Annotated in this window: 56 protein-coding genes, 3 tRNA genes and 2 pseudogenes (2 of these 61 running past the window's edge); 25 read left to right on the top strand and 36 right to left on the bottom strand. The window is 71.4% G+C overall.

Annotated features, from left to right (window positions below):
• Both Q9R20_RS09875 and Q9R20_RS09870 read right to left on the bottom strand, forming a co-directional pair.
• Nucleotides 1-289: the 5' portion of an Asp23/Gls24 family envelope stress response protein gene (locus Q9R20_RS09875; RefSeq protein ID WP_311249179.1), read on the bottom strand. The gene continues 281 nt to the left of window position 1, outside the view; only the first 289 of its 570 coding nucleotides appear in the window; it begins with the start codon at nucleotides 287-289; its stop codon lies off the left edge, out of view.
• Nucleotides 290-294: 5 nt separating this feature from the next.
• A complete protein-coding gene (locus Q9R20_RS09870) occupies nucleotides 295-837 on the bottom strand; it encodes a sigma-70 family RNA polymerase sigma factor (protein ID WP_311249178.1) in 543 nt (180 codons plus the stop codon).
• Between the two features lie 120 nt (nucleotides 838-957).
• Here Q9R20_RS09870 and Q9R20_RS09865 point away from each other — a divergent pair, with 120 nt between their 5' ends.
• From Q9R20_RS09865 to Q9R20_RS09845, 5 genes are all read left to right on the top strand, one after another.
• Nucleotides 958-1,374: an Asp23/Gls24 family envelope stress response protein gene (locus tag Q9R20_RS09865; RefSeq protein ID WP_295839789.1), complete on the top strand. Its 417-nt coding sequence runs from the start codon at nucleotides 958-960 to the stop codon at nucleotides 1,372-1,374.
• Nucleotides 1,375-1,491: 117 nt separating this feature from the next.
• Nucleotides 1,492-2,334: an NAD(P)-dependent oxidoreductase gene (locus Q9R20_RS09860; RefSeq protein ID WP_311249177.1), complete on the top strand. Its 843-nt coding sequence runs from the start codon at nucleotides 1,492-1,494 to the stop codon at nucleotides 2,332-2,334.
• Between the two features lie 34 nt (nucleotides 2,335-2,368).
• Complete coding sequence (locus Q9R20_RS09855; protein ID WP_311249176.1) at nucleotides 2,369-2,623, top strand: hypothetical protein; 255 nt, start codon at nucleotides 2,369-2,371, stop codon at nucleotides 2,621-2,623.
• A gap of 209 nt (nucleotides 2,624-2,832) precedes the next feature.
• Nucleotides 2,833-4,242 (top strand): NAD(P)/FAD-dependent oxidoreductase, encoded by a 1,410-nt coding sequence (locus tag Q9R20_RS09850; RefSeq protein WP_311249175.1) that lies wholly within the window; start codon nucleotides 2,833-2,835, stop codon nucleotides 4,240-4,242.
• A 12-nt stretch (nucleotides 4,243-4,254) separates the two neighbouring features.
• A complete protein-coding gene (locus Q9R20_RS09845) occupies nucleotides 4,255-4,875 on the top strand; it encodes a TetR/AcrR family transcriptional regulator (RefSeq protein WP_311249174.1) in 621 nt (206 codons plus the stop codon).
• A gap of 162 nt (nucleotides 4,876-5,037) precedes the next feature.
• Here Q9R20_RS09845 and Q9R20_RS09840 read toward each other — a convergent pair whose 3' ends face one another.
• Entirely contained in the window at nucleotides 5,038-6,360 is a 1,323-nt protein-coding gene (locus Q9R20_RS09840; protein ID WP_311249173.1) for an MFS transporter, read from the bottom strand.
• Between the two features lie 120 nt (nucleotides 6,361-6,480).
• Here Q9R20_RS09840 and Q9R20_RS09835 point away from each other — a divergent pair, with 120 nt between their 5' ends.
• The 4 genes from Q9R20_RS09835 to Q9R20_RS09820 all read left to right on the top strand — a co-directional run bounded on the left by Q9R20_RS09835 (nucleotide 6,481) and on the right by Q9R20_RS09820 (nucleotide 9,026).
• Complete coding sequence (locus Q9R20_RS09835) at nucleotides 6,481-6,873, top strand: PaaI family thioesterase (protein WP_311249172.1); 393 nt, start codon at nucleotides 6,481-6,483, stop codon at nucleotides 6,871-6,873.
• Nucleotides 6,874-7,151: 278 nt separating this feature from the next.
• Nucleotides 7,152-7,670, top strand: a complete 519-nt coding sequence (locus tag Q9R20_RS09830) for a sigma-70 family RNA polymerase sigma factor (protein ID WP_311249171.1) — start codon at nucleotides 7,152-7,154, stop codon at nucleotides 7,668-7,670.
• Nucleotides 7,657-8,646, top strand: a complete 990-nt coding sequence (locus Q9R20_RS09825) for a hypothetical protein (protein ID WP_311249170.1) — start codon at nucleotides 7,657-7,659, stop codon at nucleotides 8,644-8,646. Before Q9R20_RS09830 ends, Q9R20_RS09825 begins: the two co-directional genes overlap by 14 nt.
• Nucleotides 8,643-9,026, top strand: coding sequence for a peptidase inhibitor family I36 protein (locus tag Q9R20_RS09820; RefSeq protein ID WP_311249169.1), 384 nt, complete (start codon nucleotides 8,643-8,645; stop codon nucleotides 9,024-9,026). The genes Q9R20_RS09825 and Q9R20_RS09820 overlap by 4 nt, the downstream gene beginning before the upstream one ends.
• Nucleotides 9,027-9,044: 18 nt before the next feature.
• On the opposite strand, the gene Q9R20_RS09815 is transcribed toward Q9R20_RS09820, so the two are convergent.
• The gene (locus Q9R20_RS09815) at nucleotides 9,045-9,971 is read right to left on the bottom strand and encodes an aldo/keto reductase (protein ID WP_311249168.1); all 927 of its coding nucleotides are present in this window, start codon (nucleotides 9,969-9,971) and stop codon (nucleotides 9,045-9,047) included.
• Between the two features lie 58 nt (nucleotides 9,972-10,029).
• On the opposite strand from Q9R20_RS09815, the gene Q9R20_RS09810 reads away from it, so the two are divergent.
• Nucleotides 10,030-10,197 (top strand): zf-TFIIB domain-containing protein, encoded by a 168-nt coding sequence (locus Q9R20_RS09810; RefSeq protein ID WP_311249167.1) that lies wholly within the window; start codon nucleotides 10,030-10,032, stop codon nucleotides 10,195-10,197.
• A gap of 34 nt (nucleotides 10,198-10,231) precedes the next feature.
• Here the strand turns inward: Q9R20_RS09810 and Q9R20_RS09805 are convergent, their stop codons facing one another.
• Nucleotides 10,232-10,687 (bottom strand): TetR/AcrR family transcriptional regulator C-terminal domain-containing protein, encoded by a 456-nt coding sequence (locus Q9R20_RS09805; RefSeq protein ID WP_311249166.1) that lies wholly within the window; start codon nucleotides 10,685-10,687, stop codon nucleotides 10,232-10,234.
• Nucleotides 10,688-10,813: pseudogene (locus Q9R20_RS15955) on the bottom strand (TetR/AcrR family transcriptional regulator); the annotation flags it as partial.
• Between the two features lie 130 nt (nucleotides 10,814-10,943).
• Between Q9R20_RS15955 and Q9R20_RS09800 the strand changes: the two are divergent.
• Both Q9R20_RS09800 and Q9R20_RS09795 read left to right on the top strand, forming a co-directional pair.
• A pseudogene (locus Q9R20_RS09800) lies at nucleotides 10,944-12,617 on the top strand (amidase); the annotation flags it as partial.
• 376 nt (nucleotides 12,618-12,993) lie between these two features.
• On the top strand, nucleotides 12,994-14,022 hold the full coding sequence (locus Q9R20_RS09795) for an agmatine deiminase family protein (RefSeq protein WP_311249165.1): 1,029 nt from the start codon (nucleotides 12,994-12,996) through the stop codon (nucleotides 14,020-14,022).
• A gap of 217 nt (nucleotides 14,023-14,239) precedes the next feature.
• On the opposite strand, the gene Q9R20_RS09790 is transcribed toward Q9R20_RS09795, so the two are convergent.
• The 4 genes from Q9R20_RS09790 to Q9R20_RS09775 form a co-directional block, all read right to left on the bottom strand.
• A tRNA-Met gene (locus Q9R20_RS09790) sits at nucleotides 14,240-14,313 on the bottom strand.
• Between the two features lie 30 nt (nucleotides 14,314-14,343).
• A tRNA-Thr gene (locus Q9R20_RS09785) sits at nucleotides 14,344-14,418 on the bottom strand.
• 65 nt (nucleotides 14,419-14,483) lie between these two features.
• On the bottom strand, nucleotides 14,484-15,869 hold the full coding sequence (locus Q9R20_RS09780; protein WP_311249164.1) for a peptidoglycan DD-metalloendopeptidase family protein: 1,386 nt from the start codon (nucleotides 15,867-15,869) through the stop codon (nucleotides 14,484-14,486).
• A gap of 241 nt (nucleotides 15,870-16,110) precedes the next feature.
• Nucleotides 16,111-16,908 carry an inositol monophosphatase family protein gene (locus Q9R20_RS09775; protein WP_311249163.1) on the bottom strand — a complete coding sequence of 266 codons (798 nt, stop codon included), beginning with the start codon at nucleotides 16,906-16,908 and terminating at the stop codon, nucleotides 16,111-16,113.
• 61 nt (nucleotides 16,909-16,969) lie between these two features.
• Here Q9R20_RS09775 and Q9R20_RS09770 point away from each other — a divergent pair, with 61 nt between their 5' ends.
• Both Q9R20_RS09770 and Q9R20_RS09765 read left to right on the top strand, forming a co-directional pair.
• Nucleotides 16,970-18,553: an NAD(P)/FAD-dependent oxidoreductase gene (locus Q9R20_RS09770; protein ID WP_311249162.1), complete on the top strand. Its 1,584-nt coding sequence runs from the start codon at nucleotides 16,970-16,972 to the stop codon at nucleotides 18,551-18,553.
• Between the two features lie 383 nt (nucleotides 18,554-18,936).
• A complete protein-coding gene (locus tag Q9R20_RS09765) occupies nucleotides 18,937-20,409 on the top strand; it encodes a DUF222 domain-containing protein (RefSeq protein WP_311249161.1) in 1,473 nt (490 codons plus the stop codon).
• A gap of 521 nt (nucleotides 20,410-20,930) precedes the next feature.
• Here Q9R20_RS09765 and Q9R20_RS09760 read toward each other — a convergent pair.
• On the bottom strand, nucleotides 20,931-22,358 hold the full coding sequence (locus Q9R20_RS09760) for a PLP-dependent aminotransferase family protein (protein WP_311249160.1): 1,428 nt from the start codon (nucleotides 22,356-22,358) through the stop codon (nucleotides 20,931-20,933).
• 82 nt (nucleotides 22,359-22,440) lie between these two features.
• Between Q9R20_RS09760 and Q9R20_RS09755 the strand changes: the two genes are divergently transcribed.
• Entirely contained in the window at nucleotides 22,441-23,115 is a 675-nt protein-coding gene (locus Q9R20_RS09755) for a pyridoxamine 5'-phosphate oxidase family protein (RefSeq protein ID WP_311249159.1), read from the top strand.
• A 51-nt stretch (nucleotides 23,116-23,166) separates the two neighbouring features.
• Here the strand turns inward: Q9R20_RS09755 and Q9R20_RS09750 are convergent, their stop codons facing one another.
• Nucleotides 23,167-26,622, bottom strand: a complete 3,456-nt coding sequence (locus Q9R20_RS09750) for a bifunctional proline dehydrogenase/L-glutamate gamma-semialdehyde dehydrogenase (protein WP_311249158.1) — start codon at nucleotides 26,620-26,622, stop codon at nucleotides 23,167-23,169.
• A gap of 99 nt (nucleotides 26,623-26,721) precedes the next feature.
• Between Q9R20_RS09750 and Q9R20_RS09745 the strand changes: the two genes are divergently transcribed.
• Entirely contained in the window at nucleotides 26,722-27,609 is an 888-nt protein-coding gene (locus Q9R20_RS09745; RefSeq protein WP_295839812.1) for a LysR family transcriptional regulator, read from the top strand.
• 3 nt (nucleotides 27,610-27,612) lie between these two features.
• On the opposite strand, the gene aztD is transcribed toward Q9R20_RS09745, so the two are convergent.
• The 4 genes from aztD to aztB are packed head-to-tail and all read right to left on the bottom strand — an operon-like array spanning nucleotide 27,613 to nucleotide 31,836.
• A complete protein-coding gene (gene aztD / locus Q9R20_RS09740) occupies nucleotides 27,613-28,815 on the bottom strand; it encodes a zinc metallochaperone AztD (RefSeq protein ID WP_311249157.1) in 1,203 nt (400 codons plus the stop codon).
• Nucleotides 28,816-28,846: 31 nt separating this feature from the next.
• Entirely contained in the window at nucleotides 28,847-29,746 is a 900-nt protein-coding gene (gene aztC / locus Q9R20_RS09735; protein ID WP_311249156.1) for a zinc ABC transporter substrate-binding protein AztC, read from the bottom strand.
• Between the two features lies 1 nt (nucleotide 29,747).
• Complete coding sequence (locus Q9R20_RS09730; protein ID WP_311249155.1) at nucleotides 29,748-30,962, bottom strand: ABC transporter; 1,215 nt, start codon at nucleotides 30,960-30,962, stop codon at nucleotides 29,748-29,750.
• Nucleotides 30,963-30,975: 13 nt separating this feature from the next.
• Entirely contained in the window at nucleotides 30,976-31,836 is an 861-nt protein-coding gene (gene aztB, locus Q9R20_RS09725; protein ID WP_311249154.1) for a zinc ABC transporter permease AztB, read from the bottom strand.
• A gap of 55 nt (nucleotides 31,837-31,891) precedes the next feature.
• Between aztB and aztA the strand changes: the two genes are divergently transcribed.
• Nucleotides 31,892-32,557 (top strand): zinc ABC transporter ATP-binding protein AztA, encoded by a 666-nt coding sequence (gene aztA / locus Q9R20_RS09720; RefSeq protein WP_311249153.1) that lies wholly within the window; start codon nucleotides 31,892-31,894, stop codon nucleotides 32,555-32,557.
• Here aztA and Q9R20_RS09715 read toward each other — a convergent pair whose 3' ends face one another.
• On the bottom strand, nucleotides 32,558-32,986 hold the full coding sequence (locus Q9R20_RS09715; RefSeq protein WP_311249152.1) for a MarR family transcriptional regulator: 429 nt from the start codon (nucleotides 32,984-32,986) through the stop codon (nucleotides 32,558-32,560).
• Between the two features lie 149 nt (nucleotides 32,987-33,135).
• On the opposite strand from Q9R20_RS09715, the gene Q9R20_RS09710 reads away from it, so the two are divergent.
• Both Q9R20_RS09710 and Q9R20_RS09705 read left to right on the top strand, forming a co-directional pair.
• Nucleotides 33,136-33,492 (top strand): hypothetical protein, encoded by a 357-nt coding sequence (locus tag Q9R20_RS09710; RefSeq protein ID WP_311249151.1) that lies wholly within the window; start codon nucleotides 33,136-33,138, stop codon nucleotides 33,490-33,492.
• A 91-nt stretch (nucleotides 33,493-33,583) separates the two neighbouring features.
• Entirely contained in the window at nucleotides 33,584-33,931 is a 348-nt protein-coding gene (locus Q9R20_RS09705; protein ID WP_295839820.1) for a hypothetical protein, read from the top strand.
• Between the two features lie 64 nt (nucleotides 33,932-33,995).
• Here Q9R20_RS09705 and Q9R20_RS09700 read toward each other — a convergent pair.
• Together Q9R20_RS09700 and Q9R20_RS09695 are read right to left on the bottom strand one after the other, a co-directional pair.
• Nucleotides 33,996-34,080 (bottom strand) — tRNA-Tyr (locus Q9R20_RS09700).
• Nucleotides 34,081-34,180: 100 nt separating this feature from the next.
• The gene (locus Q9R20_RS09695) at nucleotides 34,181-34,681 is read right to left on the bottom strand and encodes an FBP domain-containing protein (protein WP_311249150.1); all 501 of its coding nucleotides are present in this window, start codon (nucleotides 34,679-34,681) and stop codon (nucleotides 34,181-34,183) included.
• Nucleotides 34,682-34,767: 86 nt separating this feature from the next.
• Between Q9R20_RS09695 and Q9R20_RS09690 the strand changes: the two genes are divergently transcribed.
• From Q9R20_RS09690 to Q9R20_RS09680, 3 genes are read left to right on the top strand one after another with little or no spacing between them, the layout of a single operon-like run.
• Entirely contained in the window at nucleotides 34,768-35,256 is a 489-nt protein-coding gene (locus Q9R20_RS09690; RefSeq protein WP_076677322.1) for a YajQ family cyclic di-GMP-binding protein, read from the top strand.
• 20 nt (nucleotides 35,257-35,276) lie between these two features.
• Nucleotides 35,277-35,918 carry a dihydrofolate reductase family protein gene (locus tag Q9R20_RS09685; RefSeq protein WP_311249149.1) on the top strand — a complete coding sequence of 214 codons (642 nt, stop codon included), beginning with the start codon at nucleotides 35,277-35,279 and terminating at the stop codon, nucleotides 35,916-35,918.
• A complete protein-coding gene (locus tag Q9R20_RS09680; protein ID WP_295839828.1) occupies nucleotides 35,915-36,052 on the top strand; it encodes a hypothetical protein in 138 nt (45 codons plus the stop codon). The genes Q9R20_RS09685 and Q9R20_RS09680 overlap by 4 nt, the downstream gene beginning before the upstream one ends.
• Nucleotides 36,053-36,108: 56 nt before the next feature.
• Here the strand turns inward: Q9R20_RS09680 and Q9R20_RS09675 are convergent, their stop codons facing one another.
• The 4 genes from Q9R20_RS09675 to Q9R20_RS09660 form a co-directional block, all read right to left on the bottom strand.
• The gene (locus Q9R20_RS09675) at nucleotides 36,109-36,426 is read right to left on the bottom strand and encodes a hypothetical protein (protein WP_311249148.1); all 318 of its coding nucleotides are present in this window, start codon (nucleotides 36,424-36,426) and stop codon (nucleotides 36,109-36,111) included.
• Between the two features lie 49 nt (nucleotides 36,427-36,475).
• Nucleotides 36,476-36,616: a hypothetical protein gene (locus Q9R20_RS09670; RefSeq protein WP_295839830.1), complete on the bottom strand. Its 141-nt coding sequence runs from the start codon at nucleotides 36,614-36,616 to the stop codon at nucleotides 36,476-36,478.
• Between the two features lie 47 nt (nucleotides 36,617-36,663).
• The gene (locus tag Q9R20_RS09665; protein ID WP_311249147.1) at nucleotides 36,664-38,367 is read right to left on the bottom strand and encodes an AMP-binding protein; all 1,704 of its coding nucleotides are present in this window, start codon (nucleotides 38,365-38,367) and stop codon (nucleotides 36,664-36,666) included.
• Nucleotides 38,368-38,436: 69 nt separating this feature from the next.
• Complete coding sequence (locus tag Q9R20_RS09660; protein ID WP_311249146.1) at nucleotides 38,437-39,399, bottom strand: alpha/beta hydrolase; 963 nt, start codon at nucleotides 39,397-39,399, stop codon at nucleotides 38,437-38,439.
• Nucleotides 39,400-39,495: 96 nt separating this feature from the next.
• Here Q9R20_RS09660 and Q9R20_RS09655 point away from each other — a divergent pair, with 96 nt between their 5' ends.
• Nucleotides 39,496-40,119 (top strand): DUF6518 family protein, encoded by a 624-nt coding sequence (locus Q9R20_RS09655; RefSeq protein WP_311249145.1) that lies wholly within the window; start codon nucleotides 39,496-39,498, stop codon nucleotides 40,117-40,119.
• 7 nt (nucleotides 40,120-40,126) lie between these two features.
• Here the strand turns inward: Q9R20_RS09655 and Q9R20_RS09650 are convergent, their stop codons facing one another.
• The 8 genes from Q9R20_RS09650 to Q9R20_RS09615 all read right to left on the bottom strand — a co-directional run bounded on the left by Q9R20_RS09650 (nucleotide 40,127) and on the right by Q9R20_RS09615 (nucleotide 48,486).
• Complete coding sequence (locus tag Q9R20_RS09650) at nucleotides 40,127-41,395, bottom strand: sn-glycerol-3-phosphate ABC transporter ATP-binding protein UgpC (protein ID WP_311249144.1); 1,269 nt, start codon at nucleotides 41,393-41,395, stop codon at nucleotides 40,127-40,129.
• 12 nt (nucleotides 41,396-41,407) lie between these two features.
• Complete coding sequence (locus Q9R20_RS09645; RefSeq protein WP_311249143.1) at nucleotides 41,408-42,256, bottom strand: carbohydrate ABC transporter permease; 849 nt, start codon at nucleotides 42,254-42,256, stop codon at nucleotides 41,408-41,410.
• Nucleotides 42,256-43,221: a sugar ABC transporter permease gene (locus tag Q9R20_RS09640; RefSeq protein ID WP_311249142.1), complete on the bottom strand. Its 966-nt coding sequence runs from the start codon at nucleotides 43,219-43,221 to the stop codon at nucleotides 42,256-42,258. The genes Q9R20_RS09645 and Q9R20_RS09640 overlap by 1 nt, the downstream gene beginning before the upstream one ends.
• Entirely contained in the window at nucleotides 43,218-44,483 is a 1,266-nt protein-coding gene (locus Q9R20_RS09635) for an extracellular solute-binding protein (protein ID WP_311249141.1), read from the bottom strand. Before Q9R20_RS09635 ends, Q9R20_RS09640 begins: the two co-directional genes overlap by 4 nt.
• Before the next feature lie 173 nt (nucleotides 44,484-44,656).
• Complete coding sequence (locus tag Q9R20_RS09630) at nucleotides 44,657-46,030, bottom strand: FAD-dependent oxidoreductase (protein ID WP_311249140.1); 1,374 nt, start codon at nucleotides 46,028-46,030, stop codon at nucleotides 44,657-44,659.
• A gap of 40 nt (nucleotides 46,031-46,070) precedes the next feature.
• The gene (locus Q9R20_RS09625) at nucleotides 46,071-47,132 is read right to left on the bottom strand and encodes a polyprenyl synthetase family protein (RefSeq protein ID WP_311249139.1); all 1,062 of its coding nucleotides are present in this window, start codon (nucleotides 47,130-47,132) and stop codon (nucleotides 46,071-46,073) included.
• Nucleotides 47,133-47,193: 61 nt separating this feature from the next.
• Nucleotides 47,194-47,913: a demethylmenaquinone methyltransferase gene (locus Q9R20_RS09620; RefSeq protein WP_311249138.1), complete on the bottom strand. Its 720-nt coding sequence runs from the start codon at nucleotides 47,911-47,913 to the stop codon at nucleotides 47,194-47,196.
• Nucleotides 47,914-47,922: 9 nt separating this feature from the next.
• The gene (locus Q9R20_RS09615; protein WP_311249137.1) at nucleotides 47,923-48,486 is read right to left on the bottom strand and encodes a DUF402 domain-containing protein; all 564 of its coding nucleotides are present in this window, start codon (nucleotides 48,484-48,486) and stop codon (nucleotides 47,923-47,925) included.
• Between the two features lie 134 nt (nucleotides 48,487-48,620).
• Here Q9R20_RS09615 and Q9R20_RS09610 point away from each other — a divergent pair, with 134 nt between their 5' ends.
• Nucleotides 48,621-49,835 (top strand): chorismate-binding protein, encoded by a 1,215-nt coding sequence (locus tag Q9R20_RS09610; protein WP_311249450.1) that lies wholly within the window; start codon nucleotides 48,621-48,623, stop codon nucleotides 49,833-49,835.
• Nucleotide 49,836: 1 nt separating this feature from the next.
• Here Q9R20_RS09610 and Q9R20_RS09605 read toward each other — a convergent pair whose 3' ends face one another.
• The 3 genes from Q9R20_RS09605 to Q9R20_RS09595 are packed head-to-tail and all read right to left on the bottom strand — an operon-like array spanning nucleotide 49,837 to nucleotide 52,948.
• Entirely contained in the window at nucleotides 49,837-50,694 is an 858-nt protein-coding gene (locus Q9R20_RS09605) for a polyphosphate kinase 2 family protein (RefSeq protein WP_311249136.1), read from the bottom strand.
• A gap of 55 nt (nucleotides 50,695-50,749) precedes the next feature.
• Nucleotides 50,750-52,528: a 2-succinyl-5-enolpyruvyl-6-hydroxy-3-cyclohexene-1-carboxylic-acid synthase gene (menD, locus tag Q9R20_RS09600; RefSeq protein ID WP_311249135.1), complete on the bottom strand. Its 1,779-nt coding sequence runs from the start codon at nucleotides 52,526-52,528 to the stop codon at nucleotides 50,750-50,752.
• Nucleotides 52,529-52,531: 3 nt separating this feature from the next.
• Nucleotides 52,532-52,948, bottom strand: a complete 417-nt coding sequence (locus Q9R20_RS09595; RefSeq protein ID WP_311249134.1) for a PLD nuclease N-terminal domain-containing protein — start codon at nucleotides 52,946-52,948, stop codon at nucleotides 52,532-52,534.
• 73 nt (nucleotides 52,949-53,021) lie between these two features.
• Here Q9R20_RS09595 and Q9R20_RS09590 point away from each other — a divergent pair, with 73 nt between their 5' ends.
• Nucleotides 53,022-53,345, top strand: coding sequence for a DUF4229 domain-containing protein (locus Q9R20_RS09590; protein WP_311249133.1), 324 nt, complete (start codon nucleotides 53,022-53,024; stop codon nucleotides 53,343-53,345).
• Here the strand turns inward: Q9R20_RS09590 and Q9R20_RS09585 are convergent, their stop codons facing one another.
• Both Q9R20_RS09585 and Q9R20_RS09580 read right to left on the bottom strand, forming a co-directional pair.
• Nucleotides 53,346-54,317, bottom strand: coding sequence for a 1,4-dihydroxy-2-naphthoate polyprenyltransferase (locus Q9R20_RS09585; RefSeq protein ID WP_311249132.1), 972 nt, complete (start codon nucleotides 54,315-54,317; stop codon nucleotides 53,346-53,348).
• 11 nt (nucleotides 54,318-54,328) lie between these two features.
• A protein-coding gene (locus Q9R20_RS09580; protein ID WP_311249131.1) for an AMP-binding protein crosses the window boundary here: on the bottom strand, nucleotides 54,329-54,475 show its 3' portion. It continues 1,014 nt past the right edge of the window; the window shows 147 of its 1,161 coding nt (coding positions 1,015-1,161); its start codon lies off the right edge, out of view; its stop codon occupies nucleotides 54,329-54,331.

The following is a 54,475-nucleotide window of genomic DNA, read 5'->3' as shown; positions in this document are numbered from 1 at the left end:
CGGTCCCGTCGTCTGTGCGGGCGAGGGGGATATCGCGGCCCGCGCGGAACTCGCGCATCACCTCCCGCATCACGGTGTCGTACCACGACTCCGGGATCGGTTCGGCGGCCTGCTCCTCGACGATCTCCCGCGACAGTCGACCCATGCGTTCCATCGACGCCAGGACGGCCTGGCATTCGGCGTTGCGCTCGATCGCGGGGATGCGGGGGGTACGTCCGCGATCGAGGTAGGCGGAGAGGTCTTCCAGGGAGTAACCCGAGCCTCCGACGTCGTCGCTGTGCTCGCTCATTCCGGTCACCTCCACTCCTGCATCCGGTCCAACACGGTCTTGCGCGCCCGAGCGAGACGGCCGCGGACGGTCGCCGCGGATTCGCCCACCTCGACGGCGATCTCGTCGTAGCTGTGCCCGCCGACCTCGCGCAGCACCCACACCACGCGCAGCTCCTCGGGCAGCTCCGCGATCACCTTCTTCAGCGCGTCCATCTGGGAGGACGCGACGACGGCGCGTTCCGGGTCGTCACGCGCGGAGACCATCTCCTCGTCGATCTGATCCGACACCTTGCGGGACCGCAGACGATCGGTCGCCTTGCGCGAGACGATCGTCGTGAGCCAGCTTCGCACCTTCTCGGGGTCGGTGAGGTCGGGAAGGCGGCGCCACGCCGTGATGAGCGCTTCCTGCACGCAGTCGTCGGCGTCGGCCCGCGACCCGGTGAGGCGCGTCGCGAAAGCCACGAGGAACGGTGCATGACGTCGCACCAGCACTCCGAACGCCAATTGATCGCCGTCGGCCGCGCGCGCCGCGAGGAACGCATCGGTGGCGGAGGACAAAGAGGGCATTGAGGTTCCTGTCAGCGTTTTTTCAGGCTCGATGCGTGACGTTTCACGAACCGGGCTCGTCCACATAGCGAACACCCCGGAGCTGACCCGCCCCGGGCACTTGACGAAAGGACGCCCCTCATGGCACAGAACTCCTCCCTCTCGGCCGACGCCCGCGCGAACGGCGGCAAGACGGTCATCGTCGACCCCGTCGTCGCGAAGGTCGCCGGCATCGCCGCGGCCGAGGTGCCCGGTGTGCACGCGCTCGGCGGCGGTGCCGCTCGCGTCATCGGCAACATCCGCCAGGCCGTGGGTGCGAAGGACTACGCCCAGGGCGTGAGCGTCGAGGTCGGCGAGACCGAGGTCGCCGCCGACATCGCGATCCAGGTCGACTACCCCGAGCGCATCCAGCGCGTCGCGGAGAACGTGCGCTCGGCCGTCGAGAAGGCCATCACCGAGATCGTGGGCATGAAGGTCGTCGAGGTCAATGTGACCGTGGTCGACGTCTACATCCCCAGCGATGACGACGACGAGCAGGAGGAGGCCCGCGTCCACTGACGCGGCGTCCCGGCCCGCGAGCACCGGCTCGCGGGCCTTCGCCGTCGATGGCGCGGACGATGTCCGTCCCCCGCGCTATCGTCGGCGGCATCCCCTCCCCCGACCCCAGGAGCACCCGTGCGCATCGCCCTCACCGGCTCATCCGGCAAACTCGGCACCGTCGTGGCTCGCGAGCTGCGCGCCGCCGGTCACGACGTCATCGGCCTCGACGTGCGTGGAGAGCGCGGTCCGGGCTTCGTCCAGGTCGACCTCACCGACTACGGCCAGGTCGTCGACGCCCTCACCGCGGTCAACGACCAGCACGACGGTTTCGACGCCCTCGTCCATCTCGCGGCGATCCCGGCCCCGGGCATCCGCTCGGACATCGCCACGTTCCACAACAACATGGCGAGCACGTTCAACGTGTTCTGGGCGGCGACGCGGCTCGGCATCCAGAGAATCGTCTACGCCTCGAGCGAGACGGTCCTGGGTCTCCCCTTCGACGTGCCGCCCCCGTACATCCCCGTCGACGAGGAGTACGCGCCGCGTCCCGAGTCGGTCTACTCGCTCGTGAAGACGCTCGAGGAGCGTCTCGCGGTCGAGCTGGTGCGGTGGAACCCCGAGCTGTCGATCACCGCGCTGCGCTTCTCCAACGTCATGGTGCCCGAGGACTACGCAGAGTTCCCGTTCGACCACGACGCCCGCACCCGCAAGTGGAACCTCTGGGGCTACATCGACGCCCGCGACGGAGCCCAGGCCGTGGACCGCGCGCTCGAGACCGCTCCGGCCGGCTTCGACACGTTCATCATCGCCGCCGCCGACACGGTCATGACCCGACCGAACGCCGAGCTCGTGGCCGAGGTGTTCCCCGGCGTCGAGACGCGCGGCGACCTCGGCGACACGCGAACCCTGCTCTCCATCGACAAGGCGCGCCGACTGCTCGGTTACGAGCCGCAGCACTCCTGGCGCGACCACCGCTGACCCCGTGGCGGCGGGAGCGTGGCACACTCGGGGAATGGATGCCGACGAACCCCAGATCCCGCTGCCGACGGCGCGCGAGAAAGAGGTCAGCTTCCTCGCGCGCTCCGGTGCCGTGGTGACGCTGCGGCTCATCGACACCGGTCGCTACGAGGTCAAGCTCGACACCCGCGGCGACTACACCGCCGAGCTGCGATACGACGGCGACACCTTCGAGCTGCACCCGGCCCCGGGTGTGCACGCGCTCGGCGGCACCGGGCTGTCCGCGACGCAGCTGTACGAGGGGTTCTGAACGCCGACGGCTGACCCGCGGGCGACGCCTCCCGGCGTCGGCCGATCGCGGCGGGCAGGCCCTCCCCACGTCGACCGATCGCGGCGGGAAGGCCCTCCCCACGTCGACCGATCGCGGCGGGCGAGCCCTCCCGACGTCGACCGCAAGCCCCGCGGCTTCGCCACGGCGCCGCGGTTGACTGGAGCCCTCGACCCGCCGGGAGGACCACCGTGACCAAGGACGCCGACAGCTACGACATCGCCGTGATCGGCGCCGGCCCCGCCGGAACCGCCGCCGCCCTGCGCGCGGCGGAACTCGGCGCCTCCGTCGTCGTGCTCGAAGCGGGGCGCGTCGGCGGGACCTGCGTCAACACCGGGTGCGTGCCGACCCGCGTCCTCGCCAAAGCCGCTCGCCTGATGCGCGAGACCCGCGCGGCCGACGACTACGGCATCGTCGTCAACGAACCCCGAGTCGACTGGTCCGCGGTCGTCGCACGCGTACACGAGCGAGTGGATGCCGTCCGCTCGATCAAACGCGAGGCGGAGCGGTTCGCAGCCGCCGGCGTCGACCTCGTGCACGAGGGCCGGGCCCGCTTCGTCGACGATCACACCCTGGTGCTCGACAGCGGCCGGCGCATCCGCGCGGAGTCCATCCTGGTGTGCGTGGGCGGTCATTCGCGGCGTCTGCCGATCCCCGGCGCGGAATGGGCGACCGTTCCCGAGGATGTGCTGTCGCTGCCGGAGCTGCCGCGACGGGTGGCCGTGATCGGTGCGGGCAACACGGGGGCGCAGCTGGTGACGGTGTTCCGCTCCTTCGGCTCCGAGGTCACTCTCCTCGACGTGGCTCCGCGGGTGCTCATGGCATCCGATGCGAAGATCTCGGCGGCGATCGCCGATTCCTTCGCCGGCCACGACATCGATGTCCGCACCGGGATCGAGACCGTCGAACGCCTCGACCGTCAGGACGACGGCGCGATCCGCCTCACCTGGCGCGAAGGCGGCGCCGCGCACGAGCGCGAGGTCGACGTCGTCATCATGGCGACCGGTTGGCCGGCCGACGTCGAAGACCTCGGGCTCGACAAGGCCGGCGTCGAGGTGGTGCGCTCGGCCATCCCGGTCGACCGGTACTTCCGCACCGTCGTGCCGCACATCCTGGCCGTCGGCGACGCGAACGGGCGCGACATGCTCGTCCAGGCCGCCCAGTTCGAGGGTGAGGCCGCCGCCGAGAACGCCGTACTCGGAGCGAACCGCCGCACCCCACACCACCTCCTGCCCGCCGGCGGATTCACCGACCCCGACTACGCGGGAGTGGGCCTCACCGAGGAGCAGGCGCGCGAACGCGACGCGTCGTGCGTCGTGGCGACCGTGCGCTTCGCCGACCTCGACCGGGCCGTCATCGACGATCGCGAGAGCGGGTTCCTCATGCTCATCGCCGATCGCCGGCGCGAACTGGTGCTCGGGGCGCACGCGGTCGGCGAGAACGCCGTCGAGGTGATCCAGTCGGTGACGACGGCGATGGCCGCAGGCATCGACGTCTCCACCCTGGCGGGCGTGCGCTTCGCCTACCCGACCTACAGCGCGGTCATCGGCAACGCGGCGCGCGCGTTGCTGCACGCCGACGCCCCCGCGCTGCTGGAGTGACACACTGATTCCGTGACCGCCGACCCGACGACTGCCTCCCCCGACGCCCCCGCCCGGCGCGGGCGGCCGGGATACGACCGCGAAGGCATCCTCGCGGTGGCCGTGCAGGTGTTCAACGAGCAGGGCTACGACGCCACGAGCGTGTCCGACCTCGCCCGCCGACTCGGGTTGACCAAGTCGGCGCTGTACCATCACTTCTCCTCAAAGGAGGAGCTCCTCTCCGTCGCCCTCGAGGCCGCCCTCGGCGGGCTCGAATCCGTGCTCGACGAGCCCGGCGCCCGAGAGGGCGCGGCATCCGATCGCCTGCGCTTCGTGCTCACCGGTGCCACCGACGTGCTCGTGGCCCAGCTGCCGGCGGTCACCCTGCTGCTGCGCGTGCGCGGAAACAGCGCGGTCGAGCAGGCGGCGCTGGAGCGTCGACGCGTGTTCGACCACCGGGTGACCGATCTCGTCGCCGCGGCGCAGCGCGAGGGCGGGGTGCGCGACGACGTCGACGCGGCGGTCGCCGCCCGTCTGCTGTTCGGCATGATCAACTCGGTCGTCGAGTGGTACCGCCCCGGCGGCGGGGTCGACGGCGACCGCCTCGGTGCCGACATCGTGCGCATCGCCCTCGACGGCCTCCGCACCGCCTGAGGCGCGCGCGCCCGCCGCGCGGCTCCCAAGCGCCCGCCGAGATCACACGATCCGCTCGAGCGCACACGATCCGCGCCGCCCGTAACACGTGATCTCGCGCGGATCGTGTGACCTCGCGCGCACGGAGGAGGGGCCCGCGCCACGCGCGAGGCCCCTCCGGGATCAGGCCCGCAGGTCGACGCCCTTCGTCTCCTTGATCAGCGAGACGGCGCCGAGCGAGACGAGCGCGGCGACCGCGATGTACAGGCCGATCGTCCATGAGGCGCCCGTGGAACGCAGCAGCGCCTCGGCGATCATCGGCGCGAACGCCCCGCCCATGATCGCTCCGAGCGCGTAGCCGATCGAGACGCCCGAGTAGCGCACGTTCGCGGGGAACATCTCGGCGTAGAGCGCCGCCTGCGGTCCATACGACAGCCCGAGGCCGAGAGTCATCACGAACAGGGCGACGAAGTACCAGAAGATGTTCGCGGTGTCGATGAGGAACCACATCGGTACGGCCCAGACCGCCAGCAGCAGATAGCCGAGCTGGAAGGTGCGGACGCGTCCGAGTCGGTCCGACAGGCGACCGCCCCAGAGGGTGAAGCCGAGCCAGCCGAAGGAGGCCAGGGTCGTGGCCAGCAGCACCGTCGGACGCTCCATACCGAGCACCGATACCGAGTACGTCGCGAAGAAGGCGATGAGCAGGTAGCCGGCGGCGTTGTTGCCGATGAAGACGAAGGCGGTCAGGGCGACCTCGCGCCAGTTCTTGCGGAAGAGCTGTCCGAGAGGCGCGGAGGACTCCTTGCGGCGTCGCAGGAGGTCCTCGAACACCGGGCTCTCCTCGACCGCGCGGCGGATGACGTAGCCGACGACGATCAGCACGATCGAGAACAGGAAGGGCACGCGCCAGCCCCACGCGAGGAAGGCCTCCCCCGACATCGACGAGGTCAGGATCCACAGTGTCGCGGTGGCCAGGATCATGCCGACCGGCACCCCGATCTGCGGGTAGGCGCCGAAGTAGCCGCGACGGTGGGCGGGGGCGTGCTCGACCGACAGCAGCGCCGCTCCGCCCCACTCGCCGCCGGCCGAGAAGCCCTGCAGCACGCGAAGGAGGATGAGCAGCACGGGCGCCGCGACGCCGATGGCGGCGTAGGTGGGCAGCACACCGATGAGGGCCGTCGAGACGCCCATCATGATGAGCGTGAGCACGAGCATCTTCTTGCGCCCCAGGCGATCGCCGAGCCAGCCGGCGACGACGGCGCCCAGGGGACGGAAGAGGAAGGAGATGCCGATCGTGGCGAACGAGAGCACCTGGGCGATCGCCGGGTCGCTCTCGGCGAGGGGCGCGAGGAACAGGGGCGCGAGCACCAGCCCGGCCGCCTGGGCGTAGATGAAGAAGTCGTACCACTCGATAGAGGTGCCCACGAGCGTGCCGGCGAGCACGCGCCGTTCCTCTCGGGTCACGCCGGTGGTGGCGGGGGCGGATGCCGCAGTCTGCGAGGCCATGAGAACTCCGTCGTTCCGTGGTCGGGTGTGGACGTCCGATGGGCACTGTTACCGACCGAACGTTCAGTAATAGTGTCAGAGGTGCGCCCGCCCGACAAGAGGGCGGCGGAAGGAGCCCCCATGCCACCCTGGGTCATCGTCCCCGGCGCCCTCGACGAGCGCCTCGGCATCACCGTCACCGAGCAGTCCGCCGACCGCGTCGCCGCCTGGATGCCGGTCACCGGCAACACGCAGTCGCTCGGCCGCCTCCACGGGGGCGCCACCGCCGCGCTCGCGGAGGCGGTCGGATCGTGGGCGGCGATGATCCACGCCTCGACCCTCGGCAAGGTCTGCGTGGGGGTCGATCTGAACATCACCCACCACCGCGGCGCGCGCGAGGGTCGCATCTTCGCCGTCGCCACGCCCGCGCACCGCGGTCGGCGCGTGGCGACCTACGACGTGGCGATCCGCGACGACGCCGACCGGACCATCGCGACGGCCCGCATCACGAACCTCGTCGTCGATCCGGACTGAGCCCGGGGCTCTGGCATCCTGGATCTCGTGTCGGGAGTCCGAGGGGTTGCACTGCCCCCATGCAGTGCAACCCCTCGCCCGTCGACGTCAGTCCCGAACATCTCTCGACGGGCGTATGGGTGCCATCTCGAAGCCGGAGACGACACCCACCCCCATCAGTGCGGTGTTTCAGGGGCCCCGATCCTTACACGACCGTCGGAAATTCTTTTCGCGCGCCTGGGCGTAAGGATTTCGGCGATCACGACACAGCCTGAACGAACGCACGGAGACGCACGCCGGTGATCGACGACTCGGAATTCGTGGCGCTCTTCCGGGAGCACCACAACGCCGTTCTGCGGTTCATCGAGCGGCGCGTGTCGGATCGCGAGGCGGCCGCCGACCTCACGATGGACTGCTTCGAGATCGCCTGGCGCAAACGCGACCCGCGCGATCCGTTCGGGTTGGCGTGGCTGTACCGCACCGCGCGCAACCTCATCGCGAACGAGTACCGACGACGAGACCGGGAGGGGGCACTGTGGGCGCACATCGAGGACCACGTCCGCATCCTCTCGAGCGAGTCCTCGCCGGCGCTCGCCGAGACGCTCGTGGATGCGATGAAGAGCCTGCCCGAGCGCGACCGGGAAGTGCTCTGGCTGACGTATTGGGAAGAGCTCGCCGCCTCCGAGGTCGCCGTGGTCCTCGAGATGAGCGAGGGCGCCGTCTGGACGCGGCTGAACCGCGTGCGCGCGCGGCTTCGACCCCTGCTGACGGCCGCGACCGAGGCCCGGACCGAGGAGGTGGCCGATGACCGACGATGACCTCGCCCGCCTCCTGCGAGCCGTCGATCCGGCCCGCACGCCCGTCGACGCCCCGCTCCCGCTGGACGCCGAACGCCGCCTTCGCGAGATCGTGGGGCGCCCGGCCGCCCGCCGACGGCGCCCCGTCCTGGCGTGGACCTCGGCCGCCGCCGTCGTCGTGCTGGTGTTCGCGATCGTCACCGGCATGCTCTGGATGCCGACGGACTCGGCATCCGCCCTCACCCCCAAGCCCCTCAGCTACACCGCCATCGCTGACGACGCCGCGCAGGTAATCGCCCGGGCGCAGGCCCGGCTGGCCGAGACGGACGAGCCCCGGGAACCGGAGCGCCGCTCGCTGGCGCTCGGCTGGTACTTCTCGCTCTCCGTCGACGGCGCGGAGGCGACCGTGTTCCGCCGTGAATGGGTGGACCTGCGTTGGAACGCCGACCGGTCGGGCTCGATCGTCACCACCGCCGCCGAGGCCACCAACGCCGACGGCGACACCGTCCCCGCGGGGGAGCCGACGCCGGGCACGGTGGTGGGCGAGCTGGACTTCGTGCAGAACCAGTTCACGCCGATCTCGCCGGAGCCGCCGGCGGCCACGGCCGAGGCGATGCGCTCGATCGTGACCGCCTCGACCGGGGTCGACACGCCCACCGCGGGCGACGCGATGATCGGGGCGCGGACCTTGCAGGGCGAATGGACCTTGACCGACGCGCAGCAGTCCGCCCTGCTCGACGTCGTGGGCGCGGCATCCGATCTGCGGGTCCTGGGCACCACCGAGGACCGCATCGGTCGCCCGGTCGTGGGACTCAGCGGCATCCCATCGGGGCCCTCGAACGCGCGCGTGACGTTGCTGCTGTCGACCGAGACCGGACGCATCGTCGGCTTCGAGTCCGCCCTCGTCGAGGCGGACGCCCAGCTCGACCTGCCCGCAGGCTCCCTCACCGACTACACGCTGTGGGATGTCACCGACCGAGAGGACGCACCCCGATGACCGACACCGCCGACCTGCACCCCGACATCGCCGCGGCGCTCGCCGAGATCCCCGGCGGTGAGGCGATCGACGCGCGGCACGCGCGCTGGCCCGAGCTGGGCATGACCATGGACGCACCCGAGGAGCACGAGCGCGCGGTCGGCAGCTGCGCGACGGGCAACGTCTGCGCGTTCAGCGGCACGGGGCTGTCGGGAACGCGCGTGTCGTGGTCGAGCTGCGGCACCTACGCACCCGGGATCACCGTGCGCTCGATCGCCAACGCCCGCTCGGCCGGCTACCTCCAGGCCCGCACCTCGTCGGGATCGGTGCTCGCGACGGCGATCGCCGGGTCGTGGGCGAACGTCTCGGGCGTCACGGCCGACGTGCGCTGCGTGTCCTGAGCGACCGCCGCCGGCGGATCAGCGCCACGGGCGCTCGGAGCGCGCACGCCAGTAGGCCGGCGGATCGATCGCGAGGCGCGCGAGCCTCTCGTCGTCGACCGGGAGAGCGCGGGCGCCGCTCCCCCGCCGCAAATGCTCGACGGTCGTGGCCCCGCTGAGCACGATGTCGGCCCAGGGCTGAGCGAGCGCGGCGCCGATCGCGAACGCGTCGACGTCGATCCCGGATGCCGCCCGCCCGAGCTCGTCGTCGCCCGCGGCGCCGGCGAGCTCGCCGTTGGCCAGTACCTCCTTGACCACCACGGTCCATCCGGCGTCGTGCGCCGCGGCGAGCGCTCCGGCGACGGAGGATTCGCGCAGGTTCCACGTGGACTGCACGACGGAGAACGGCCCGTCGTCGATCGCGAGCGCCGTCTCGATGACGTCGGCCTGATGCGGACCGCTGGTCGACAGCCCCACCCGCACCCCGTCGGCGCGCAGGGACCGCAGCCGGTCGAGCAGGGCCCCGTCGGCGAGCGCCGTGCTGTCGGGGGTCACCGAGTGGATGAGGAAGAAGTCGGGCGCGGAACCGAGGGCGGCGGTCGTCTCGGGCCACTGCCGGTCGAACATGGCCACCGAGTGCTCCTTGCGCTCGTGCACGGCGGCATCCATCCTCCACCCGCCCACGTAGGCGTAGCCCCATTTCGACCCGATCGTCAGCTCGGCTCGGCGCTCGGGATGCGCGCGCAGCCAGTCGCCGAGGAACTCCTCCGCTCGCCCGTAGGAGCGCGCCGCGTCGACGTACCGGATGCCGAGCGCCCACGCCTCGTCGAGCAGCTCGTGCGCGCGCCGCCGCATCGCCTCGACCGAGCGACCGGCGGGATCGCCCAGGTCGGCATCGCGAGCGGTCGTGATGTACGCGGGCCGCCCCACGGCGGCGAGGCCGAGGCCGAGTCGTGCAGCGTTCATGCTCCGACGTTAGCGCCGGGGCACGAATAACGGCGGCGTCCACCGCGTTGTCTCCGTCATGACGTACGGGTACCCGCTGGCCGACGACGCGCAGCCCATCTGCCCCTCGTGCGGGGTGACGATGCACCCCCTGCTCGACGAGGGGATCTCGGCCGATGAGTGCCGCGAGTGCGGGTATCGGCAGGAGTGGTCGGGGGACGCCGACGACGACGGCTGGGACGACTGACCGCTGCCTCGATCGGGGGCGCCGCGTCGCCTGATCAGCGCGGGCGGGCCGAGGAGATGAGCATGTCGAGCCCTCGCTCAAACGCGCGCGTGGCCACCGGGTCCTCGGGATCCTCCTCGGCGAGGGTCGCGAAGGCGGCGGCGAAACGCGGGAACGCCTCCTCCTGGCCCGTGGGGTCGAAGACGACGGACGGACCCGACATGTCGAGGACGCTGCCGAGGATGAACGACTCGAAGGCGGTCAGCAGCGGGATCACCTCGCGCAGGGCCCATCCGGCGGCTTCGGCGGCCGCGGCGAAGTCCTCGTACTGAGCGAGGAGCACCGGCGCCGACGCGCGCTCGGTCATGAGCAGCGGCACGACGCGCGGGTGCCGCGCGAAAGCGCGGCGATACGAGCGTGCCCAGGCGCGGAGGGCGTCCTCCCACGGCAGCTCACGCAGGGGCTGCGAATCGATGTGGGCGGAGACGAGCGCGCGGACGTCCTCGACCATCGCGGCTCGGTTGGGCACATGGTTGTACAGCGATGCCGGGTTGACCCCGAGGCGCGCAGCGACGCGACGGAGGCTCGCTCCGTCGGGGCCGTGCCGGTCGACCAGGGCGAGGGCGGTGCGCGCGATCAGATCGCGGCTCAGCAGCGGCGTGTGCGGTCTGGCGATGACGGTCTCCCCGGGGTCGATCAGAGCCTACGGGCGCGGGCTCCGTGATCCACTCTCGCACGCCTAAAACAAACGGTGTATGTTTACCGCCATGACCACCGAGGCCTTCACCGTCGTCGACGCCGACGTCGCCGCTCTGCGCGCCGCCCTCGACTCCGGGACCGTCACGAGCGTCGAGCTCGTCGCCCGCTACCTGAACCGCATCGCGGCGTACGACCGCGCCGGAATCCGCCTCAACGCGGTTCCGGTGCTCGACCCCCGCGCGTTCGACGAAGCGCGCGAAGCCGACCGGCGACGCGCCGAAGGTCGGGTGCGCGGCCCGCTCGACGGCATCCCCTTCACCGCGAAGGACAGCTACCGCGTCCGAGGGCTCACCGTTGCCTCCGGCTCGCCCGCGTTCGCCGACCTGGTCGCCGGCGACGACGCTTTCGCCGTCGAACGACTGCGCGAAGCGGGAGCGGCGTGCCTCGGTCTGACCAACATGCCCCCGATGGCCGCGGGCGGCATGCAGCGCGGCGTGTACGGCCGCGCCGAATCGCCGTACAACGGCGAATACCTCTCCTCCGCCTTCGGATCGGGCTCCTCCAACGGCTCGGGCACCGCGACCGCCGCCAGCTTCGCCGCATTCGGGCTCGGCGAGGAGACGTGGTCGTCGGGTCGCGCCCCCGCCTCGCACAACGCGCTCGTGGCCTACACCCCCTCGCGCGGCGTGATCTCGGTGCGCGGCAACTGGCCGCTCGTGCCGACCATGGACGTCGTCGTGCCCCACACCCGGTCGATGGACGACCTGCGCGCAGTGCTCGATGCCATCGTGGCCGACGACCCGCGCACCGACGGCGACCTCTGGCGGTCGCAGCCGTGGATCCCCCTCCCACGCCCCTCCGAGGTCCGCCCCGAATCGTTCGCCGCGCTCGAGCCGCTGCCGCTGGCGGGACTGCGCCTGGCCGTGCCGCGGATGTACGTCAACGGCGATCCCGACAACGCGTCCCCCATCGTCACACGCGACAGCGTCCTGCGACTCTGGGCCGACCTCCGCGCCGATCTGGAAGCGGCGGGCGCCGAGGTCGTCGAGACCGACTTCCCCGTCGTCGACCGCTACGAGAAGCTGCACCCCGGCGACGAGGACTTCCTCGACCGCGGCTTCGTCACCCGGCAGTTCCTCGACGACGAGGTCGGAGACCTCGCGGTGTGGGCCATGGACGCCTTCCTCCGCCAGAACGGAGATCCGGCCCTGAACCGCCTCGCCGACGTCGAGGCCGCGCGGATCTTCCCCCACCCCCCGGGCGCTCTGCCCGACCGGTACGGCGTGTGGCACTACGACATCGCGTACGACATTGGCGAGTACGTGACCCGCGCGCGGGAGTGGGAGCCCGACTGGCGCGACGTGCCGAGCCTCGAGGCGGGTCTGCGCGGTCTCGAGCACACGCGCCGCGTCGACTTCGAGGAGTGGATGGATGCCGGCGCCTTCGACGCCGTCGTCTTCCCGACGCAGTCCGACGTGGGCCCGGCCGACGCCGACGTGAACCCCGCCTCCGCCGACATCGCGTGGCGCAACGGCGTGTGGGTGTCGAACGGCAACCTCGTGCCCCGCCACCTCGGTATCCCGACCGTCACCGTGCCGATGGGCACGATGGACGACATCGGGATGCCGGTGGGCCTGACCATCGCCGGGCCCGCGTACAGCGACACCCGGCTTGTACAGCTGGGTTCGGCGATCACCGCTCTCGGCGACCGGCGCACCACGCCGCCGCGCACACCGGCGCTTGCGGACGAGACCGTCTTCCCCACCGCACGACCGGTCGGTGCGGGCGAGCTGCGTGTGGTCGTCGACGCGGTCGAGACCGAGGACGATGGCGACGAGACGATCGTCCGCTTCACCGCCACCGTCTCCGGCGGGGTGGCACGGGAGCACGCCGGCTTTGTCGACGGCGCGCGCGTCGAGACGAAGGTCGACGGCGATCGCCTCCAGGGGAGCGCGCGCGTCTCGGCCGCGGCCCACCGGACTCCCGTCAGCCCCTGGGTCGCGCCCTATGGACCCCTCGTCGTCGTGGTCGTCCGCGACGACGACGGTGTGGTCGCCGGGGACCTCGCCACCACCGCCGGCTCACCGCTCTGACACCCCACTCCACAAGGAGCACGACATGTGGCACATGCCCGCAGAATCCGCCGCGCACGAGCGCACCTGGATGGCGTTCCCCCGCGAGGGCCTCACCCTCGGGGAGGGCGCCGTGTCACGCGAACAGGGCTACCGCGCCTGGACCGACGTCGCGCACGCGGTGCGGGAGTTCGAGCCGGTGACCATGGTGGTCGACCCCTCCGAGACGGGCCGCGCCCGGCGCATGCTCTCCGCCGACATCGAGATCCTCGAGGCACCTCTCGACGAATTCTGGATGCGCGACATCGGCCCCACCTTCGTCGTCGACCCCGACCGCCCCGGGATCCTGGGGGCCGTCGACTGGATCTTCAACGGCTGGGGTGCCCCCGATTGGGCCGAGTGGCAGCTCTCGGCCGGCATCGCCCGCGTCGTCGCCCAGCACGTGGGCGCCGAGCTGATCGATTCCCTCCTGGTGGCCGAGGGCGGCGGGCTCCACGTCGACGGCGCCGGCACGGTCCTGCTCACCGAGACCGTGCAGCTCGACCCGCGACGCAACCCCTTCGCCGACCGCGCCCGCGTCGAGGCCGAGATGGCCCGCACCATCGGAGCGACGGATGCCATCTGGCTCTCCCGTGGCCTGACCCGCGACTACGACGACCTCGGCACCAACGGTCACGTCGACATCGTGGCGACCTTCGCCTCCCCCGAGCACCTCCTCTTCCACGAGCAGACCGACGCGTCGCACCCCGACTTCGAGGTCTCGCGTCTCGTGCGGCACGAGCTCGAGACCGCGTTCGCCGAGCGGGGCCGCACCGTCACCATCACCGGCATCCCGGCCCCCTCCGCCCTACGCGACGACGAGGGGTGGCTCGACTGGAGCTACATCAACCACCTCGTCACCAACGACGGTGTCGTGCTGTGCGGCTTCGGCGATGACGCCGCTGACGCGCGGGCGCGCGAGATCATCGCCGACGCCTACCCGGGACGACGGGTGGTCACGGTCGACGCGCGCCCCATCTTCGACCGCGGCGGCGGAATCCACTGCATCACGCAGCAGCAGCCGAAGGTGGGCTGACCGAGAGGGACGTGCGAGCATCGCCCGCGCGCGCCGGAGCGTTCGCATATGCCGGCGGGCGGGGCGTTGGCGCACTCGCGAGGGCCGCCGTGGTGGTCGAGGGCGCACGCTGGCTGTTCGCTGCCGCGACCGGCGGCGGGCGGCGGCGCGGTCCGGGGAATCCGCCCACCCGAACGGAAAAGCCCCGGTGAAAACCGGGGCTGATCGGGGAGTTCGGTAGCGGGAGCGGGGCTTGAACCCGCGACCTCACGATTATGAGTCGTGCGCTCTCACCAACTGAGCTACCCCGCCGCACGGCGTTCCATCGAAGAGATGAACACCTGGAGCCCCGAGTCAGGATTGAACTGACGACCCCTTCCTTACCATGGAAGTGCTCTGCCACTGAGCTATCGGGGCGTACCCGGATCGCTCCGGGCAACTAGAAGAGAATATCAGACGGAGACACTCTCACACGAATCGAGTCAGCCTCCGGCGTGCTGACGCAGCCACGCGATCGGGTCGATCGGGGTGGTGCCGTTCTGCAGGATCTCGACGTGCGTGTGCGCGCCGAACGAGCGACCGGTGTTTCCGGTGCGGCCGAGGAACTGGCCGACCTTGACCTTCTGGCCCTGGGTGACCTGGAGCGAGCCGTACTGCATGTGGCCGTAGCGGCTCGAGACGAGCTGTCCATCGATCTCGTGGTCGATCAGCACGGTGACGCCGAAGGCGCCGCCCTGCTCGGTCGCGATGCGCACGGTGCCGTCGGCGATCGCCTGCACCGGCGAGCCCTCGCCGGGCACGAAGTCGGCCCCCTCGTGGAAGCCGCCGTCGCGCATACCGAAGCCGTACGTGATCGGAACGCCGACCGCGAAGGGCCACTGGATGGGCGCCGTCGGGTCGTTGACGTAGAAGTTCGAGGGGTTGGTGATACCCGAATCGGCCGCCATCTTGGCGTAGGTGGTGGCGCTGTAGCCGTCGGAGCGGTCGACGACCGCGGACTGCGCCGCGGCGGGGGCGACGTAGGCCTGGATGGCCCCGTCGGACCCCGAGACGTCGCCCGCCACCGCGAGGCGCGTGGTGGCGGTATCGGCGACGGTCGTGACGCTGTCGGTCCCGTTGGCCGAGGCCAGGGCGCTCACGGGCATGGTCATGCCGACGGTGAGGAGCCCGACGACCCCCATGACACCGACCGAGAACGACGTCGCCGCGACGCGGCGGGCCGTGCGGCGAGTGCGGGGTGCGGCCGGGAGGCCCGTGGTGACGGGCTCGGCGGGAGCGACGACGGCTGCGGGAGCCTGCACGGCGGTCTCACCGGTGAAGGCGAACAGACGGGCGGCGGAGGTGAACTCGTCGGCGCCGTCGCGGTCGGTCGCCTCGTCGGCCCGGGTGTCGGGGGTGTCGGCATCCGGAGACTGGGCCTCGGGGAGCGACTCGATCGTCGGAGCAGAGGCGGATTCGGTGTCGGCGCTGTCGAGGATGACGGATGCCGCGGGCCGGCGACGCGATCGACGCGTGGCCGGGAGCGTGATCGGCGAGGTCGGCAGCGCGACGGGCGTGGTCGCCACGTCGACGTCGGCGCTCTGGAGGATGACGGCGACCTCGTCGGAACGGGTCTCGTCGACGACGGTGATGTCGAGGGCGTCTGTGGTCGGCTCGTCGGCGGGCGCCTCGTCGACCGGCAGGGTCGGCTCGATGGTCGCGGCGATCACCGTCTCGAGGACGGCGACGGCGACGTTCTCGACCATCTCGGGCTGAGCGGCCGACTCGGCGTCGACAGGGGCGGGATCGGCCGCGCGGGGAGCGGGCTCATCGATCGTCGACGTGGTGGATTCGCTCGCGGCACGACGGCGCATCTCGGCTCGGGTCAACCGGGGAGCGTTCTCGGGCACAGCGGAAGGGAGGGGGCGACGAGACCGCCGGGTCGGGGCGGGCTCAGTCTCGAAGGGTTCTGACGGCAACGCGCGGGGGCTCTCGGATCGTGTCGCGCAGGGGCGACGGCTTCGGGCTTGGGGGCTTGGCCATTTCCGCAGGTTCGGGTCGCGGAAAATAACGAACTGGTAAACACCCTACCCCGGGCGGTCTGGGAAAGCCATGGGCGCGTTCCCAGAATCAGCGGTCGTAGTCGAGCAGCGGCTCCAGGCGGGCGAAGAACGCGGGGCTCGATGCGATGACCATGCCGTTGCCCGGGCGTCCCCCGGGGGCGCCGCCCACCCGTCCCCCGGCCTCCTCGACCAGGAGGACCCCGGCCGCGTGATCCCACGGGTGGGTGCCGCGCTCGTAATAGGCGTCGACGCGACCGGCGGCGACGGAGGCGAGGTCGAGCGAGGCCGCCCCGATGCGCCGCACGTCGCGGGCGATCGGCATGACGCGGGAGAGTTGCGCGAGAGCGGGGCCGTGCGTCTCGGGGTCGTAGCCGAAGCCGGTGGCGACGAGACCGCCGGCCTCCCCCACCTCGCTCACCGCGAGACGGCGGTCGCCGAGCCACGCCCCGCCGCCGCGGGACGCGCGGAACAACTCGCCGGTGACGGGGTTGTAGACGGCCCCGGCGAGCGCGGACCAGGCGGCCGTGTCGGCGTCGCCCTCGACGGCGGCGATGCTGACCGCCCACGCGGGGATTCCGTAGGCGTAGTTCACCGTGCCATCGATCGGGTCGACGACCCAGGTGATGCCGCTCTCGCCCTGCTCCGCTCCCGATTCCTCGCCGAAGAACCCGTCCCCCGGACGTTCGCGCGCGAGCTCGGCGCGCACGAACGCCTCGACCTCGCGGTCGGCGGCGGTGACGATGTCGGCGGCGGCGGACTTGGTCGCGGCGACCGTGACCCCCTCCTGACGACGGCGGAGCGCCAGGTCTCCGGCCTCACGGGCGATGCGCGCGGCGATCTCGAGCAGTTCTGCGGCGAGGGTCATGGCATCCACGCTACTGCGCCACCCCCTCGGTCGAATCCATCGCGCTCGCTACCGTGAGGGCATGACCGCTTCGGATTCTCGCCGGTACGACGTCGTCATCGTGGGGGGCGGGCACAACGCCCTCGTCTCCGCGGCCTACCTCGCCCGGGCGGGGCGTCGCGTGGTGGTGATCGAGAGGTCGGATGCCGTCGGCGGCGCCGCCGTGTCGGAACGGCCGTGGGCGGGGGTCGACGCGCGTCTGTCGCGGTACTCGTACCTCGTGAGCCTGCTGCCGCAGGAGATCATCGACGACCTCGGCCTCCGCATCGAGCTGCGTCGGCGGCGCTACTCGTCCTATACGCCGGACCCGTCCGACCCCTCGCGCGGGATCCTCGTCGACACCCAGGATGCCGAAGCCACCGCCGCCTCGTTCGCGCGCACCCTCGGCGACACCGGCGAGGCGGAGCGCTTCGCCGCGTTCGGGGAGCGTCTCGCTCCGCTGGCACGCGCCGTCTTCCCGACGATGACCGAACCCCTGCCCACCGCCGACGAGCTGCGCGAACGCCTCGGCGACGACGAGCTGTGGGACGCCCTGACCACGCGCCCGCTCGGCGACCTGCTGCGCTCGTCGCTCGAGAGCGATCTCGCGCGCGGCATCGCCCTCACCGACGGCCTGATCGGCACCTTCGCCTCCTCCGACGACCCCTCCCTCGCCCAGAACCGCTGCTTCCTCTACCACGTGATCGGCGGAGGGACCGGAGACTGGGACGTCCCCGTCGGCGGCATGGGTGCCGTCACCGCCGAGCTGGAGCGCGCCGCCCGCGAGGCCGGCGCCGAGATCGTCACCGGGGTCGAGGTCATCTCAATCTCGAGCGACGGCGACGTGCACACCATGACCGATCGCTCGGAGGTCTTCCACGGCGACCTCGTCCTGAGCGGCGTGGGTCGAGCCGTGCTCGACCGCCTGCTCTCCGCCGGGGGGAGCGCCACCACCGGCGCGGAAGAACCCGAGGGCGCGCAGGTGAAGGTCAACATGCTGCTCTCGCGGCTCCCCCGCCTGCGCGACGAGTCGGTCACGCCCGAGGCCGCCTTCGCGGGCACGTTCCACGTGAACGAGACGATGACCCAATTGGATGCCGCACACGTCGCGGCCTCCGGAGGCCTCCTGCCCGAACCGCTCCCCGTCGAGATCTACTGCCACTCGCTGACCGACCCGTCGATCCTCGGGGAGGACCTGCGAGCCTCCGGCGCGCAGACCCTCACCATGTTCGGCCTGCAGGTGCCGCACCGGCTCATTCACGACACCGACCCCGTCGCCGCGGGCGCGCGGCTGCTCGCCGCCGCCCAGGCGTCGCTCGACAGCGTGCTCGCCGAACCGCTGCGCGACTGCATCCACCGCGCGCCCGACGGGCGCCTGTGCATCGAGGCGCGCACCACCCGCGACCTCGAGGAGTCGCTCAACATGGTCGGCGGCGACATCTTCCACGGGGAGCTCTCGTGGCCCTGGCTCTCGGCGCCCGCCGCGACGCCCGCCGAACGCTGGGGCGTCGCGACCCCGCACTCGCGCGTGCTGCTGTGCGGCTCGAGCGCGCAGCGCGGCGGCGCCGTCAGTGGGATCGGCGGACACAACGCCGCGATGGCGGCGCTGGAGATTCTCGAGGGGTAGGGCGGGGCGGGTTCGTTCCGGCGTCGGGCGGGGTGGTCGTGGGCGTTCTTCGGGGCGTGGGGTGTGCGCGCGGGCGCTCTTCGGGGCGTGAGGCTCGCTCGCGGGCGTTCTTCGGGCGTGGGGCGTACTCGCGGGCATTCTTCGGGGCGTGAGGCGTGCGCGCGGCCGTTCTTCGGGCGTGGGGCGTGCTGTGGGCCGCCGTTCGGGCCTGGGGCGTGCTCACTGCAGCTCCGCGGGGTGCGGGGCTTGAGCTCGGCCCGCCTGTAACAGCGGCGCTCTGAACGGCGTCATGCTGTCGCGGGGCGGTTTCGCACGGGGGTGAACTTTGCTGCTCGGGGGGTGAATTCCCCCCACAAATCGAACATAGTTTCTAAACTAGGGCCATGACGCGATCCGAACCACCGCCCCTTCCAGATGACCCTCCCGACAGTGCCCGGCTGCGCGAGCACGTCGATGAAATCGGCCGGTTGACCGCGGAACTCGCGCGGGTGCAGGCGACTCTCATCCGCCGTCGCGCCGACGCCATGTCGATCGCCCTCGACCACGTGGCGCGGTCGCGATCACGCGCCTCTCGGGAACGCGAGATGCCGATCCGCTCGCTCGCGCTCGAGATCGGAGTGGCGACTCGAACGCACGACCTCACGGTCCAGAAAGAGCTGTCCGATGCGCACACGCTGACTCAGAAGTTCTCCGCCACGGTCGAGGCTCTGCACTCCGGACGCATCGGCTTGCGTCATGCCCACGCGATCCTCGAGACCGGCATCCTGCTCGACGACGATGCCACGCGCCGCGGATGGGAGAGCGTGGTGCTCGTCCGAGCGCAACGCGACTCCCCCGGGCGCGTACGGGCCTTCGCGCGTGAGCTGGCCGAGAGCGTCCACCCGGTGGGGATGTCAGTGCGCCACGCGCGAGCTGCCGAGGCACGCGGGGTCAGCGTGCGCGATCTCGCCGATGGCATGGCCGAGCTGAGCGTCATCTTGCCGGCGACGGTGGCCTACGGCATTCGGGATCGCCTGCGGAGGCAGGCCGCCGCGATCCGCGAGGCGACGATCGGCGACGTTGCCGTGCGAGCGAACGAGGACGACCGGCACACCGACACGGACGGCGCCGTCCCGCCTCCGTCGACCTCGCTGGCGTCGCCTCTGAAGACGGGGCCCGCTCCCTCAGACGACCGCCTTCCCTGCCCCGACGCAGGAGTACCGGCCGCCGTCGTCGCGGACTCACGAACCCTCGCTCAGATCGGAGCCGACGTCTGCGCCGATCTCCTCCTCACCGGCGCGCCGGCGATCGACCCGACGACGCGCGATGACTGCCCTGGCGGCCTCGGCGGGATCCGCGGTCACGTGCAGATCACCGTGCCCGTTCTGACACTGATGGGTCGGTCCGACGCGGGCGCATCGCTCGAGGGCAGATGCCCCGTCGATGCGACGACGGCTCGCGTCCTCGCGGGCAGCGCCGCCGGCTGGGACCGGGTGCTCTGCGAACCGGTCACCGGAACGGTCCTCGAAGTCGATCGCTACGCACCCACCAGTTCGCAGCGACGATTCCTCGCGGCGAGAGACCGACATTGCCGGGCACCCGGATGCCGCGCCCCCGCCGCGCGCTGCCAGATCGACCACAACCACGAGGCGCAGCACGGCGGCCGCACCCATCTGTGCAACCTCTGCCACTTCTGCGTCCGTCACCACACGCTCAAGACCGAGACCGAATGGACCGTCGTTCAAGAGCGCGACGGAACGCTCCACTTCCGCAGCCCGCTCGGCCAGCAGACGCGAGAGGAGCCGCCGCCCCGCGTGATGTTCCTCCCCGACGACATCCTCGAGAAGGAGCTGTACGGTGCACCCCCGCCCTTCTGACCCCGGGAGACGTGGCGCCCTTCATCGTGATCAGGACGATGACTCTCGCCGCGATGTCGAGAACCGGGCAGACCACGCCGAGCCCGGGGAGAGTGGCCAGCCCGCCGTGAAACACCCCAAGCCCGGACTACGGATCCACCGCGCCGCGAGCCAGAGCCACGCGCCCGGGAGCCTTGCGTCCGCGATCCTGTGCGTCGCTGGTCTCGCGGGCATCCCCGGCCTCACGCGTGCCGCGTCGGCGCACCCTCGCGTCGCCGGTTCAGGCGGGTCCCCACCGCTCCCCCCGTGGACTGCACCCTCCGGAAGGTCGCGGCGCGCAGGTCCCCACCGCTCCCCCAGCGGACTGCACCCCCGCGCGCCTCCGAAAGGTCGCGGCGCGAACCCCGGGCGCCACCGCCGGCGCGCGTCCCCGCCGCGGGCGCGAACGCCGGGCGCCACCGCCGGCGCGCATCCCCGCCGCCCTCCGTCAGGAAGCCGCCCAAACGCCGGGCTCGGCCGGCCGCGGACCCGAGGACACCCCGCTACCCCCCGCTCCCCGCTTGCGCGCCGTGTCGACGCAACACGTCGATGATGTCGCCGATGGCCTCCACCAGCGTGAGGATCGACGGTTCGGCGTACCCGAAGACGATGCCCGCGGGAAGATCCGACGTCTCCCCCGGCACCGCGTACGAGGAGAGCGGCGCCACCCGGATCCCGCGCCGGGCCACGTCATCGACGACCGCGGATTCCACGGCGGAGCCCGCCCCCGGCAGCACGGCGACCGCGTGCAGTCCCCCGTCAGTGGCGAGCAGCTCCACCCCGTCCACTCCCGCGAACGCGTCCAGCAGCAGGCGCCGACGGTGCCGGTAGTCCCGTCGCCGCCGCGCGGTGTGACGCGCGAGGGCTCCGTCCTCGAGGTACAGCGCGAGCGCGCGCTGCGGGATCTGCGACACCGGCGGGTCGAGGTCGCTCCGCGCGCAGGCCACGGCGTCGCGCACGGCGCCGGTCGCGACGATCCATCCGCACCGCAGCGAGGGTGCGAGCACCTTGGAGAAGCTGCCGATCACGACGACCCCCGCGGGGTCGAGCAGGTGCAGTGGCGGCAGGGGGGCGCGACCGTGCGGGAATTCGCTGTCGTAGTCGTCCTCCACGACGACCGTTTCCGTCCGCGCGGCCCACCGCAGAAGGCGCGCGCGGTCGGCGGCATCCAGGCGACTCCCCAGGGGGTAGTGGTGGTGCGGCGTCACGATCAGGACGTCCAGGTCGTCGTGCGCTTCCACGGCGTCGAGGTCGAGCCCCCGTCCGAGATGCACGGGCACCGCCACCGCCTCGGCACCGACGCGGTCGAGGATGCGTCGCACGCGGGGATATCCGGGGTTCTCGATGCCGACCCGCATCCGCGCTCCCGCGGTCGCGGGCCGCAGCGCGAGCAGCAGCAGGAGCATGGCGTCGCTGGTCCCGGCGGTCACGAGCACGTCGTCCGCGGTGACATCGAGGCCCCGCGTGCGCGCGAGGTGCGCGGCGATCTGCGCGCGCAGCCCCGGGTCGCCGAGGGCGTCGTCGACGTCGGCGTCGGGGAGTTCTCCGCTCGCCCTCCGCCACGCCGACCGCCAGGCGGCATCCACGATGCCCGATACTCCCGGGCGCCCGGGGCGCAGGTCCACGGCCGACGCGATGATCTCCGGTGCCACTACGCGGGGCGTCGCGCGCGTCTGCGGCGCACGGGCGACGTCGGCCACGAGGGTGCCGCCCCCGGGCCGGGTGAGCAGGTACCCCTCCCCGGCGAGGATCTCGTAGGCGGCGACGACCGTGCCCCGGGCGACCCCGAGATCGGCGGCGAGGGCCCGACTCGACGGCACGACGTCACCAGCGTTCGCCCGCCCGGCGAGGATTGCGGCGCGAAGGCCGTGCGCGAGCTGCTCATGCAGCGGGGCGGGCGCGCCACGGTCCAAGATGCCGACGGAGATCACGACGTCGAGTCTGTCACTGGTCCAGGCGACCTGGGAATAACCGGACTACGGCATGGACCGGTACATCGCATGGAATCGAAAAATGACCGACCTGCCCCTCACCCACCTCACTCGCGTGCGCCGCGGCGCCCACCACCAGCGCACCGATCGCGCGGCCCTCTACGACGTGATCGACACGGCCCTGTCCGCCACGGTCGCGATCGTGCGCGACGACCGACCGGTCGCCCTGCCCGTCGGAATCGGCCGCGACGGCGACGACCTGCTCATCCACGGTTCCACCGGGAGCGACTTCTTTCGGCGCATCGCCGCGGGAGCCCCCGTCTGCGTGACGATCACGCACCTCATGGGCCTGAAGTACGCCCGCTCACTGTTCGACAGTTCGATGCGGTACCGGTGCGCGGTGATGCACGCGGTGGCATCGGTGGTTCCTCCGGGCGAGAAGGAAGCGGCCCTGCTCGCGCTGAGTGAGCACCTCATGCCGGGACGCAGCGTCGACGTACGACCGATGACCGCGCGCGAGATCGCCGCGACGATGGTGCTGCGGGTGCCCCTCGCCGAGGCCAGCGTGAAGGACAACGCCGGCTCCCTCGTCGAGGTCGACGACGACGGGGAAGACCGCTCGGTCTGGGCCGGAATGCTGCCGCTGCGCGTGGTCGCCGGCGACCCCGTCACGTCGCCGCAGACGGTGACGGGAACGCCGGTGCCGGAGTCGGTCCGCCGCGCCGCGAGACGCGTCGAGAACTCGGGAACGGCCTGAAAAGACGACGAGGGCGGGGCCGCCCGTGAACGACCCCGCCCTCCGAGACGCTCAGCCGACGAGCGACGGCACCTCGTATCGCCGCGGCGTGCCGAAGCGGTGTGCCGTGATCGAGACGGCCTGCTCCCGCAGGAACGGCAGCAGCTCGACCTGGCCGGCACGGGTGACCTCTCCCCCGTAGACGGCGACCGAGGGCGAGCCGCCCGTGGCTTCGGCGACGGCGGCGGTCGACCCGCCGAGCAACCGGATGCGGCCACCGGTGCGGGCGAGACGCGCCGCGCGCGCCGCCCACTCCCCCGCGTCCTCGACCGCCGCACGAACGCCGACGCCCTCCAGCCAGGCCCGAACGGCGGGCGACAGCTCGCGCGCCGTACTCACCACGACCGGCGCACCCGCGCGCACGCCGGCGGCGGCGACACGCACGAGCGCCGCAGCGGAGGCATGCTCGAGCCGCACCGTGACCGGGACGGCGGCGTACCTCAGCACGTTCTGCTCCGACTCCAGGCCGGTGACGTCGCGGGCCTGCGAGAACTCCGAGGCCCAGGCGGCGGCATCCGAGGCGAGCGCGGCCGAGAGCCACTCGCGGTCGGCGGCGGGCACGGCGGCGAGGGCCGGGGCCGCGAGGGGATCAGCCGAGCGCCGGGCGGACGACGGCGCGTCCGCCCACGACCCGAATCCGGAGAGGTAGTGCGGCCCCCCGGCCTTCGTCCCGGCGCCGACGGCGGACTTCTTCCACCCGCCGAAGGGCTGACGCTGCACGATCGCCCCGGTGGTGCCGCGGTTGACGTAGACGTTGCCCGCCTCGATGCGCGCGAGCCACGTGTCGATCTCCGACGCATCGAGGGCGTGCAGGCCCGAGGTGAGGCCGTACTCGATCGCGTTGACGATCTCGATCGCCTCGTCGAGCGTCTCGGCGGTCATGATGCCCAGCACCGGACCGAAGTATTCGGTGCGGTGGAACGCGCTGCCGGGCTGCACCCCCTCGCGGATGCCGGGACGCCAGAGCATCCCCTCCTCGTCGAGCTTCCGGGGCTCGACCACCCAGCGCTGGCCGGGCTCGAGGGTCGTCAACGCCGTCAGCAGCTTGCCCTGTGCCGGCTCGATCAGCGGTCCGACGCGCGACGCCTCGTCCCACGGCATCCCGACCTCGAGCGAGGTCACGGCGTCGACGAGCTGGTCGCGGAAGCGACGCGAACGCGCGACGGAGCCGACGAGCACGACGAGGGATGCCGCGGAGCACTTCTGTCCGGCATGCCCGAAGGCCGACATCGCGACGTCCTTCGCGGCGAGGTCGAGGTCGGCGCTCGGGGTGACGATCACGGCGTTCTTTCCGCTCGTCTCGGCCAGGAGCGGCAGGTCGGGGCGGAAGGAGCGGAACAGCTCGGCCGTCTCGTACGCGCCGGTCAGCACGACCCGCTCGACGGCGGGGTGCGTGAGCAGCTGCCGTCCGAGGTCGCTCTCCGAGACCTGTACGAGCTTCAGCACCTCGCGCGGCACACCCGCCTCCCACAGCGCCTCGACCATCACGGCGCCGGAGCGCTCGGCGAGACCCGCGGGCTTGATGACCACGGCGGAACCCGCGGCGAGAGCGGCGAGCGTCGAACCGGCGGGGATCGCGACCGGGAAGTTCCACGGCGGGGTGACCACGGTGACGCCCACGGGCGTGAAGCGCGCGCCGTCGACGTTCTCGAGAGTCCGCGCCTGCTCGGCGTAGTAGTGGGCGAAGTCGATCGCCTCCGACACCTCGGGGTCGCTCTGCTCGATCACCTTGCCGCACTCGGCGCCCATGACCTCGAGGAGGTCGGCGCGACGCTTCTCGAGCGCGTCGCCGGCGCGGTGCAGGATCTCGGCGCGACCGGCCGCCCCGAGGGCGCGCCAGCCGGCGGCGGCGGACGCGGCATCCTCGATCAGCGCGTTCAGCGCCACTTCGTCGGTGATCGTGTGCGCGGCGATCGTGTCCACGCCGAGAGAGGAGTCCCGCATCCGCGAGACGATCCCACGCGACCACTCGCGGTTGGCCTCGATCGCGGGGTCGGAGTCGGGGGTGTTGCGGAAGCCCTCCGTGGGCGCCGTGGCGGCCGGTGCCGTGCGGTCCTGGACGCGGTTCGAGGCCGGCACCCCCTCGGGCATGTCGGCGAGCGATGCCAGGAAGCGGTCGCGCTCGCGGGCGAACAGCGCCGCGTGGGTGTCAAGGTCGAACACGGCCGACATGAAGTTCTCGCTCGAGGCGCCCTCTTCGAGGCGGCGGATGAGGTACGCGATCGCCACGTCGAACTCCTGCGGGTGGACGACGGGCGTGTACAGGAGGATCGAGCCGACCGTGCGGCGCACGACCGCCTGCTGCGCGGTGGCCATGCCGAGCAGCATCTCGACGTCGATCCCGTCAGTCACTCCCCGTCGCTCGGCGAGCAACCAGGCCAGGGCGACGTCGAAGAGGTTGTGCCCCGCGACGCCGATCCGCACGTGCGCCGTGTGCTCGGGCCGCAGCGCGTAGTCGAGCACCGCCTTGTAGGAGGCATCCGTGGCCTGCTTCGACGGCCACGTCGCGAGCGGCCAGTCGTGCACGTCGGCATCCACTCGCTCCATCGGCAGGTTCGCGCCCTTCACGACGCGCACCTTGATGTGGGCTCCCCCGGATGCCACGCGCGCGGCGGTCCACTCCTGGAGGCGGATCATCGCGGCGAGCGCGTCCGGCAGGTAGGCCTGCAGCACGATGCCGGCCTCGATGTCGTGGAACTCGGGCTCCGACAGCAGCGTCTCGAAGACGGCGAGGGTGAGGTCGAGGTCCTTGAACTCCTCCATGTCGAGGTTCAGGAAGGTGCCGGTCTCCTTCGCCACGCGGTACAGCGGGCGCAGGGCCGCGACGGCGTCGTCGACGGCGGCGTCGAAGGCCCACGGCGTGTGCGGGGCGACGGTCGACGACACCTTGATCGAGACGTAGTCGACATCGTCGCGCGAGAGCAGCTTGCGCGTGCCGGCGAGACGCCGCGCGGCCTCCTTCTTGCCGAGGATGGCCTCGCCGAGCAGGTTCACGTTGAGACGGATGCCGTCCCCCCGGCCGCGGATCGACGTGATGGCCGCCCCGAGCTTGCTGTCGGTGGCGTCGACGATGAGATGGCGCACCATCGAGCGCAGCGCCGCGCGGGCGGCGGGCACGACGACCTGCGGGAGGATGGGAGCGGCGAGGGCGCCGAGACGGATCGCGGCCTTGAGGTGCAGCGGGAGGAAGCCCGGGATGAGCGGGGTGAGCGCGGCGAGGTTGCGCGCGGCGACCCGGACGTCTTCGGGGCGCACGACCCCGTCGACGAAGCCGACGGTGAAGTCGAGGCCGTGCGGGTCGCGCAGCACCCCGGCGAGGCGCTGGGCGGCGGCGTCCACGGGTTCGTCCCGGCTCTCGGCGAGCCAGCGGCGCACGAGGGCGATCGCCTCGTCGGCGAGCTCGGCGGGCGACACGAACTCGGCGGGGGTGGTGCCGGACGTGGTGCGGGGAACATCGGTGAGCGACATGGCGATCCTTCCTCGGATGCTCTCAGCATGAGGCTGGCATCCATTCGAGAAAAGCGATGATTTCTGACGCATACTGATCGATGGAATCGAAGGGACACCATGTTCGATCTGCGCCGCCTGCGCCTGCTGCTCGAACTGTCGATGCGCGGCACGCTCGCCGCCGTCGCGGAGGCCCTCGCCTACAGCCCGTCGACGATCTCTCAGCAGCTCGCCCTGCTCGAGAAGGAGGCGGGCGTGCCCCTGCTCGAGCCCGACGGACGCCGCGTCCGGCTCACCGCCCAGGGAGCGGCCCTGGCCGCGCACGCCGCGCGGATGCTCGCCGCCGACGAGGCCGCGCGCGCCGAGCTCGAGCGCATGCGCCCGTCCCTGGCGCCCGTGCGGGTCGCCGTCATGCAGTCCGCGGCGCACGGACTGCTCCCCCGGGCTCTCGACGCCCTCGCGGAGAGCGAACCGCAGCTGCGGATCGAGGTCGCCGAACTCGCCCCCGAGGAGGGCCTGTTCGAGGTTGCCGCCCGCGGCTTCGACCTCGCCGTCGCCGAACAGTACCCGGGGCACACGCGCGAGCACCGCGACGGCATCGAGCGGAGCCTGCTGGGCCGGGACGCGATCCGCCTCGCCGTCTCGCGTGACGATCGCGCGGGGGTGCTGGAAGACCTCCGCGACCGCGCGTGGGTGATGGAACCGGTGGGCACGGCCGCTCGCCAGTGGGCGACGCAGCAGTGCCGCGCCGCCGGGTTCGAGCCCGACGTGCGTTTCGAGATGGCCGATCTGACCGCGCACGTCCGGCTCGTGGCATCCGGTCACGCGGTCGGGATGATCCCCGATCTCGTCTTCGCGGGCGAGAGACCTCCCGTGCGGCTCGTGGGCCTGCCGGGTGAACCGCGCCGTGAGGTGTTCACGGCCGTCCGCCGGGGAACGGCCGACCGCCCCGGCGTACGCGCGGTGCGGGGAGCACTGCAGGTGGCGTACGACCGGGGCGGTCGGTGACGATCAGCGGGTCAGCGCGATCTCGTTGGGGGTGTGGTCGAGCGTCGCGCTCTTCACGACCTCGCCGGTGGTGAGGTCGACCGCGTGCACGGCGTTCTTCGCGGGCTCGGTCACGTAGGCGATGTCACCCGACACCTTGATGGCGGGGTGGGCGTCCTGCCACTCGGCCGGGCCCTCCCACGCGTCGATGACGGGGAACGCGTCGACGAAGGTGCCCTGCTCGAGGTCGAACACGTGGATCGCGCCGTCGGACGCGAGGATGTACCCCAGGTCCTCGGGGCCGCGTGCCAGGTCCCGGAAGGTGTACTCGGCGCCCTCGGGCATATCGACGACGGTCTGCGTCTTGGCCGCGGTGTCGATCACGGCGACCCGGTGCAGCAGGTAGCCCTCGGCATCCCGGTCGTCCTTGTAGTCGCCGAGCACGAGCGCGCTGGTGTCGGTCGGGAAGATGTTGCCCATGCGGCCGTAGGGCTGATCGGGGGCGTCCACCTTCGTGATCTCGCCGCCGTCGAAGACGATGGCGCCGTTCTCGCAACCGAACACGACGACCTCGTCCTTCGCCGTCCCCTCGCCGTGCACGCCGGGGCAGGTCGCGTTCTCGGCGATCGTGGCACCCGAGGCATCCTTCACCACGATGCCCGTGCGGCCGTCGGCGTTGCCCACGGTGGTGACGAAGGAGCCGTCTTCGAGGGCGATCGAGACGCCGTGGTGCGCCTCGACGCCGGGGATCGTCTCGACCGCGGGCAGCTCGTCGGTCGAGGCCAGCAACGCATCGGTGTCGAAGATCGTCGAGTCGCTCGTGCCGTCGGCGTACAGCACGGTCTTGCCGCCGTGCGTGACGACGTGGCCGGGCTTGGATGCCGGGAAGACGAGGTCGGTGAGCTCGGGCTCGGCGCCGGGGGTGCCGGCATCCAGGACCTGGAAGCCCGCGCTCGTGGTCACCATGACGTGGCGGCCGTCGCCGGCGGAGTTCAAGCGCGTGAACTCCTCGGAGGAGAAGTCCCCGAGGGTCTCGAGGCTCTCGCCGTCGAGGACGAGGACGCCGCCGGGGTACGACAGGGCGACGCGCGTGCCGGACTCCTCGGTCGACGCGCTCGTCGCCGGTGCCGCGGAGGTTCCGGCGCCGCCGGCACAGGCCGACAGGCCGACGGTCGCGCCGACCGCGAGCGCGAGCAGGCCCGCGCGGCGGAAGAGAGATGATTGCATGTGATTCTTCCTTCTCAGGGATGGCCGGTCGTCAGGGCGACAGGCCGGTGGCGATGCGCTCCGTGTTGACGCGCATCATGGTCAGGTAATCGGGGGCGTCACCGGAGGCATCAGTGAGCGACTCGGTGAACAGCTCGGTCACCGCGACGTGGCGGTCGGCCTCCTCGGCGAGCGCCCGCACGAGGCGGTCGGGTGAGGACGACTCGGCGAAGATCGTGGGCACGCGCGCCTCGTCGATCGCCGCGACGAGATCGGCGAGGTCGCTGGAGCTCGGGGCGGTGAGCGTCGTGCCGCCCGGGATCACCGCGCCCACGAGACGGAAACCGAAGCGGTCGGCGAGGTACCCGAAGACGTGGTGGTTGGTGACCAGCGCCCTCCGCTCGGCCGGGATCGCGGCGAACGCGGCCGTCATCTCGGCATCCACCTCCTCGAGCTGCGCGCGGTAGGCGGCGGCGCGCTCGCTGACAGCGGCCCCGCCGAGACGTTCGAGCTCGGGCGTGAGGCGGTCGACCACTCGGATCATCTGCGCGGGGTCGGTCCAGAAGTGCGGATCGTCGGTTCCCGCGGCATCGTCCGAGGTGTAGGCGAGCACCTCGACCGCGTCTCCCGCGACGAAGGTGTCGACACCCTCCGCCGCCGCCGCGTCGAGATGCTGCTGCAGCCCCTCCTCGAGGCCGATGCCGTTGGCCACGAGCAGGTCGGCGGAGCGCAGACGCGCGGCCTCGGCGGCGGAGATCTCGAAGGAGTGCGGGTCGGCGCCCGGGCGCATGAGGGTGAGGACCTCGACGTCGTCGCCGACCAGCTGCGAGACGACATCGCCGAGGATGTTCGTCGACACCACGACCAGCGGGCGGTCCGCGGCGGCGCCCCCGGCGCAGCCGGTGAGGGCGAGCAGCGCCGCGGCGACCGCGGCGGTGAGCAGGCGGCGCACGTCAGCGTCCCGTCTCGGCGAAGAACAGCGGGGTGCTTTCGGGCGTGAACTCCCGGGCGACGCGGGCGTCGTCGGCGAAGTCGATCTCCCACATCCGCCCCTCGGTGGGGCCGTTGAGATAGGCCCGCTGCTGGTCGGCGATGAGGGTGACGGGCTGTCCCGCGGCGAGACTCGCGCCGACGAGGGGGGTGGATGCCGCGCGCACGGCGCCCGTGGCCCCGTCGAGCACGAGGACGCGCCCGTCCGCGGTGAGCGCCAGGACGTTCTCGTCCTTGTCGTCGACCGCGGTGGCCTGCACCACGGGCTCGGGCGTGGGAAGAAGCGTCCAGGCGCGCTCGCGGGTGTCGAGCAGCCACACGCCCGCGTCCCCCGCGACGGCGGCGACGGTCGGTCGCCCCTCCCGGTTGGCGAACGACGTCGCGCGCGGCGCGGTCGTCCCCTCCGGGTAGGGGATGCGCTCGACGACGGGCGCCCCCTCCTCCACGGTGATGAGGACGGCACCGTCGCGGCATCCGATGACCGCTCCGACGCGGGTGGTGAGGGTGCCGGCGGGCTCGACGCACGGCGTGGTCTCACCCACCGGGGCGCCGTCGCCGGTGTGCAGCGCGATCTCGTCGGAGGAGGCGACCGCGGCGAACGACCCGGCCGGCACGACCAGGCCGGCACCCGGAGCCCGCTCGAGACGGAAGCGCTCGACGACCTCGCCCTTCGACAGCGCCTCGGTGTCGAGCAGGACGGCTTCGCCCGAGTCGGGGAAGAACAGTCCGGTTCCGCCCGTCGTCGACGAGTTCGACGTCGCGACCGTCGCGACCCCGGCCCCGGACACCTCGCCGAGGAGGGCGGGCGCCGCGCGGTAGTAGTGGAAGTGGTCGACGTGGTCCCAGGTCCACACCCCGCTGTCGACGATCGACACCCCGCTCGCGTTCGCGGCGAAGAGGTACCGGCCGTCGCTGTGGACGGAGGTGGGCGCGGACACGCGGCCGAGGTCGGCGGTGGTCTCCTCGAGCAGGTCGAGGTGCGAAACGCGACCGTCGCCGTCGATCGAGGTCAGCCCGAGCGCGGGCTCGGCGAGCTCGGCGGCGCCGGCGATCTCGCCGTGCGTGTCGGTGGTCGGGGTGGGCGCGGGGTCGGCGGCGGGCGCGGCGCACCCAGCGAGCGCGATGACGCTCAGCGCGCCGAGCGCCGCCGTCGTGCGGAGGGAGACGGAGTGGGGCATGGATCTTTCCGGGTCAGGCGGGCAGGCGAAGGGAGAGAGAGGATGCCGTGCGCCGACGGCCGGCATCCATCGCGGCACGCAGCGCCCACGAGATCCCCGCCGCGGCGATCGCGGTCGCGGCGATGGTGGCGCCGGCCGCGGTGGCGGCGTGCCACGACACGACCAACCCCACGGCCACCGACGCCGAGCCGATGACGGCGGCGACCACCATGGTCGAGGCGATGCGGGCGGTCCACTGGCGTGCGGCCACGGCGGGGGCGACGAGCAGCCCCACCACGAGGAGCGAGCCGACCGCCTGGTAGGAGGCCACGACGGCGAGGGTCACGAGGCCGACGAGCACGGTCTGGGCGATGCGCGGGCCGAGGCCCAGCACCCGGGCCACGCGCTCGTCGATCGCGAGGGCGACGAGCGAGCGATGCGCGACGACAGCCGCGGCGACGCCCAGGCCGGTCGCGACGGCGAGCACGACCAGGTCCGCCGAGCCGATCGCGAGGATGTCGCCGAACAGGATCGCCGTGGCGTCGGTGGCGAAGCTGCCCGCGTGCGAGATCACGATGACGCCGAGAGCCAGCATCCCGACGAACAGCAGCCCGATGCTGGTGTCGTACGACAGCTTGGCGCGACGCTGCAGCGCCCCGATGCCGAGGCTCATCGCGATCGCGCTGACGGCGGCTCCCAGCAGCACGGGGAGTCCCAGCACCGTGGCGAGGGCGACGCCGGGGAGCATGCCGTGCGCGAGCGCTTCGCCGAGGAACGCCATCCCTCGCACGACCACCCACGTTCCCGCCACGGCGCAGAGGACCGCGACGAACATCCCGCCGAGCAGCGCGCGCTGCACGAACTCGAACGAGAAGGGATCGGAGAGCCAGGTCACGGTGCACGACCGTAGCGAGAATGAGAACGATTCTCAAACTCGTACAATGGATGCCATGCCCCACCCCACCTCTCCGACCACGGCCGTCTCGGCCCGCGCCCTGCGGGTCGACTACTCCGGCGTCCTCGCTCTCGACGGAGTCGACGTGGACGTCCCCGCCGGAGCCCTGACGGTCATCGTCGGCCCGAACGGCGCGGGCAAGTCCACGCTGCTCGAGGTGCTCGCCGGCGCCCGCGACGCGGCATCCGGAACCGTCGAGGTGGATCGCCGCACCCGGGCATTCGTCCCCCAGCGGGCGGCGGTGTCCGAGCATCTCCCCCTCACCGTGCGCGAGGTGGTGTCGGTCGGCGCCTGGGGACGGACGGGCGTCTGGCGCCTGTTCACCCCCGCGGACCGCCGCATCGTGGAGGACGCGATGGAGCGTCTCGCCATCAGCACGCTGGCGCGGTCACCGTTCGGCGCCCTGTCCGGAGGACAGCGTCAGCGCGCCCTCCTCGCCCAGGGACTCGCGCGGCGGGCGGACATCCTGCTGCTGGACGAGCCGACCACGGGCCTCGACACCGACAGCGCCGCCCGTAACCGCGAGGCCATCGCTCACGAGCTGCGCCGCGGCGCCACGGTCGTCTGCGTGAGTCACGACGAACGACTCATCGCGACGGCCGACCACCTCGTGGGCCTCAGGGACGGGCGCGTGACGCCCCTCGCCGCAGCGATGAGGTAGTTAGACGCGAGCCCGCACGCGCTCGGTGATGCGGTTCAGCATCTCGGCGGCCGCTTCGGCGATTTCGGGGGGCTCGGACGCCACGGCCGCCTCGACCTCGCGCGGGAACCGGCGCAGAGCGACCCAGGGTTCGGCGTCCAGGTCGATCTCGAGGTGGATGTGGTTGACCCGCCGGTCCTCGGCATCCAGTTCGCGCCGAAGCAGGCCGCGGCCGATCAAGCGATCGACGAGCGTGGTCACTCCCGCGGCCGTCACACCGAGGTGGACGCGCAGATTGGAGGGGCGGATGCCGGGCTCCTTGGCGATGAAGGCCAGAGCCGCCGCCTCGAGCTCGCTGACGCCGAGGTCTCGACGCGCCTTCGCGACGGCCTCGTCACGCGCGGCGACGTAGGCGTCGAGGGCGGCGAGCAGGAGGGAGGGCAGCGTCACGATCAGCCTCTCCTCTCGCACGATCCGGCCGATCGCGCTCCTTCACTCTAGTGAGAAGTCTGAACATTTCGTGAAGATAATTAAGTTTGTGAAATACGTGCTAGCTTAGTGATCAGTCCTGCCCCCCATCTCGACCGAAGGAGATCACCATGGCAACCCTGTTCTACGGATCCGACCACGCGCCCATCTCCCTCCCCGACCGCCTGATGGGGTACATCAAGGTGATCGCGTCGACGAAGCTGCGGCGCGGCGAGTCTTTCACCCTCACCTGGACGGGCACCGACGACGAAGCCGGACGCTCGACCATCTGGCTCCAGCCGGCGATCCCCCTGCGGTTCGTGTTCGAATCCGTCGAGCCCGAGCAGCTTGTCGGCGAGTACCTGCGGACCCTCGCCGACCAGGCGAACGCCGCGTCCGGGCTCGTGATCGACGCGCGCACGTGGGAAGCCGCGGAGGACGCGGCCCGCACGCCCGCGCGACCCGGGCGCCCCGTCCGCGCCGCGTAATAGCACGACCGCAACGCGGCGTCCAGACCCTCACCTCGCGCGTCATAATGTGAGGACGCGTGACATTCACGTGAATGGATCGGAGAGTCTCGTGCCGGTACGCAAGCTGCTCGACATGGATCTGCTCGAGACGTGGCTGACGGAGTTCCGCACCCTCGGCTACGTCACCGGGAGCGATATCCGTGTGCTCGAGCAGGAGGACGAGGCCGACCCCGACACGGGTCTGATCGTCGTCGACCTCTCCAACGCGAAGACCATCTCGTACCTGCAGCCCATCGCCGGTGGCGACGGGTCATGGAAGGTCACGATGGAAGCCCGCGACGACGTCATCGAGCTGAGTGCCGTCGAGCTGGTCAACCTCGGCAACGAGGTCAACGTTCTCGGTGCCCTCGTGGCGTTCCTCGAGACGAAATCCAAGGCCCTGCTCGCGGCGTGCTGAGACGCGCGACTCGCGCCAGGCTCAATGAGAAAGGGCACCCGGTTCGGGTGCCCTTTTGTTGTGGTGGTGGCGAGTGAGGGATTCGAACCCCCGAATGCAATGCAGTCTGATTTACAGTCAGATCCCTTTGGCCGCTTGGGTAACTCGCCAGATGCGCACCCGCCCGGCTTTCTCAGTCGACCAGAGGCGCGAGAAACCACTCTACTATCCCCGGAGGGGTGCGTCGAACCATCTCGGGAACCGCGGACCTCAGCGCGAGACGTCGGCGGCGTCGACGATGCGGTCGACGAACTCCTCGGTACGGCGCTTGGTGCCGTCGATCTTGCGGTCGACGCTCGCACGGATCTCGCTCGGAGCGAGCGGCGCTGCCAGGCGCACGGTCTCGTGGCACGACATGTCCGCGCAGATGTAGGTGCCGACGGTGTCGCCGTGCTCCCCCGCCGCGCCGGCCTTGCGCGCGGTGAACAGCGATACCTGATCGCCGGGCTGCATCGTGTGGCAGAGGTTGCACATCGCCGAACGCGCCCGGGACTGGCCCTCGGCCGCGCGCAGCACGACGCCCGTCGGCTCGCCGTCGCGCTCGGTCACGAGGTAGCCACGACCGCGCGTGCGCGGGTCTCGCCACGCGAGGAAGTCGAGGTGGTCCCAGTCGGTGAGCAGGAAGTCGTGCGGGAGCGCGACGACCCTCAGCTCCTCGGGGGCGGCGTTGACGAACGCGTCGCGGACCTCGTCTTCGGTGAGTGCTCGCATGGCATCCGAGTCTACGAGCGCTCCGGGCAGCAGGGGCGGTGAGCTCGAAAGGATGCGGAGACCCGGCCCGCCCGTAGAATCGAAGAATGGCTGATTCTTCGTTCGACATCGTCTCCAAGATCGACCGGCAGGAAGCCGACAACGCGCTCAACCAGGCCCACAAAGAGGTCGAGCAGCGCTACGACTTCAAGGGCACCGACGCCTCGATCGCGTGGAGCGGCGAGTCGATCGTCATCAAGGCGAACTCCGAGGAGCGCGCCAACGCCGTCCTCGACGTGTTCCAGACCAAGCTCATCAAGCGCGGCATCTCGCTGAAGAGCCTCGAGAGCGGCGAGCCGGTGCAGAGCGGCAAGGAGTACCGCATCACCTCCACGCTGAAGGAGGGCATCTCGCAGGAGAACGCGAAGAAGATCGGCAAGATCATCCGCGACGAAGGCCCGAAGGGCGTCAAGTCGCAGATCCAGGGCGACGAGCTGCGCGTGCAGTCGAAGTCGCGCGACGACTTGCAGGAGGTCCAGCGCCTGCTCAAGGCCGCCGACCTCGACGTCGACCTCCAGTTCACGAACTACCGCTGAGCGAACCGTCGGGGGATGTCATGGCCGTCCGCGTCGATCTGAACATCTCGCTCGACGGGGTGGCGATGCCCGCCGACCCCACGCCCGAGAACCCCATGGGCGAGGACTGGGATCGCCTCGTCGCCGACTACATGGCGACGCGCACGTTCCGCGAGCGCGTCTTCGGTGACGCCTCCGGCGCCGGGACGACGGGTGTGGACGATCGCTACGCGGCGGCGTACTTCGAGGGCATCGGCGCCGAGGTGATGGGCGCCGGGATGTTCGGGCTCCACGCGTTCCCCGACGATCCCGACTGGCGCGGCTGGTGGGGCGACGAACCGCCGTTCCGCGTGCCCGTCATCGTCCTCACTCACCGTCCGCGCGGACCCCTCGACTTCGCCAACGGCACGCGCTTCGAGTTCTCGTCCGAGAGCATCGAGGATGCCGTGACCCGAGCTCGGAGTCTGGCCGGCGCGGGGGACGTCCGCGTGGGCGGTGGCCTGTCCACGGTCCGCGCGGCTCTCGCCGCCGACCTCGTCGACCGACTTCACGTCGCCGTACGTCCCGTGATCCTGGGGCGCGGCGGCCGCCTGTGGGACGACCTGCGCGGGCTCGACGCCCGCTACACGGTCACCTCGGAGGTGGCGGAGAGCGGCGTCGTGCACGTCACCTTCGCGCGATGAACCGTCCCCTCGACCCGCTCACGTGCCCGACGTGCGGCGACCCGCTGCGCTTCGAAATCCTCGACGACGAGCGCTTCCTCGTCGCATGGTCGTGCGTCAACTGCGGCCTCATCCGCACGACAGAGCCGGTGTGATCCCGGACTCAGTTGATGATCTCGGCGTTCTCGTCTCGCATGATCGAGCGCCTCGGTCATGCGAGCGCCACGATGGCGGCACCAGCACCTGCGACGACCGCGCCCGCGAAGATGCCGATCCATCTGCTCGCCACTCGCAACGGAACGAGGAATCCCGCAGCCGCTACGGCTGCGAGACCGACCGTGGTCAGCGCCGCGATGGCAATGCGCCCACTCTGCAAGCACGTCGGATCCGCCGGGAAGACCGCCGGACATGCGGCCGGCCCCATCGCGAGCGCGACCACCCATACGCCCGCGATCAGAAGGCCCGTGAGCATCGTCAGCGCCGCCGCTGGACGTCGAACCGTGTGAGTCTTGAAGACGACGGAAGTCATACCCCCATGGGTAGCAGAAGCGACCCGGCCGCTGCGAGAGCCGCGGGACTCAGCCCTCGATGCCGTTGATCATCTGCGTGATCTCGCGCTCGGTGTCGCGACCGACGTTGCGCTCCTCCATGCGCGACGGCATGTCGCTCTCGTCGTCGACCGAGGGGTTCTCGAAGGGCTGCTTCTGGTCCTTTTCCATGGCTCGATGCTCACACGACGCGGTGGCCGTCGCGAGGGGGTTGCGTGTCAGCGGTCGCCGCGCAGGGCGGCATCCGTCCACTCGACGCAGGTGACCTCTCCGCGGGCGACGGCCTCCTCGCGCTGTCGGAGCTCGACGCGGCGAATCTTTCCCGAGATGGTCTTCGGCAGCTCGGAGAACTCCACCCGGCGCACGCGCTGGAACGGCGCGAGCCGCTCGCGCGCGAAGCGGAGGATGTCGAGGGCGATCTCCTCCCCCGCCTCCCGCCCGTCCGCGAGGACGATGTAGGCCTTCGGCACGGCCAAGCGCAGCTCGTCGGGCGCGGGGACGACGGCGGCCTCCACGACGGCGGGGTGCTCGATGAGCACGCTCTCGAGCTCGAACGGGCTGATCTTGTAGTCCGACGCTTTGAACACGTCGTCGGTGCGGCCGATGTACGTGATGCTGCCGGTCTCGTCGCGCCGCGCCACGTCGCCGGTGTGGAACAGGCCGTCGGCGAAGGCCTCGGCGTTGCGCTCGGGATCGCCCACGTACCCGGTCATGAGGTTCACGGGGCGCTCGGTCAGGTCGATACAGATCTCTCCCTCCTCGGCCCGCTCCCCCGTCACCGGGTCGACGAGCACCACCGGGCACCCGGGCAGCGGGCGCCCCATCGACCCGGGGACGAGCGATGCGCCGGGGGTGTTCGCCACCACGGCGGTCATCTCGGTCTGTCCGTATCCGTCGCGGATGTCGAGCCCCCATGCCCGCTGCACCGCGGCGATGACCTCGGGGTTCAGCGGCTCCCCGGCCGAGACGACCTCGCGCAGAGCCCCGCGCCGCCCGGCGAGATCAGCCTGGATGAGCATGCGCCAGACGGTCGGCGGGGCGCAGAAGGTCGTGACGCGATCGTTCTCGAGTTCCGTCAGCAGACGCTCGGCGGAGAACCGCGAGTAGTTCAGCGCCAGCACCGTCGCTCCGGCGATCCACGGCGCGAAGAACAGGCTCCACGCGTGCTTCGCCCACCCCGGCGAGCTGATGGCGAGATGCACGTCGCCGGGCTGCAGTCCGAGCCAGTACATCGTGCTGAGGTGCCCCACCGGGTACGAGGAGTGCGTGTGCTCGACGAGCTTCGGCTTCGACGTGGTGCCCGAGGTGAAGTAAAGCAGCAGCCGATCGTCGGCGGTGGTCCCCGGATGCCGGGCGGGCTCGGCATCCATCGAGAAGGCGTCATCGTACGTCGCCCAGCCCGCGTACTGCCCGCCCACGACGATGCGGCCGAGACCCTCGGGGAGGTCGTCGAACTTGTCGGCGTCCGCCGCTCCGACGACGACGTGGCGGATCTCGGCGCGATCGATGCGGTCGGCGAGATCGACCCGCCCGAGGGCGGTGGTCGTCGGGGCGATGACGCCGCCGAGCTTCATGATGGCGAGCATCGCCTCCCACAGCTCCACGCGGTTGTCGAGCATGAGCAGCACCGAGTCGCCCCGACGGACCCCCCGGGATGCCAACCACGCGGCGACCTGATCGGAGCGGCGCGCGAGCTCGTCGAACGTGCGCTGGTGGTGCGTGCTGTCGTCGTCGACGACGATCAGCGCGGGAGCGTCGTTGCCGCGCGCCATCGGGTCGAACCAGTCAATCGCCCAGTTGAACGGTCCCTCGAATCGCGGCCAGGCGAAGTCCTCGGCGCGGGCGGGATCGGTGCGGGCGGCGAGGAGCTCGTCTCGGGCGGCGCGATAGCGCTCGGTCGCGGACGCGGTGGTGGGGCTCATGGGTCTCCTTCGAACGCTCCTACGCTAGCCGCGCTTCGACTCGGGATGCCGCTCCCCCGGCGTGCCGCGTCAGCGCAGCGCCCGCAGGCCGTCCTCGAGCGCCGCGTAGGCGGCATCCCGAGCCGGCGGCGCCGAGAGGAACACGTCGTGCAGTGCCCCGTCGATGCGGGTGATGGTGACCGTGCGGGCGATGCGGGTGGCGGCGCGCGCGATGTCGTCGACGACGAGCACCGAGTCGCTCGCGCGCATCGCGTCGCTCCAGCGGGGCGCCACCGTCGACCGGGCCGACAGCAGCACGAGCGCCGGGCACCCGACATCGACCCCGGATGCCACCCGCGCGTGGCCCGCGATGATCGCGGCGAGCCATCCCGGGTGGGTGGGGAAGCCCTGCGACGGACGCCACCCCTCGGGGCTCTCGGGGAGGGCGCCCACGTCTCGTTGCGCGCGCGTGTAGAACCCGAGGTCCACGACGGGGTGCGTGCCGAGCGGGTCGACGCGCGCGCGAGCATTCACGAGCGGCGCCAGCGCCTGACGGCCCAGCGGGCCGAGCTGCAACTCGAGCCAGGGGCTGTTCAGCACGAGACCGTCGGCGACTCCCGGATGCCGCGCGGCCCAGAGCGTCAGGGTCAGGCCACCGGTACTGTGCCCGAGCAGCAACAGGCGGCGCCCCTCGCGCTTCGTGCCCATGGCATCCAGGGCCGCCTGGATGTCGGCGTCGTACACGTCGAGCGACGCGACGTACCCCGGCGACTGGCCGGGGCGCAGGCTCCGGCCGTACTTGCGCAGATCGAGGGCGTGGAAGCGCGCGCCGCGGTCGCTGAAGAACCTCGCGAGCCGGGTCTGGAAGAAGTAGTCCGACCAGCCGTGCACGTACAGGACGTCGGTGTCGCGCAGTTCCCCGAACAAGCGGGCACCCGGGTGCGGACGCGCGCGCACCACGGTCGCGACGACCTCGCCCTCTGCGTCCTCGCCGAGCGGCAGGGTCTGCTGTTCGAAGCCGTCTCCGAGGACGTCCGGATGCCACTCCCCCATCGCCACAGCCTAGGCCCGCCGCATCCATCTCGAGGATGACCCGAAGGCCCTCCAGGGACGGACGCGCCGACGGACGACGCTCCGTACCGTGAGAACGTGCACCCCCGACACTGGCTCGTCCCCGCTCTGCTCGTCGCCGCGGCGTCCCTCGTTCTGGGGGGCGTGACGAGTTTCGGGCAGACCGTCCTGCCCACCGCGCTCTCGTCGTTCGCGAACTCCGCCGGCGGGTGGACGATCCTCACCTTCGGGCTCGTGTGGCTCGCACGCGTACGCCTCCCCGTCGCGGCGGTCCTGGGCGCCGTCTCGTTCGTCCTGCTCGTGGAGGGCTATCGCATCGTCTCGGGCTGGCGCGGGTACTACTACGCCGAGCCGTTCCAGGACACGTTCACCGTCATCGGGCTCCTCGCCGGTCCCCTCGTCGGGCTGTCGGCGGCGCTCGTGCGTTCCGGACCGACCCGGTGGAAGCCGCTCGCGGCATCGCCCGTGGCCGCCGTGCTGCTCGGCGAAGGCGTCTACGGTCTCACCGTCGTCGCCGCGTCGACCAGCCCGGTCTACTGGATCCTGCAGATCGTCCTCGGCGCAGCGCTGCTGATCGCCGTCGTCGTCGCCGCTCGTCCGCGCGTACTCCTCAGCGCGCTCGGCGTCCTCGCGGCCCTCGGCGGCGCGGGCGCCTTCGTGTGGTTCTACCTGTGGGTGGGGCAGCTCGGCGCGGGCGGCTGAGACCGGCTCAGCGAGAAGCCGCGGTGCCCTCGCGCTCCGCGCGCTCCCTGGCCCGCTCGAGCGCGCGCTTGCGCGCCGCCCGTGCGTCCTCCTCGAGCTTCTCCGCCTTCGCCTCGTCGCGGGTGAGGTTCACGCCGGTCTCGGGATCGAACAGGTGCAGCGAGTCGGGCGAGAACCACAGGCGCGCAGCGTCCCCGGCGCGGATCGAGCTCATGGCATCCAGCGCCACGACGAGCTCGGTGCGCAAGCTCTCGCCGTCGAGGTCACGGTCGAGCTCCGACAGCTTCTCCTTGACCGTGGCGTCGGTCTCGTACGGCACGTACGCGTAGAGCACCTCGCCGAGCCACTCGGTCATCTCGATGTCGAGCTCGGTCGTCACACCTCCGGTCAGGTCGCGCTCCGTGGCATCCGCGTCCTCGAAGGCGTCCGGTCGGACGCCGACGATGACGAGGTCGCGACCTTCGACGGCCTTCCGCAAGCGGTCGTCGAGCGGCACGTCGGCGATCGGCAGGCGCAGGATGTCGCCGTCCACGGTCCCGCTGAGGAAGTTCATGGGCGGAGAGCCGATGAAGCCGGCGACGAAGAGGTTGACGGGCTGGTCGTACAGTCCGCGCGGGCTCGCGACCTGCTGCAGTTCGCCGCGGCGCAGCACCGCCACGCGGTCGCCCAGGGTCATGGCCTCGGTCTGATCGTGCGTGACGTAGACCGTGGTGATGCCGAGGGAGCGCTGCAGACGCGCGATCTCGGTGCGCATCTGCCCGCGCAGCTTCGCGTCGAGGTTGGACAGCGGCTCGTCGAAGAGGAACGCGCTCGCGTTGCGCACGATCGCGCGACCCATCGCCACGCGCTGACGCTGACCGCCGGAAAGGTTGGCGGGCTTGCGCTCGAGGTGCTCGTCGAGTTCGAGGAGCTTCGAGGCGCGGCGCACGCGCGAGTCGATCTCCTTGTCGTCGAGGTCGCTCGACTTCAGCCGCATCGGAAAGGCGATGTTCTCGTAGACGGTGAGGTGCGGGTACAGCGCGTAGTTCTGAAAGACCATCGCGAGATTGCGGTCCTTCGGTGCCTTGTCGTTCACGACCTCGTCGGCGATCTTGAGCTCGCCGTCCGAGATGTCTTCGAGGCCGACGATCATGCGCAGCAGCGTCGACTTGCCGCAGCCCGAGGGCCCGACGAGGATCACGAACTCGCCGTCGGCGATGTCGAGGTCGACGCCCTTGACCGCGGTGAAGCCGTCGTCGTAGGTCTTGACGATTCGGTTCAGAGTGATGGATGCCATGGTGTGTGCTCCTTAACCCTTGACGGCGCCCTGCGTGAGACCGGACACGATCCGACGTTGGAAGATGACGACGACGATGACGATGGGGATCGTCACCACGATGGCGGCGGCCGAGATGGCGCCGGTGGGTTCCTCGAACTGCGAGGCCCCGGTGAAGAAGGACAGGGCCGCGGGCACCGGCCGGGCGGCATCCGTCGAGGTGAGGGAGATGCCGTAGACGAAGTCGTTCCAGGCGATGAAGAACGCGATGATCGCGGTGGTGAAGACGCCGGGAGCTGCGAGCGGCACGACGGTCTTGCGGAACGCCTCGAACGGCGTCGCCCCGTCGACCTGGGCCGCCTGCTCGAGCTCCCACGGGATCTGCCGGAAGAACGCGGCGAGCGTCCAGATCGAGATCGGCAGCGTCAGCGACAGGTACGGGATGATCAGGCCGAGCCACGTGTCGTAGAGCCCGACCACGCGCCACAGGTTGAATAGCGGGGTGACGATCGACACGATCGGGAACACCGACACCGCGAGCGCCGTCGTGAGGATGATGCGCTTGCCCGGGAAGTCCAGTCGCGCGATCGCGTAGGCGCAGAGGGTCGCGAGCACCACGGCGATGAACGTCGCGATCAGCGAGATGCCGATCGAGTTGCGCAGGGCCGGCAGGAACAGGTCCTGCGCACTGCCGCCCGGGGCGAGGATCGTGGCGTAGTTGTCGAGCGTCCACTCCTGCGGCAGCAGGGTGCCGGAGAACAGTCCCGCCGGTGTCTTGAACGAGGTCATGAGGATCGAGAACACCGGGAACAGCGACCACACCAGCACGGCCGCGATGATCACGATCCACGTGATCCGCTGGGGCCAGGTCATTGCGCGCATCAGCCGTTCCTCCCTGCGGAAAGGTCCACCTTGAATCCCTTGATGAAGATGCCCGCGATGATGAGGACGCTGAGGAACAGCAGCACCGAGATGGCCGAGCCCAGCCCGATCTCCAGGCGCCCGATCGAGGTGTTGTAGGCCAGGAGCGACAGGGCCTCGGTGTTGTTGGCGCCCGCCGTCATGATGAAGATGTTGTCGAAGATGCGGAACGCCTCGAGCGTGCGGAAGAGCACGGCGACCATGATCGCGGCCTTCATGTTCGGCAGGATGACCCGGCGCAGCACTTCCCACGAGGTGGCGCCGTCGACCTTCGCCGCCTCCTCGAGGTCGCCCGGCACCTGGGCCAGACCCGAGAGCAGCAGCAGGGAGATGAACGGGGTCGTCTTCCACACCTCGCTGAGGATGATCACCGTGAGCGAGGTGCCCTGGTACGCGAACCAGTTGAGGTTCTCGTCGAACCCGGGGATCCACGCGAGCCAGCTGTTGACGTAGCCGCCGGAGTTGATGTCGAAGGCGTAGAAGAACGCGAACGCCGAGACGACGGTGATGATGCCGTAGGGCACGAGGATCGCGGTCCGCGCGAAGCCGCGCAGCTTCTTGATCGCCCGGTGCATGACGAGCGCGAAGCCGAAGCCGATGATGAGCTCGAGCAGCACCGTCACGACCGTGATGAACAGCGTCACCCCCATCGACTGCCAGAACGCCGGGTCGCCGAGGATGACCTGGTAGTTGCGGAACCAGATGAACTCCCGGTCGTCTGGGGCGGTCAGGCGAAGGCTGAAGAGGGAGTCCCACAGCGCCTGCACGATCGGGTAGAGCGTGACGAGCAGCATGATGCCGAAGGCGGGCCCGGCGAGCATCCACCCCAGGCGGGCCTCGGCCCGGGCACGATCGGAACGGCGCTTCTTCTTCGGAGCCTCCGGCTCTCCGCGCCTCGTCGCGCGGGTGACGGTCGTATCGGTCACAGCAGACGCTCCCCTCTGAGCACCGCGAGGATGAAGTCGGTCGAGGTCTGCGGCGTCGTGTCGGGATTCACGGCGTTCGGCGGATGCCACGTGCGCTGCAGGCCGATGGAGATCTCGTTGTAGTACGGCGTCTGCGGCCGCGGGGCGCCCAGCTGCAGCGACTCGGCGATCGTGGATGCCATCGGGAACTTCTCGTTCACCTCGGCGTCGTCGTACGCGGCGAGGTTCGAGGGCGGGTTGCCGTTGGTGACGAAGTACTGCGCCTGGTTCTCAGGGCTGACGATGCAGGCCACCGCCTGCCAGGCGAGGTCGACGTTCTCGCTGTAGGCACCCACGCCGAGGTTGATCCCGCCGACGGGCGGTGCGGCCGGGGTCCCGGCATCCACTCGGGGGTACACCGCCCAGCCGAGGTCGTCGATCACCTCGGGGGCCGCCCCCTGCATGGCCGGGTAGACGAAGGGCCAGTTGACCATGAACGAGCCGTTGTCGCCCTGGAAGAGGTTCATGCTGGCGTTCTCGTCGGCGGTGGGAAGACCCGGACCGCCGAGGTTCGACGAGCCGATGCGCCCGATGATCTCGGCCGCCTTCTTCCCCGCGTCGGACTCCAGGCCCAGCTGCATCTCGTCGGGCTTGGCGTCGGGGTTCTCGAGGATCTGCCCGCCGCCCGAGGCGACCAGCGCGTTGATCCACACCGTCAGCGACTCGGCGAGGGCGCCCTGCACGCCGAGCTGCTTGTTCTGCTCCTCGGCGGCCTGCATGATCTGGTCCCACGTGACCGGCTGGCTCATGTCGAGGCCCGCGGCCTCGGCGACGGACTTGCGGTACCAGAGCAGCTGCGTGTTGGCCCAGAACGGCACGGTGACGAGCTCGCCGTTCCAGCTCGCGGACTGGACCGCGCCCTGCACCACGCCGTCGGTGTTCTGCAGCTCGTCGGGCACGGGGGCGAGGAAGCCGGGCTCGGCGAGCTCGGGGATGAACGGCGGGTCGAGGCTCATGATGTCGAGCGACCGGTCGCTCGCGGCGAGACGCCGGGCGAGCTGTTCGCGCTGCGAAGCGGCGTCGCGCGGAAGCAGGGACGTCTCGATGCGGTACGCCCCGTCGGCGGCCTCGGTACAGGATGCCGCGATCTCGGCCTGACCGCCGTCGTCGGGGTTGATGTACCAGGTCAGCGTCGGCACCCCGTCGCCCGCGGAGCAGGCACCGAGCGTGCCCGCGAGGGCGAGCGCCGACGCCCCGGCCACGATCCGTCTCACCGTTCGCATCCGGCCCCCTCGCCTCGGTGCGGGAACCGGACGGCCCCCTCGTCGTGGCATCCATCCTGTCGAAGCCGCGAGATTCGGGGCACGAGGCTTGCCCCCGGCGCGGGCGGGGTGATACTCGCGCGGGCGGAACGACGAACCGCCCCGTCAGGAGACGGGGCGGTTCGCAGACGGGGTCACTCGCCGCGCGAGATCGCGATCATCTCATCGCGCGGCACGACCTTGATCCGCGCACGCTCGTGCGGGGCGCCGAGGGCGACCTCGTGCTCATCGAGGCGGTGCCAGCCGTCGAGGTCGGTCCAGCGCACGCCGCGCTCGGCGAGCAGGGCCGGGATGGCCTCCTCCTCGGGGTGCGCGGGGCGCCACCACTCACCCTGGTCGTTGATGACATGGCGGACCGTCTCCATGGCATCCGACTTGGTGTGTCCGATGAGGCCGACCGGTCCGCGCTTGATCCACCCGGTCGCGTACAGGCCGGGCAGACGCGAGTTCGAGTCGGCGGCGAGCACCTGACCCTCGTGGTTGGGGATGACGCCGTGCTTCTCGTCGAAGGGGACGTCCTTCAGCGGGGAGCCGAAATAGCCGACGGCGCGGTAGATCGCCTGGATCGGGACCTCGCGGATCTCGCCGGTGCCGACGACACCGCCCTCGGCGTCGGGCTTCGTGCGCTCGTACTTCAGCGCGGCGACGCGCCCGTCGGCATCCTTCACGACCTCGAGGGGCTTGGCCCAGAAGTGCAGGTGGAGGCGTCGCGACGCCTCTCCCCCGGCGTTGTTCACGCCCGGGCGGGTGCGCCACTCCTGCAGCACGCGGTCGATGACCTTGACCTGCTTGTTGGTCTGGATGGCGGCCAGCGACGCCTCGTCGTAATCGAAGTCCTCGTCGTAGACGACCATGTCGACATCGCGCAGCTCGCCGAGCTCGCGCAGCTCGAGCGGGGTGAACTTCACCTGCGCGGGGCCGCGGCGACCGAAGACGTGCACGTCGGTGACGGGCGAGGCCTTGAGCCCCTGGTAGACGTTGTCGGGCACCTCGGTGGGAAGCAGGTCGTCGGCGTGCTTGGCGAGCATGCGCGTGATGTCGAGGGCGACGTTGCCGTTGCCGATGACCGCGACGGACTCGGCCTCGAGCGGCCACTCGCGCGGCACGTCGGGGTGCCCGTCGAACCAGCTGACGAAGTCGGCGGCACCGTAGGAGCCGTGCGCGTCGATGCCGGGGATGTCGAGGTCGGCGTCGCGGATCGCGCCGGTCGAGAAGATGACGGCGTTGTAGTGCTGCTTGAGGTCGTCGAGGGTGATGTCCTCGCCGAAGCGCACGTTGCCGAAGATGCGGATGTCGCCGCGGTCGAGCACCTCGCGCAGCGCCGTGATGACGCCCTTGATGCGGGGGTGGTCGGGGGCCACGCCGTAGCGCACGAGACCGTAGGGAGCCGGCAGCTGCTCGAAGAGGTCGATGGAGACGTCGAACTGACGCTCGGCTTTCAGCAGGATGTCGGCGGCGTAGATGCCGGCGGGACCGGCTCCGACGATGGCGAGGCGCAGCTTCGTCATGGGTTCCTCTCGATCGCGATCGGGGGGGGGTGGAAAAGGATCAGGCCGAGCGGTCGGCGACCGCGCGCGCGAAGCGCGTCAGCGCCTCGCGGACCGCGCCGTCGGGCAGCGGCGCGAGAGCGTCGATCGCCTCCTGCGACCACTGGTGGGCCAGGCGCAGGGTCTCGTGCGTGGTGTCGTGGTCGCGCAGCTCGGCGAGGGCGCCGTCGAGGATCGACGGGTCGGCTCCTTCGGCGATGCGCTCCTGCCCCTCGTCGATGCGCGCGCGCAGATCGGCGGACGCGGCGTCGGCGCGGTGACCGAGCAGCAGGTACGGCATGGTCGGCACGCCCGCACGCAGGTCGGTGCCGGGAACCTTACCTGTCTCGGAGGGGTCGGGCGAGAGATCGATCACGTCGTCGAGCAGCTGGAAGGCGACACCGGCCTTCTCGCCGAAGATGACCATCGGCTGCTCGAACTCCTCGGGAGCGCCCGAGTAGATGACGCCCGACTGGGCGGCAGCGGCGATGAGCGAACCGGTCTTGTCGGCGAGCACGCGCAGGTAGAAGTCGACGGGCTCGTCGCCCTCCTGCGGGCCGACGGTCTCGTGCATCTGCCCGAGCACGAGGCGCTCGAACGTGTCGGCCTGCAGCTGGATCGCGCGCTCCCCCCGGCGGGCCATGAGCTGGCTGGCGCGCGCGAAGAGGAGGTCGCCGGTGAGGATGGCGATGTTGTTGCCCCACACCGTCTGCGCGCTGGGAACGCCGCGACGCTTGTCGGCGCCGTCCATGACGTCGTCGTGGTAGAGCGAACCGAGGTGGGTCAGCTCGAGCGCCGTGGCAACCTCGACGACCTCCCGGGTCGTTCCCTGCCCGAGCTGCGCGGTGAGGATGGCGAGCATCGGGCGCACCCGCTTGCCACCCGCCTCGTACAGGTACCGGGCGGTGACGTCGGCGAGCTTGTCGGCGCTGCGCACCTCGCCCTCGAGCTCGGTCTCGACGCGCGCGAGGCCCGCCTCGACGGTCGACAGGAGGGTACGCGAGCGGAGGCCGGCGAAGATGCGGTCACTCAGGCCCAGCTTGCCCGACAGGCGGGAGCCGGCCGCGGGCGGTCTCGGGGTCACGGTTTCAGCCTATCCTGGCGCGCTGCGGCGCCGCCGACGGTATCTCGACGGTTGACAGCGCTCAGGAGAGGGGCCGGATGCCGCGGTGCAGGGCGACGATGCCGAACGACAGGTTGCGATACGCGACGTCATCCCAGCCCGCGTCGCGCATCCACGACGCCAGTGTCGGCTGGTCGGGCCAGTCGCGGATGGACTCGTTGAGGTAGTCGTACGCCTCGGCGTTCGAGCTGACGGCCTTGGCGACGATCGGCAGGACGCGGTCGTTGTAGAAGCGGTAGAGCCCGTTGAAGGCCCGGGACGGCGGGTGGGAGAACTCGCACACGACGATGCGTCCGCCGGGGCGGGTGACGCGGCGGAGCTCGCGCAGCGCCCGGCGCGGGTCGTTGACGTTGCGCAGACCGAACGACATGGTCACCGCGTCGAACTCGCCGTCGGCGAAGGGCAGGTCGGTGGCGTCGGCCTGAACGAACTCGAGGTTGGGCACGTCGCCGTGGCGACGACGCCCCTCGGCGATCATGCCGCGCGAGAAGTCGGCGGCGACGACGTGGGCGCCGCTGGGCACGAACGCCATCGACGAGGTGCCGGTGCCGGCGGCCAGATCGAGGATGCGCTCCCCGCGCTGCGGAGCGACCGCGCGGAGCGTCGCCACGCGCCACAGGCGGTCGTTGCCGAGGCTGAGCACCGAATTGGTGCGGTCGTACGCCGCCGCGACCTGATCGAACATGCCGCTGACGCGCTGCGGGTCTTTGCCGAGATCGGCGCGGTTGGGGTCGCTGCTCACCCGACGAGTCTAGGCGCGCGGCGTGGCGGGGTCTTCGGGGGTTGCCATCGCGGCGAGACGGGCGAGCCAGGGGCCGGTCACGTCGTCGGAGAACGGCGCCTCGCGGGCGAGCACCCGTCGCTCGAGGTCGAGGGCCGTCGCCTCGAGGTGCTCGACGATGTCGGCGGGGTAGCCGTACTGCACGCGGTGCTCGTCCCACTCGTCGCGATCGTCGATCCACGTGCCGCGCTCGTCCGTGCGACGCACGACGTCCAGGTCCATGTCGATCCCGCGGGGCACGCCGTCGTCGTGCCAGCGCACGTCCCAGCCCAGGTCGATGTACACCGCGACCGGGTGAGGCGCGGCGTTGTGCGTGAAGGCCCAGTCGCCGCTGCCGGGGACGAGCGTCACGTTCGGCTGGCGGCACACGAACTCGGCACCCGGACGGACGCTGCGCCACCCGACCTGCTGGCCGAACCACTCGCCCCACTCGTCGGCGCCGAGATAGACGCTGTCCTGCACCCAGTGCGGCGAACCGTCCCATTTGCGCCATTCGAACGAGAGGCGGGTGCCGGGGGCCGGACGGTGTTCCATGTTCCGGAGTCTAGATCGACGTCGAGAGGGCGGCGCGATCGGGCGCCGACGGCGGGTCTACGCTGAAAGACGTGCTCGAACCCGCGGATGACAGCGTGCCGCGCCTGCGCGTGGTCACGCGGGAACTCCCCCCGATGGACGACGTCCTGGCGTACACGACCCCGTACGACCCCCTCTTCTGGAGCCGTCGCGGCGAATCGCTGGCGGCCTTCGGCGATCTGCTGACGCTCAGCTACCGCGGCGAGCGCCCGGGAGATGCGACCATCTCCGAGCGGTGGCGCGCCATCGCCGCCGCGGCCGAGGTCGACGACCCGGTGCAGCTGCCCGGGACGGGGCTCGTCGCGTTCGGATCGTTCGTGTTCGACCCGCAGTCCGCGCGCGAGAACGTCCTGCGCGTGCCCGGCATGATCGTCGGCCGCCACTCCGGACGCGCGTGGGTCACGCGGCTGGCGTTCGACGACACCCCCGACGAGCCCGAGCCGGAGCTGCCCCCGCGCTCGCCCTTCGGTCCCCACTGGTCGGCGACGCTCGGCCCGGGACTGCAGAACGCCGAACGGTATCAGGATGCCGTCCGCCGCGCCGTCGACGCGATCGACGCCCGCGAAGTGGCCAAGGTCGTCCTCGCCCGGGACATCGTCGGCACCATCCCCGCCGGAGCGGATCTGCGCCGCCTCGTGCGATCGCTGCTGGAGGGGTACCCCGACTGCTGGGTGTTCGCCGTCGACGGTCTCATCGGCGCGAGCCCGGAGACGCTGGTCACCGTGTCGCACGGCACGATCACCGCGCGGGTGCTCGCCGGGACCGTCGCGCGCGGCGGCGACGCCGACGCCGACGTCGCGGCATCCATCGCCCTCACCGAGAGCGTGAAGGACCAGGAGGAGCACCGCTTCGCCGTGCAGAGCGTGCTGAAGGCCCTCGGGCCGCACACCTCGGCGCTTGCGGCCGGCGAGCAGCCCTTCACGCTGAAGCTGCCGAACGTCTGGCACCTCGCGACCGACGTCGAGGGCGAGCTCAGCGAGGACGCGTCCTCTCTCGATCTGCTGTCGGTGCTGCACCCCACCGCGGCGGTCGCGGGAACCCCGACCGATGCGGCGATGCGCGTGATCCGCCGCCTCGAGCCCTTCGACCGGGGGCGCTACGCCGGCGCGGTCGGGTGGACCGGCGCCTCGGGCGACGGCGAATGGGCGATCGCCCTGCGGTGCGCGCAGATCGATCGCGCCGTTCCGTCGTCGCCGACGAAGCCCATCACCGCCTACGCGGGTGCGGGCATCGTCGCCGACAGCGTGCCGGAGTCGGAGCTGCTCGAGACGCGCGTGAAGTTCCGCCCGATCGTCGAGGCCCTCGCCTGAGTCAGGAGTTCGCGAGCCGCTGCTTCTCGACCTCGACGTCGTAATCGGCCGCGGGCCACTGCGGGTCGATGTCCTCCAGGGCGTCGATCAGCAGCTGCTGCACCGCGAGACGCGCGTACCACTTGCGGTCGGCCGGGACGACGTGCCAAGGAGCGATGGGCGTGGAGGTCCGCTCGATCGCGACCTGGTAAGCGTCCATGTAGGCGTCCCAGAGTTCGCGCTCGTCGACGTCGCCGGGGTTGTACTTCCAGTGCTTGTCGGGACGTTCGAGGCGCTCCGCCAGTCGTTCGCGCTGCTCGTCCTTCGAGATGTGCAGCATCACCTTCACCAGGCGGATGCCCATCTCGGCGGCCTGCGCCTCGAAGGAGACGATCGCGCCGTAGCGCCGTTCGATCTCCTCCTGCGGCGCCAGTGCCCGCACCCGGCCGATCAACACGTCCTCGTAGTGCGACCGGTCGAAGACGCCGAGGCGACCGGCGTCGGGCAGGCGCTTCTCGATCCGCCAGAGGAAGTCGTGCTCGAGCTCCTCGGTGGTGGGCTTCTTGAACGAGGCCAGCTCGACACCCTGCGGGTCGACCGCACCCACGACGTGACGGACGATGCCGCCCTTGCCGGCGGTGTCCATCGCCTGCAGCACCAGCAGCACCGAGCCGGTCGCGGTGCCCGCCACGCTCTGCGCGAAGAGACGTTCCTGCAGGTCCTCGAGGGGCTCGCGCCCGGCGTCGAGATCGGCGCGGCCGTCGTTCTTGTCGCCGTCGTACCCGGGCGTGGAGCGCGGGTCGATGTCGGCGAGGCGGAAGCCCGGCTCGACGCGCAGGGCGTCGGTGGCGGGGCGGGACCATCTGCTGCTCGTGCTCATCCCGACATGGTGCCGTGGCATCCGGGATCCGCGCCAGGCGTTGACGCGGCACCGCTCAGCGCGAGAGGGGCACCTCGACGAGCTGTCGGCCGCCGGTGGGGGCGGTGAGCACCTGGTCGAGGGCGACGCGCGTGGTGCAGCGGTGGTACTCCCACCCGAACGCGAGGGCGAGCTGCTCGAGGCGGGCGGTGTGCGGGGTGTACTGCACGCGCGTCATCGCGTCGTCCCCGGCGACGGAGGCCACCTCGAGCCCGTCGAAGATCGTTCCGCCGCCGTCGTTGCCGACGACCACCTGCAGGCGCGGCTCGTCCTCGCCGGGCGTCAGGAGGAGCGCACCCATGTCGTGCAGGAACGCCAGATCGCCCAGCAGGAGCCGCGTCACACCGGGACGCTCGTCGTCCTGGCTGGCGAGGGCGACGCCCGTGGCCGTCGCGATCGTGCCGTCGATGCCGGCCAGGCCGCGGTTGGAATGCACCGAGACCTTCTTCCCGCCGAGCAGCTCGTCGGCGACGCGGACGATGCGCGACGATCCGAACACGAGCCGGTCGTGCGGCCACGTGGCCCGCCACAGGGCGTCGACGAGAGCCGCCCGATCGACGGCGGCGCGGAGCACCTCGACCTCGGCGTTGAGGGCGCCGAGCCTCTCGCGCGGGACGGTGGATGCCAGCCCCTCGGCGTCGGGAGCCGGTGGGGTGAGGTCGACGGCGGCGTCGCGCGACGCGCGCATCCACTCGCCCAGCCACGCCCGCTCCCCCGCGCCGCTCGCGCGCACGGCGTCGACGGCGACGGTGGCGCCGTTGAGGTTGACCGGCTCGCCCGGACCGCGCACGGCGAGCACCTCGACGTCGTCGCGCGAGAGGAGGCGCGTGACCTCGCGGCTGAGGGTGGGCCGCCCGAACAGGACGACGCGTTCGATGCGTCCGCCGAGCTCGGCCTCTCGCAGGAGCGCGCGATAGCCGTGCACCAGGTGGCGTCCGAAGCGGGCACCGCTGACGATCTCGGCGATCAGCGGGTACCCGCCGTCGTGGGCGAACTGCTCGGCCACGGGCCCGGCGTCGGCCCCGGCGACGACGACCGTGCGGGGACCTGGCTCGACGACGTGCGCCGCCTCGGTGTCGGGGGCGACGTCGGCCATCCCGATCCCGCCCCCACCCTGGTAGAGCGCTCCGGACACGTCGTCGTCGTCCGCTCCCTCGGCGACGGTCGTCCGGGATGCCGCCCGCTCCGCGAGCCACTCGGGCACCGCCCCCGCGAGGGGTTCGCGCAGCGGCACGTTCAGATGCACGGGGCCGGCGGCACGCGCTCCCTCGCCGAGGGCGGCGGCGAGCGCCTCGGCCGCAAGCGCGTCGAGCTCGGACGTCTGCGCGGCGGTGCCGTCGTCGTCGGTCTGCTCGGGGACGGCGAGATCGGCCTCGAGGCGGACGGCCGAGCGGAATAGGCCGGGCTGACGGGTGGTCTGGTTGGCGCCGACGCCGCGCAGCTCCGGCGGGCGGTCGGCGGTGAGCAGCAGGAGCGGGACGCCGGCGTGGTGCGCCTCGAGGGCGGCGGGCAGGAGGTTGGCGACCGCGGTGCCGGAGGTGCACACGACGACCGCCGGCATCCCGGTCTCACGCCCGATGCCCAGGGCGGTGAATCCGGCGACGCGTTCGTCGATCCGCACGTGCAGGCGGATCAGGTCCCGCTGTTCGAGAGCGGCCGCGACGAGGGCGAGCGCCTGCGAGCGCGATCCGGGACTGACCACGACGTGGCGCACGCCGCGGGCCACGAGCCCGGCCAGGAGAGCCGCGGCCGCGTCGGTCGCGGGCGCGGCGGCCTGGTCGTTCGTCGCGGGCACGGGTCAGCCGACGGCGCCGCGCTGACCGCGGGTGTCGTCGTCGCCCTTGCCGGGGTCGTCGCCCGGCTCGGTCTTCGGCTTCGGCGGGCGCGGGTCGTCGGCCTCGGAGTCGAGCTGCGCGAGCTCCTCCTCGAGTCGACGGATGCGCTCGTCCTGATCGGCGCGCGCCGACGCCGACATGCGCCCGAGGAACTCGGGGTCGTCGTCGGGCGCGCGGAGCAGCACCGGCTTGTCGGCGCGACCCCGACCGATGAGGAACCACAAGATGCCGCCGAGCACCGGCAGCAGGATGACGATGGCCATCCACGCGGGCTTGCTGACACCGCGGTGACGGTTGGGGGGTTGCACAGCGCAGTCGACGATCGTGTAGACCCAGAAGACGGTCGCCACGAGCGCCAGGATGAGAAGCAGCCGTGCCATGGACCGATTCTACGTGCGTCTGCTGGACGCGGGCCCGACGTCCGCCGCGCGGGGCCCGCCGTAGAATGGGACGATGCGCGCTCGTTCGGCCCTCGTCTACACGGTGCTGCGACTGCTCGCGTTCATCGTCCCGCTCGGCATCCTGCTGCTGTTCCCGGTCTTCCAGGAGCTGCCGTGGCTCGCGGCGATCTTCGCGGCCCTCATCGGGCTCAGCCTGTCGCTGCTGTTCCTGCGTCGACCGCTCGAGAACGTCACGGGCGGTCTCGCCGAACGGCGAGCGCAGCGTGCCGCGACCGGTCGCCGGACGGGCGCCGAGACCGACGCCGAGGCCGAGGACGCGGTGGTCGACGCCTCGCGTGCCGACCGCGATCCCGACGCCGGGTCCGCCGACCGCTGATCAGGCCGCGAAGGCCCAGAACAGCAGCGCGCCGTACGCCACGGAGGTCAGGCTCGTCACCTGCAGCGCGGTGATGAGCTCGCGCGGCGTACGGTACGTCCAGACGATGAGGATCGCCGCGAGCCCACCCAGCAGGGCCAGCAGCGTGAGCCACGCGATGGGGTAGACCAGGGCGAGGAAGATGGCGATCGCGAAGGGCACGAGCACGAACAGGGTGAACAGCACCTGGGTCGCGCGACGCCCGATCAGCACGGAGAGCGTGCGCTTACCCGCGCGGCGGTCCTGCTCGATGTCGCGCAGGTTGTTGGCGAGCAGCACGGCGCACGCGAGCAGGCCCGCGGCGACCGCACCGAACCACGCCTCCTGCGGGAGCGACAGCACCTGCAGCCAGGTCGTGCCGAGGGTCGCGACGAGACCGAAGAAGACGAAGACGAAGATCTCGCCCATGGCGTTGTAGCCGTACGGGCGCTTGCCGCCGGTGTAGAACCACGCCGCCACGATGCACACCGCTCCGACGAGCAGGAGCCACCACTGCCCGGTGCGGATCACCAGCGCGAGACCGATGACCGCCGCGAGGGCGAAGAACGACAGCGCGACGACGAGCACGGTGCGCGGCCTCGCCTTCTTGCCCCCGGTCAGGCGGCCCGGGCCGACGCGGACGTCGTCGGTTCCCCGGATGCCGTCGGAGTAGTCGTTCGCGTAATTGACGCCGATCTGCAGCGCGAAGGCGACGGCGAGGCACGCGAGCGCGATCACCCAGTGGAGCCGATCGTCGACGAGGGTCGCCGCTCCCGTGCCGATGAGAACCGGGGTGATGGCCAGCGGGAGCGTGCGCAGGCGGGCCGCGGCGATCCAGTCGCGCGCCGTCGCGGGGGCGACGGCCTGCGGCGCACCGCTCTTCAGCTTCTGCGGGTTCCCGCCGGGGTGACGCTTCTTGGCGGTGTTCGAACGCTTGCGAGACTGTGCTGCCACGAGGGGTCAGTCTAATCCCGCGGCTTCGGCCCGCCCTCGCCGAGCAATCGCCGCAGCGACGCACGATCGGGCTTGCCGGAGGACAGCGTCGGCAGCTCCTCGATCGCGACGACGCGCGCCGGGCGCGCGGGCGCCCCCACGGCTGCGTCGACGACGTC

The sequence above is a fragment of the Microbacterium sp. PRF11 genome (genome assembly GCF_031844085.1).
In the GTDB taxonomy this organism is placed as follows: domain Bacteria; phylum Actinomycetota; class Actinomycetes; order Actinomycetales; family Microbacteriaceae; genus Microbacterium.
The sequence above is the reverse complement of the archived record's forward strand: the minus strand, read 5'-3'. Positions and strand labels throughout refer to the sequence as shown.

Coding starts and splice junctions, on each gene's coding strand:
- Q9R20_RS09770 (WP_311249162.1), top strand. CDS start 16,970: ATGACCGCTTCGGATTCTCGCCGGTACGACGTCGTCATCGTGGGGGGC.
- Q9R20_RS09710 (WP_311249151.1), top strand. CDS start 33,136: ATGGCAACCCTGTTCTACGGATCCGACCACGCGCCCATCTCCCTCCCC.
- Q9R20_RS09825 (WP_311249170.1), top strand. CDS start 7,657: ATGACCGACGATGACCTCGCCCGCCTCCTGCGAGCCGTCGATCCGGCC.
- Q9R20_RS09865 (WP_295839789.1), top strand. CDS start 958: ATGGCACAGAACTCCTCCCTCTCGGCCGACGCCCGCGCGAACGGCGGC.
- Q9R20_RS09660 (WP_311249146.1), bottom strand. CDS start 39,399: ATGGGGGAGTGGCATCCGGACGTCCTCGGAGACGGCTTCGAACAGCAG.
- Q9R20_RS09730 (WP_311249155.1), bottom strand. CDS start 30,962: ATGCCCCACTCCGTCTCCCTCCGCACGACGGCGGCGCTCGGCGCGCTG.
- aztD (WP_311249157.1), bottom strand. CDS start 28,815: ATGCAATCATCTCTCTTCCGCCGCGCGGGCCTGCTCGCGCTCGCGGTC.
- Q9R20_RS09685 (WP_311249149.1), top strand. CDS start 35,277: ATGGCCGTCCGCGTCGATCTGAACATCTCGCTCGACGGGGTGGCGATG.
- Q9R20_RS09745 (WP_295839812.1), top strand. CDS start 26,722: ATGTTCGATCTGCGCCGCCTGCGCCTGCTGCTCGAACTGTCGATGCGC.
- Q9R20_RS09820 (WP_311249169.1), top strand. CDS start 8,643: ATGACCGACACCGCCGACCTGCACCCCGACATCGCCGCGGCGCTCGCC.
- Q9R20_RS09605 (WP_311249136.1), bottom strand. CDS start 50,694: ATGAGCACGAGCAGCAGATGGTCCCGCCCCGCCACCGACGCCCTGCGC.
- Q9R20_RS09670 (WP_295839830.1), bottom strand. CDS start 36,616: ATGGAAAAGGACCAGAAGCAGCCCTTCGAGAACCCCTCGGTCGACGAC.
- Q9R20_RS09835 (WP_311249172.1), top strand. CDS start 6,481: ATGCCACCCTGGGTCATCGTCCCCGGCGCCCTCGACGAGCGCCTCGGC.
- Q9R20_RS09675 (WP_311249148.1), bottom strand. CDS start 36,426: ATGACTTCCGTCGTCTTCAAGACTCACACGGTTCGACGTCCAGCGGCG.
- Q9R20_RS09635 (WP_311249141.1), bottom strand. CDS start 44,483: ATGCGAACGGTGAGACGGATCGTGGCCGGGGCGTCGGCGCTCGCCCTC.
- Q9R20_RS09680 (WP_295839828.1), top strand. CDS start 35,915: ATGAACCGTCCCCTCGACCCGCTCACGTGCCCGACGTGCGGCGACCCG.
- Q9R20_RS09810 (WP_311249167.1), top strand. CDS start 10,030: ATGACGTACGGGTACCCGCTGGCCGACGACGCGCAGCCCATCTGCCCC.
- Q9R20_RS09815 (WP_311249168.1), bottom strand. CDS start 9,971: ATGAACGCTGCACGACTCGGCCTCGGCCTCGCCGCCGTGGGGCGGCCC.
- Q9R20_RS09750 (WP_311249158.1), bottom strand. CDS start 26,622: ATGTCGCTCACCGATGTTCCCCGCACCACGTCCGGCACCACCCCCGCC.
- Q9R20_RS09755 (WP_311249159.1), top strand. CDS start 22,441: ATGACCGACCTGCCCCTCACCCACCTCACTCGCGTGCGCCGCGGCGCC.
- Q9R20_RS09610 (WP_311249450.1), top strand. CDS start 48,621: ATGGACGACGTCCTGGCGTACACGACCCCGTACGACCCCCTCTTCTGG.
- Q9R20_RS09840 (WP_311249173.1), bottom strand. CDS start 6,360: ATGGCCTCGCAGACTGCGGCATCCGCCCCCGCCACCACCGGCGTGACC.
- Q9R20_RS09805 (WP_311249166.1), bottom strand. CDS start 10,687: ATGGTCGAGGACGTCCGCGCGCTCGTCTCCGCCCACATCGATTCGCAG.
- Q9R20_RS09795 (WP_311249165.1), top strand. CDS start 12,994: ATGTGGCACATGCCCGCAGAATCCGCCGCGCACGAGCGCACCTGGATG.
- Q9R20_RS09870 (WP_311249178.1), bottom strand. CDS start 837: ATGCCCTCTTTGTCCTCCGCCACCGATGCGTTCCTCGCGGCGCGCGCG.
- Q9R20_RS09595 (WP_311249134.1), bottom strand. CDS start 52,948: ATGGCACGGCTGCTTCTCATCCTGGCGCTCGTGGCGACCGTCTTCTGG.
- Q9R20_RS09775 (WP_311249163.1), bottom strand. CDS start 16,908: ATGACCCTCGCCGCAGAACTGCTCGAGATCGCCGCGCGCATCGCCCGT.
- Q9R20_RS09645 (WP_311249143.1), bottom strand. CDS start 42,256: ATGCGCGCAATGACCTGGCCCCAGCGGATCACGTGGATCGTGATCATC.
- Q9R20_RS09855 (WP_311249176.1), top strand. CDS start 2,369: ATGGATGCCGACGAACCCCAGATCCCGCTGCCGACGGCGCGCGAGAAA.
- Q9R20_RS09665 (WP_311249147.1), bottom strand. CDS start 38,367: ATGAGCCCCACCACCGCGTCCGCGACCGAGCGCTATCGCGCCGCCCGA.
- Q9R20_RS09690 (WP_076677322.1), top strand. CDS start 34,768: ATGGCTGATTCTTCGTTCGACATCGTCTCCAAGATCGACCGGCAGGAA.
- Q9R20_RS09695 (WP_311249150.1), bottom strand. CDS start 34,681: ATGCGAGCACTCACCGAAGACGAGGTCCGCGACGCGTTCGTCAACGCC.
- Q9R20_RS09590 (WP_311249133.1), top strand. CDS start 53,022: ATGCGCGCTCGTTCGGCCCTCGTCTACACGGTGCTGCGACTGCTCGCG.
- Q9R20_RS09630 (WP_311249140.1), bottom strand. CDS start 46,030: ATGACGAAGCTGCGCCTCGCCATCGTCGGAGCCGGTCCCGCCGGCATC.
- Q9R20_RS09615 (WP_311249137.1), bottom strand. CDS start 48,486: ATGGAACACCGTCCGGCCCCCGGCACCCGCCTCTCGTTCGAATGGCGC.
- Q9R20_RS09650 (WP_311249144.1), bottom strand. CDS start 41,395: ATGGCATCCATCACTCTGAACCGAATCGTCAAGACCTACGACGACGGC.
- Q9R20_RS09765 (WP_311249161.1), top strand. CDS start 18,937: ATGACGCGATCCGAACCACCGCCCCTTCCAGATGACCCTCCCGACAGT.
- aztA (WP_311249153.1), top strand. CDS start 31,892: ATGCCCCACCCCACCTCTCCGACCACGGCCGTCTCGGCCCGCGCCCTG.